Here is a 57,671-nt window from a genome sequence, read left to right as displayed (position 1 = left end):
CTACTTGTGATACATCCCAAACATTAAATCCACCTTGCTGGATCATACGATAAGGTAAAGCAGCGCCGTCAACATACACACTAGCAAGATAACTGTTACCACCACCAGATACGTTAAATGCATTTACACCACGGATACTGAAGTCACTACCAAAGTTACCAGCAACGTTAGGGATCTGATCAAGAACGTCATACAAGCTAACTAACTGCTCGTCTTCCATTTGTTTTTCAGTAACCACAGCCACACTGGTTGGAGTTTCTTGAAGTTCACGGTCAATTTTAAGACCAGTAACAACAATACGTTCGACTTTGTCTTCTTCTGCAACAACAGCTGGTGCAGCAATAACTGATGCCATTAACCCGAGTTTAATCACACTTGCTAGATATGTTGGTTTCATTTTCCCTTTACCATTATCAGTAATGTTAACTATTATCATTTCGATTATAACAATCAACCACATCAAAATGGAATCAATATTTCATTCCGTATAAAAAGTAAGGGTTTGTTTTCATGATGAAAAAAATAGAAATAGCTTTATTACTCCACTTTAATTTTTAAGTAATGTAATTTGCCAATTTTCGTGAAGATCGTCGTAATAACAATAGTTAACAATGAACTGTAATAAAATTACAGGTATAATCCTCTAACTGCTAATTTGTTTATGGAGAGCTCTATTTTGCTAGAAAATGTTCATATTTCTTTGACCACTCCAGCATTACTTTTTCCTGCAATTTCATTGTTGTTGCTGGCTTACACTAATCGCTTTTTTTCTTTAGCCGCTCTAATTCGCAATTTGAGCGATAGAGAGAAACCCGTAAACAGTGGTCAAATAAAAAATCTTCACAAACGAATTGCCATTATCAAACGAATGCAAGAGTCAGGCGTCTTGGCCTTTGCCTTTTGTGTATTGTGTATGATCTTAATTTATTTTGGCTTTGCTCATATTGGCTCACTCGTTTTCGGTTTCAGCTTAATGCTGTTGCTATACTCTTTATTGCTTTCGGTAATTGAAATTCGAATTTCAGTTGATGCACTAAATATCCACCTTGAGGAAATGAGTGAACATAAATGAGTGAGTGGATTTATTTCTTTGATCTTTGGGGTACGGCTGTTTTTGCTCTAACTGGCGCGTTAGCAGCTGGTCATCATCGAATGGACCCATTTGGTGTATTGGTCTTGGCGGGTGTTACCGCTGTTGGTGGTGGCAGTATCAGAGATGCTTTATTAGGAACAACGCCCGTTTTTTGGTTACAAGATCCTACTTATATCTTGATTGTACTTGCGACAGTTATTGCGACGATCATTTTTAATCGCACCAGCCCCAACGCCCCTTGGTATGTTTTACCTATTGCCGATGCACTAGGGTTGGCTTTATTTACCATCATTGGTACTGAAAAAGCCTTAAGCCTAGGTTTAAGCAGTATTTCAGCAGTAATCATGGGAGTACTTACAGGTGTAGGAGGAGGCATTATTCGAGATGTTCTATGCCGACAAGTGCCCATGGTGCTCAGAACAGAAATTTACGCTACTGCATCCATAGTTGGTGGAATCACATACTGTTTGTGCTTATCCATTTCAATCGATCATTTCACTTCAATGTGTATTGCTATGAGCTGTGCCTTCGCGATTCGCTTAGCGGCAATCAAATGGCACTTATCCTTGCCTGCTTTTGATTTGAAGAGATAACTAGGGGCTGTTGGTCTTTCGTGCTTATTTTTGCAGCGATAAATTGGTTATCTTATGCAAGGCGGAGTTTGTGCGGTGTGGTTGTTCCACATAAACAAACGATAACGTAGCAGAAGTGACCAATTTACGCTGTCTTCGATGCTTTGAGCACTTCCTGTTCTGTGTTGTGACCAGATTACTTAGATTACTAAGCTTCACTGCTCACGTCTTGAACAGGCAAGCGCTCAATAGCAAAAAATCTAATCCAGAAAGATCAACAGCCCCTAGGTTTACGAAGTTATCTAAATTCAATAGTGTGAACGACAACAGAAACGCACATCCATGTGCTAACGACCGTGACCTCCTGTCACGGACGGTTGTCTTATCACACTATTGTTTTACTCAGGTCGTATTCGGTACTGCCCTTCGGCATTTTATTTCAACGTAACCTTAGCAAATTTACGCTTACCCACTTGGAAGATACCTTGCTCACCAGCCGTAAACACTTGCTTAGCATCAGCCAACTTTTCACCATCAAGTTTTGCTGCACCTTGTTTAACCATACGCATGGCTTCTGAGGTTGAAGCAACAAGCCCAGCTTCTTTTAGTAAGTTAGCTAAAGCAATACCTTCGCCAGCTTCAATATCCATTTCTGGAATGTCATCTGGCATTGCACCTTTTTGGAAACGATTAATGAACTCTTGATGCGCCGCTTCTGCTGCTTGTTCGTCGTGGAAACGAGCGATGATTTCTTTAGCTAGCAAAATCTTAATATCGCGTGGATTCGAACCCGCTTCAATTTGTTGCTTAAAGCCTTCAATCTCTTCAAGTGGACGGAATGACAATAATTCAAAGTAACGCCACATCAGCTCATCTGAAATCGACATGATTTTGCCAAACATTTCGCCTGCTGGCTCACTAATACCGATATAGTTATTAGCAGACTTAGACATTTTCTTAACGCCATCCAAGCCTTCAAGCAATGGCATCATGATCACGGTTTGTGGCGACTGACCTTCTGCTTTTTGTAGTTCGCGCCCCATGAGTAGATTGAACTTTTGGTCTGTACCCCCTAGCTCTACATCAGACTTAAGTGCCACTGAGTCATAGCCTTGCAGTAGAGGATACATAAATTCATGGATGGCGATAGGCTGACCTGAACCGTAACGCTTTTTAAAGTCATCACGTTCTAACATACGCGCAACGGTTAACTGTGAAGCCAAGCGGATCATACCAGCTGCTCCTAATTCTTCTAACCAGCTAGAGTTAAATTCGATACGAGTTTTAGCAGGATCGAGGATTTTAAACACTTGCTCTTTATAGGTTTCCGCATTATGTAAAACTTGTTCTTTCGTCAGAGGAGGACGAGTACTATTTTTACCTGTTGGATCGCCCACCATACCAGTGAAATCACCAATAAGGAAAATCACTTCGTGGCCAAGCTCTTGGAATGTTCTCAGCTTATTAAGAATAACTGTATGACCAAGATGAATATCAGGTGCGGTTGGGTCTGCGCCTAATTTAATTTTTAACGGTCGCCCTAGTTTCAATTTTTCAATTAAATCTGCTTCTAGTAGGATTTCATCAGTCCCACGTTTAATTTCTGCCAATGCTTTGTTTAAATCAGCCATTGCGCCCACGACCTCTACGAATTTCGTCTCAAAAATAAAAGACAGTAATGTTACTTGTTAGCCAGAACAATTGAAAGTGTGTATACTCAAAGCCATTATTTAGGCATTTTGAGCCATAAAATTTTTCGAGCTACTCTTGAAATAAAATAAGTAAACTATTTTAATTGGACGTAACAAAGAAAAATAGAGCTATCAAGCTCATAAAAACAAATTGCAGGGTAACATCGTCTTTCATTGTTGTTATTTGAGCATTAGATCACGAGTAAATCTTTGGGAACTCGCTGCAATCGGTGAACTTAGTGGCTAACACTATTCATGTTTTAAAAGATACATAGTGGAAACTCGAGTTGATGTTACGGATTTTTAAATTAGTTCATTTATTGCCAACTGTGCATAAAGTAATCTTAGCTATACTGCTAAGCATTTCTTTGATCATCATTTTACTTCCATCAGAAGAAGCGCAGGCGTCCCGACAAACACCTTCAAGCCAACTCGAAACTAATACTCTATATTCGGTTCCTCTTGCTTTTAGAACTCCAGAACCTCCAAAAGAAATTACAGTAAAACCGAAAGCTGTTACTCAAGCTATCGAATCCGTACCACCTGAAGTGCTTCAGCCTAAATTGCAAAAGGGCAAGCTGTTTAAGGTTCGCTCTGGTGATACATTAGCTCGCCTATTTAAGCGCAGTGGGTTAACTTCAAGAGAAGTGTATGAGATCACCCAGTTGTCGTTAGCCAAAAAAAATCTGCTAAAAATTTTACCGGGTGAGAACATTGAGATTTTCAAAGACTCTGAAAATCGTTTTGCCAAACTCAGCTATATCATCGACCCAGTTACCACTCTAGTAATTAGTAAACAAGGCGATAATTATCAGCAGCGCCTTGATAAAAAGCAGGTAGAAACCCGTACTAAATTTGCTACAACAGAAATTAAAACTAACTTCTGGAATGCAGGAGTTGATGCAGGGCTTACACCCAATCAAATTATGCAACTTGCAGGGATTTTTACTTGGGACGTGGATTTTGCCTTAGACATTAGAGAAGGTGACAGTTTTGCTTTAATTTTTGAGCAAAAATATGCTGACGGTGATTTTCTTGAAAATGGTAATATTTTAGCTGCTGAGTTCATCAACCAAGGCGATCGCTATACCGCTGTTCGATACAGTAATGGGCAATACTACTCTGAAACGGGTCGTAGTATGAAAAAAGCCTTTATCCGCTCGCCAGTAGATTTCACTCGCGTAAGTTCGAACTTTAATCCAAGACGACTTCACCCTGTAACTGGCCGAGTTAGACCTCACAACGGAGTGGATTATGTCGCTCCTGTTGGCACGCCAATTAAAGCAACTGGCCGCGGAAAAGTCATCGCATCTTCATACAGTAAGTACAATGGTAATTATGTATTCATCAAACATAATGACACCTACACCACTAAATACTTACACCTTAAAAAACGTAAAGTGCGAAAAGGACAGAGTATAAAACAAGGGCAAATCATTGGTACTTTAGGTGCAACAGGTCGTGTCACTGGCGCCCATTTACACTATGAATTTATTGTGAATGGTGTGCACCGTAATCCTAGAACCGTGAAGTTGCCAAAAGCTGACTCAATCAACAGAAAACAAAAAGCTGATTTTCTTAAGATCAGTAAAGTTCTGATGGCACAGCTTGAACACAACAAACAGTTACATATTGCCGGTTCGCCATTATCTTCTGAGCCTGTCAGTAACTAAACTGAGAACACCTTATGCCCTCTTACTTTATTGGATTAATGTCGGGTACAAGTATTGATGGAGTCGATGCAGTACTTGTCGACTTTACCCAAGAGCAGTATCAAGTAGTTGCAACCTATACCCAACCCTTTCCAAAACATCTATTCAAAGGTCTGCAAAGGCTCAGCCAACCGGGTAATGACGAAGTCAATCGCCTAGGTAGATTAGACCGTCAAGTAGCCGATGTATTTGCTGATGCGGTTAACGGTTTACTAGAACAAAACCAAATTGATAACTCTCAAGTTATTGCTATTGGTAGTCACGGACAAACCATCCGTCACATGCCTAATTTAGAAAATAGTTTTAGTATTCAAATTGGTGATCCCAATACCATTGCAGTTAAAACAGGCATTGACGTTATTGCTGATTTTCGCAGAAAAGATATTGCACTCGGTGGTCAAGGCGCACCTCTTGTTCCTGCATTCCATCAACAAGTTTTTACGTCAACGGATAAGCCGAGAGTTATTCTCAATATCGGAGGCATTGCCAATATTACATATTTATCTGCTGATGGCTCACCTGTTGTCGGATTCGATACCGGCCCAGGAAATGCGTTAATGGATTCTTGGGTAAGAGAACGCCTTGAACAAGACTATGACAATAATGGCGAGTGGGCTGCAAGCGGAAATACGGATGAAGCATTGTTAAATCATTTGCTGTCTCACACTTACTTTTCACAACCCTTTCCTAAAAGTACGGGTAAAGAATTATTTAGCCAAGCATGGTTAACACAACAGTTAAGTGAATTTATCCACCTTCCCGATGAAGATATTCAATCGACACTACTCGATTTAACTTGTATCAGTATCAGTGATCAGATCAGTAAATTATCACCGACAGGTGAATTGTTTGTTTGCGGTGGTGGGGCTTTCAATTGTGAAATGATGAAGCGCTTACAAGCACTACAACCAAGCTACCGAGTCTCAACCACCCGCGAACTAGGGCTTGATCCTAAATGGGTTGAAGCTGTCGCCTTTGCATGGTTAGCTTATCGCTATAAACAAGGATTATCCGGTAATTTACCTGATGTCACTGGTGCGTCGCGTTCTGCTATTTTAGGGGCATTATTCCCTGCAAAATAAGATGTTTAAATTTATGCCAAAGTCTATTATTGCACTTCTCTTGTGCTATTTTGCCATTACCGCAGCATGTTTGATTAAACAAGTTGCAGTGATTTTTTCTATTGTACTTATCGTGCTGGCCATTGCCATTATAGGTAAACAAAAAGCGGCCTTATTAATGCTGCGAGTGTTTACTGGGTTACAAGTACTTGCAATTAGTTTCTTACCTTATGCTGCTTCACAAGCCAATGAATCCATATTCAAGTTACTTGAGTTGAATTTATCGATTTCGACAACGGCTGAATATACCATTTTAGGAACTTGGACTTTATTTTGTATTTTCCAAGTTTGGGTGTCTATCAACCAAAACGTTGCTAAGTGGTTTAAAAATAAAAACACGTTTAATGTAGTGGGTTAATAAAAAAGAAAGGCTCTAAATCATGATTTAGAGCCTGGTAAGTTATAAACTTCTATTTGAACTTAGAACTTATACGACGCATTCACATACCAAAAGCGACCTTGCCCGCTGTGCGTATCCGTAGAGAATCCCATAAATTCGTTATAAACAAATGGTGGCTTCTCATTGAATAGGTTAGTTGCACCTAAGGTAAGCACTGTATTCTCGATACCAAAATAACTCACAGCTGTATCAATAGTTATCATTGCATCAACATCTTTTAAGGTGGTGCCATCTTTTTGCTTTCTAACCGACGAATGCTGCTTAAACGAACCAATATGGTTAATTGCAAGGTTCGCTTTTAAGTCGTTATAACTCCAGTCAGTATTAATTCTTGCTCTGAACTGTGGTAAATCAAAATCACCAACCTCTTTACGAACTTGACCTTTACGACGTTCTTCAAATTCAAGAATGTAGTTCAAGGTATATGAGACTTTGAAATCACCTGCGCCAGTTTCAAATAGATAGTTCGCATTGAAATCGATACCCGATGTATCTAAATCACCAATGTTTCGGAAACTGTCATTGATAGAAACAATTTCACCTGGATCGTTTGGAATTGACGTTGGAGTACGTTTAACGACCTTAGGATCAAGACCTTCAGTGCTCAAGACATGCTGAGTATCAGAATCAATGATGTTCTCGATTTGATAATTGTAGTAATCAATAGAGAAGTCGATTTGATCCGTCAGGTTATAAATCAAGCCCAAGTTGTAGCTTTTTGATTCTTCAGGTTTTAAGTCAGGGTTACCTTGGAAAACTGCGGTGTACTCAAAGCCTTTACAAGGATCGATCCCAGACGGTTGCGCTCCAATCGCATCACAACGTAATGTATCAATCAAGGTTGGCGACTCATCAGTGCGCCCTAAACCTAGCTGGTGCAGCGAAGGAGCACGGAAAGCGGTTCCGTATGAACCACGAACAGAAAGATTGTCCATTGGGTTCCATAAGAATGAAACTTTAGGATCTGTAGTAGTACCAAAATCGCTATAGTCTTCATGACGAACAGCAAGCTGTACTTCTAAAGTGTCTAGGACTGGTATTGCAACTTCTGCGTAGATAGCGGTATTGTCTCTGCTGCCTTGAGCTTGTGTTGCTTCTGTACCAAAGATTTCCCCTCGAATGTACTGATCATCTGGGTTATCAGAAATAGACTCTTTACGATATTCAGCACCCACTGCCAGCATCAAGTCTCCGTGTTCCATTTCCATTAATGGACCTGAAATAGTTGCATCAACAGACTTCATGGTCGACTTACCGACACGATTAGTCGTCGTCTCAATAAAATCTAAGGTTTCTTGAGAGTTTTTTGATGGTTCAAATGGATCGAAAGAACCATTATCAATAGCTTCTTGAACACGACGTTTATTCGGGAAACCATCGACACCACGTTCTACCGATTGAGACTTAATGAAGTTATAAGCCACTTCCCATGACCAATCATTGATTTCACCTTCAAGACCAACAATCGCACGATAATAATTTGAATCAACACGCTTTAGACGGTTACCAATGTCTACCATACGACGACGCATAGTTAGGTCTTTTCCGTGAAACTCATGATTAGGTTGATCTGCAAACGGGTGATTTGGGTTATCACCAGCCATAGTGAGTTCATTAAAGCTTGGGCTACCCGCACCTTTAACAACAGTACGAGAATTCTGACCGTTTAACTCAGCAAAACCTCGAACACTGTCATTAATTTCATATTTTCCCATGTAGTTAAAACTGAAACGTTCAGTTTTAGGGATCATAGACATATGCGGAGCATAATCATAACGACATAAGTTTCCAACTATCTGATCTTCAGGGCACTTATCTTTACCGAAGGTATCGGGAATACGATTGCTTGGATCAGATCTTAAAGCAATGGTACCAGGAAAACCGGAAGAGCTTCTAAAGTCAGTCGCATGCTTATCGCCTGTTCTGGCTTTTTGATTAGCCGTTTTAGAGAAACTGCGATCACCGTAAAGGACTTCTTCACGATTAAAGTAATCTAAAACAAAAGTATGCTTACTATTCTCAGCTTGGTTACCCCAAACTAAACTCAGATTCTGCTCTTCCCCACCTTTAGGTGTTGAGCCATATTTAGCACTGATTTGTGCACCATCAAGATCGTCTTTTAAGATGACATTAATAACGCCAGCAATAGCATCTGAGCCATAAATCGCACTAGCACCGTCTTTTTGAATATCGACACGTTTAATTGCAGCAATCGGAATATTGTTTAAGTCAACGTATGCGGTATCAATACCCTTCGCAAAAGGGCTTACCGAAACACGACGTCCATTTACCAAGATTAAGGTTGAGTCAGCGCCCAATCCTCTTAATGAAACACTTGAGCCACCATTAGAGGTGTCATCACTGCTGTTACCTTGTGTAGAGAATGTCCCTGTACCAGCAATAGGCAGTTTAGCTAAAGCACCAATCAAATCAGTTGCACCGCTATCTGCTAAATCCTGTGCTGTCAAAGTGGTTACGGGCGTAGGCCCTTCCATATCAGTTCTTTTAATGTGAGAACCCGTAACTTCGATTCTTTCAACTGCTTCATTTTCATTATCAGCTGCAAATATTGGTGCTGATACAGAAAGAATAGAAGTTGCTACCACTAGTTTTTTTAACTTAATCATCCGTGTCCCTTTTGATTGATAAGAGTACAGCTTTACCTCTTTGATATATTTATTTTTTTACATCGGCCATTATCAATACCACAACCAAAAGTGAATGAATAGTTAAAAGTGAAACAAAAGTTAAATATGTTAAATATATAATCACTTAATTTGAGCGCTCATGATCTTATCTGATTGAATAGTTTGTGAATTGATACAAAATCATCTCCCCCCTCATGTCAAACCCACAGTAGCTCAACCTTTGTTAAAAATTTACAAAAAACAAAATCAAACTCTAATTCATAGGGTTTTCTAACAAAACAAAGTAACAAGATTACAAAAAAGAAACAAAAAAACAGATTGTTTTACCCACCCTATTTGACCTCAACTCCCAATAATTATATTTTAGTCAATCTTGCTGCATATTTATTTATGCTCTAGGCGTTTAAAATGGAGTAACTTATGAGTTTGTATCACCCTAGTTTTGAAAAGGATAATTGTGGATTTGGTCTGATAGCACAAATGGACGGTGAGGCTTGCCATAAGATTGTACAACGTGCGATACACAGCTTAGACAAACTCAAACACCGAGGTGGTATTGCAGCTGACGGAAAAACTGGGGACGGTTGTGGGATCTTAATGCAAACCCCTAATGATTTTTTTGTTCAAATCGCCAAAGAAAACAACTGGCACCTCAATAAAAAGTTTGCCGTTGGTGTCATTTTTGTCAGCAAAGATCCGTTGAAGGCTGAGTATGTAAAGCAGCAATTCGAAAATGAGCTACTAAAAGAAACTCTCAGCATTGCTGGTTGGCGAGAAGTGCCAACAAACAGTAATGTATTAGGAGAGATCGCAGCTGAATCTGAGCCCCAAATCCTGCAAGTTCTGATCAATAGCCCTATGGGGTGGCGAGTAAAAGATCTCGAAAGGCGTTTATATATGGCTCGTCGTCGTCTTGAACAAAGTATTACTGACGACCCTGACTTTTATGTTGCCAGTCTTTCTGGTCAAGTTGTGGTTTATAAAGGCCTGATGATGCCTGCTGACTTGGATAAATATTATCCAGATTTACAACACCCAAATTTTAAAAGCTCGATCTGTTTATTCCACCAAAGGTTTTCGACGAATACAAACCCAAAGTGGCCGCTCGCTCAACCGTTCAGGTACCTCGCTCATAATGGCGAAATCAACACAATTACAGGCAATAGGCAGTGGGCTAAAGCGCGCTCTTACAAATATCACACGCCACTTTTGCCAGATTTACAACAAGCCAGACCTTTTGTTAATGAATCTGGCTCTGACTCGTCATCGCTAGATAATATGCTGGACATGCTGCTTTCTGGTGGCATGGATTTATACCGAGCTATGCGATTACTTATTCCACCAGCATGGCAAAGTAACCCATATATGGATGACGAGTTAAAAGCTTTCTATGACTTTAACTCTATGCATATGGAGCCATGGGACGGTCCTGCTGGAGTCGTAATGACTAATGGTCGCTTTGCTGCTTGCTCAGTCGATAGAAATGGCTTGCGCCCTTCTCGCTATATCATCACTTCAGATCGCATTTTAACCGTTTCATCTGAAGTCGGTATTTGGGATTACAAAGACAGTGATGTGATCACTAAAGGACGAGTAGGTCCCGGTGAGCTTTTGGTACTGGATACTTTAAAAGGAAAATTATTCCAATCATTCGAAATTGATAACGATTTAAAAGCTCGTCACCCATATAAAGCATGGATGCAAGAACACAGCACGGTGCTGACTCCAGCTGAGGACCTCCCTGAATCTGAGCACGGTCACCTCGAAATGAGTAAGGCAACACTTCTGTCTTATCAAAAAGAATTTGGCTATACCAAAGAAGAGTTAGAGCAAGTCATCTGGCCAATGGCTACTAACGGGCAAGAAGCCATTGGCTCTATGGGTGATGATACTCCGTTAGCCGTTTTGTCAGGTAAACAACGTTCACTGTACGATTTTTTTAGACAAAAGTTTGCTCAGGTTACCAACCCTCCCATCGATCCGTTACGAGAAAAGCATGTGATGTCATTGGCAACCTGTGCTGGGCGTGAGCAAAACCTGTTTAACGAAACCACAGGACATGCTTACCGAGTCATGTTCCAATCGCCAGTGTTACTTTATAGTGACTTTACTCAACTAAAAAACCTAAACCCTGATTATTACCGCCACGACACTATCCAATTATCTTATAGTGAAGAAGAAGGGTTAGAAGAAGCACTCCAACGTATTGCAAGAGAAGCCAAGGTACTAGCTAAAAATGGCACAACACTATTAATCCTTTCAGATAGAGTTGCCGACAAAACTCAGCCGTTAATCCCAGCCGTACTTGCCGTTGGCCTAGTTCATCGTACTTTGGTTGATAACGACTTACGTTGCGACACCAATGTTATTGTCGAGACGGGTACCACTAAAGATCCCCATCATTTTGCAGTATTACTCGGCTTCGGAGCTACGGCTATTTATCCCTATTTAGTCTATGAATCATTGGCTGCTATGGGGCAAGCACAGCAGCAAAATTACACCAAACTCAATATCAATTACCGTTCAGGCATTGAAAAAGGGCTGTGTAAAATCATGTCTAAAATGGGGATCAGTACTGTAGGTTCTTATCGTTGCAGCCAGCAGTTTGAAATTATTGGCTTTAATAAGAGTGTGGTTGAACTTTGTTTTAAAGATGCAGTGAGCCGTATTGAAGGCATTGGCTTTGATGAAATATCCAATTCTCAGATAGAGCTGAATAAACAAGCCAAAAAGTCATTCTTACCCCTTAGCCAAGGTGGCCAACTTAAATATGTTAATGGTGGAGAATACCATTGCTTTAATCCTGATGTTGTCACCAAGCTTCAAGCTGCACTCAATAATCAAGATTATGCTACATACAAAGAATTTAGTGACTTAATCGATAAGCGCCCTATCGCTACATTAAGAGATTTACTAAAAATTAATTGGTCTGATGCACCAAGAGATATTCACGACGTTGAACCATCAGAAGCGCTTTACTCGCGCTTTGATACTGCCGCAATGAGTATCGGGGCTTTGAGCACAGAAGCCCACGAAGCATTAGCCATTGCAATGAATCGTCTTGGTGGCCGTTCAAACTCTGGTGAAGGTGGCGAAGATGCACGTCGATATAACTCGGAGCGCAATTCATCCATTAAACAGATTGCCTCAGGTCGTTTCGGTGTAACTGCTAAATACCTCGTCAACGCTGATGTATTGCAAATCAAAGTAGCGCAGGGGGCTAAACCCGGTGAAGGTGGACAATTACCCGGACACAAAGTAAGTGTCGAAATAGCCAAGCTGAGATACGCGAAACCGGGCGTATCATTAATTTCACCACCACCGCACCATGATATTTATTCGATTGAAGATTTAGCGCAGTTGATTTTCGATTTAAAGCAGGTTAATCCAAACGCCTTAGTTTCAGTAAAACTGGTTTCTGCTCCCGGCATTGGAACCATTGCTACAGGGGTAGCCAAGGCTTATGCCGATATGATCACAGTCTCGGGTTATGACGGTGGAACGGGCGCTAGCCCTCTTACCTCAGTGAAATATGCAGGCAGTCCGTGGGAACTTGGTTTAGCCGAAGTACATCAATCATTGGTTAAAAATGGTTTACGACATAAAATTCGCTTGCAAGTGGATGGCGGACTGAAATCTTCTACTGACATCATTAAAGCCGCCTTGTTAGGCGCAGAAAGCTTTGGCTTTGGCACCGTACCTATGATTGCCTTAGGGTGTAAATTTTTACGAATTTGTCATCTGAACAACTGCGCTACAGGCGTGGCAACACAAGATGAGCGTTTGCGTGAAAAGCATTATCACGGCAAGCCTGAAAATGTAATGCAGTATTTCAAGTTCTTAACTCAAGATTTGCGTGAGCAATTAGCCAAACTAGGCGTAACCTCTATAGAAGATATTATTGGCCGCAGTGAACTCCTTTCTCAAATATCTGGAAAACTCGAACATCACCAGCACATCGACTTAAGTCGAGTGCTAGCTAAAGAAGAGTCAATTCATGACAACCCAACTCAATGGTCACAAGTAAATCAGCCAAAAGATACTGGCGAATTGAACCAAAGACTACTTCAAGCCTGCCAGCCAGCTATTAAGCAAAACACTGGCTTTATTGCCCATTACGATATTAACAACACAGACCGTGCTGTTGGCGCGAGTATCTCTGGTCATTTGGCACAGCAGAATGAACCAGCCATTAACCAAGTCCAACTTAATCTCAATTTTAATGGCAGTGCTGGGCAAAGCTTTGGCGTATGGAACGCACCTAGAGTCAACTTAACGCTTTGTGGTGACAGCAACGACTATGTTGGAAAAGGTATGTCAGGAGGACGTATCACCATTCGTCCGCCAGAGAACAGCCGCTTTGCCAGTGAATCGGCCACCATCATGGGCAATACCTGCTTATATGGAGCCACTGGCGGTGAACTCTATGCGGCAGGGCAAGCAGGAGAACGATTCGCAGTAAGAAATTCAGGCGCAACAACGGTTGTTGAAGGTGTAGGTGATAATGCCTGTGAATATATGACAGGCGGTACTGTCGTCATTCTCGGTCGCACTGGAGTTAACTTTGGTGCAGGCATGACAGGCGGATATGCGTATGTGTTTGATCAGTATGGAAAGTTCGACAAACGCCTTAATACAGAATTTATCGAATCAATCAGAATTAATCATAAAGGTCATCAAGCACGTCTTAAGCAACTGATCCAACTTCATGTATCAGAAACAGGCAGTGAACATGGCCAGCATATTCTTGAAGAGTTCGGTCACTGGAAGCACTGCTTCAAATTAGTAAAACCTAAAAATGTGGATATTGATGAGTTACTAGAAGATAACCATCAACGCAAACCTGAGTTGAGCATCCCACTTCAGCAACAAGGATGATTCCATGAATGACCTAATAAAAATAGAGATTGGAACAAAATCCAGTCCGAGAAGGTGGCAGTATGAGCAATGATTTTCAATTTTTAGATACCGAGCGCCATTTAGCGGAAAAGCAACCGATTAACCTTAGACGCTCCGAGTTTGTTGAAATATATCGTCCTAATCAACAACAAGAAATAAATACCCAAGCTTCACGCTGTTTGGATTGCGGTAACCCTTATTGTGAATGGAAGTGCCCGCTGCACAATTACATTCCAAACTGGTTAAAGCTCATTTCCGAAAACCGCTTAATGGAAGCCGCTGATTTAGTCCATCAAACTAACAGCCTACCCGAAGTTTGTGGTCGAGTTTGCCCACAAGATCGTCTATGTGAAGGTTCTTGTACTCTCAATGACGACTTTGGCGCCGTTACCATTGGCAATATCGAACGATATATCACTGACACTGCAATCAAAGAAGGTTGGAAACCAGATTTATCAGAAGTAACTCCACGATCAGAAAATGTCGCCATTGTTGGTGCAGGTCCTGCTGGGTTAGCTTGTGCCGATGTGTTAGCGAGGAACGGTATCAAAGCCACGGTATACGACAAATACCCTGAAATCGGCGGACTATTAACTTATGGAATTCCGGCCTTCAAGCTTGAAAAGTCTGTCATTCAAAATCGACGTAAAATCTTAGAAGGTATGGGTGTTAATTTTAGCCTTAACACCCATGTTGGCGTGGACATTTCATTTGATGATTTGGTTGCGTCTCACGATGCCGTATTTTTGGGATTAGGAACATACAAAGCCCTAAAAGCCAATATACCTAATGAGGACTCACAAGGTGTTTATCAAGCCCTACCCTATTTAATTGGAAATACGCAGCACATCATGGGTCAAGATACCGCTGAGTTCCCATACATCAACTTACAAGGTCGTAATGTTGTCGTATTGGGTGGTGGTGATACTTCAATGGATTGTGTAAGAACAGCTATTCGTCAAGGGGCTGAAAAAGTCACGCTCATTTATCGCCGTGATGAATCCAGCATGCCGGGGTCAGCTAACGAAGTCACTAATGCCAAAGAAGAAGGTGTTAACTTTATTTTCAACCACCAACCCGTTGAGATTAAAACCGAAAATAACTCTGTAGTCGGCGTTGAGTGTTTGCAAACAAAGAGCTCACAATCAACTCCAAATGCTCGCCCTAATTTTGAATTAGTTGATGGTTCAAATAGCGTAATTGAGGCTGATGCCGTTATCATCGCTTTTGGTTTTCAGCCAAACCCAGCCGACTGGCTGGCTAAGCACGATATTGAGTTAGACATAAAAAATCGAGTTGTGGTTAATCGCCGAGACTATGCTCATCAAACCTCAAACCCAAAAATTTTCTCAGGGGGTGATATGGTACGTGGTGCAGATTTAGTCGTCACCGCCATTGATGAAGGGCGTAAAGCCGCCATAGGGATTTTAAATTATTTAGAAGATATCTAGAAAATAGCGACAAAGTGTAGGTCGAAAGACTTACACTTTTTCCTCACCTACGATAAAAATCGTTATATTAAGTCTCTCCTCGTAAAGTGGCAATATCCTTAAATTCAACTATAAATTGAACTTACCTCCGCAATCTTCTCTTAGGTAAATATAGAGAAATTGCGATCTTCATATACCATAAGGATGTAGGTGACGTTATGAAAGGATTGTTTAAATATCTAACACCACTGTTGTCTTTGTTATTGGTTGCTGCATGTGGCAGTGATAAAAAAGATGACCCAACTCCCCCGCCAGCTCCCACTTTATCTTCAGTAGCGATTACTGACTTTAAAGATGTTATGCAAAAGGGGACTTCTCATCCGCATAAGTTAACAGCGACCTATAGTGATAATTCAACTAAGGATGTTACTGCAGATGCTGATTGGAGCAGTAAAAATGAAAGCGTTGCTACTGTTTCTGATACAGGTTTAGTTTCAGCAATTGAAGCTGGTCTAACCGAAATAGCGGCCGCCTACAAAGGGTTAACTGCAGAATCAAAATCATTATCTGTAAAAGCAGAAACACTAACGGCCGTAAATATTTTGTCTGATGATGTTGATATTGATGTCGATGGTACTAAACAGCTTGAAGTTGCTAGCGTTTTTTCTGATGGCTCTTCGGTTAAATTGACAAAAGATGTTACTTGGAAAAGTGCTAGTCCTGAAATTTTAACCGTAAATGATACTGGTGTGCTAACAGGTGTAAAACCAGGTGAGACAACGGTTACTGCTACTTACCAAAACATAGAAAGTAATCCAATCAAGGTTCTTGTTTCAGAGCTTGCACCTAATGGCCTTTGGATTAAAAATCAAATTAGCACGATTGAAATCGGACAAGACCACGATTTTATTCCTCAAGAAACATTCCGAAATCAAGATCGAAAAGATGTAGACCCTAGCTCAGTAACTTGGAACAGTAACGCTCCAGCTATCGCTAGTTTTGAAGGCAATACTCTTACCGGTAAAGCTACTGGTCAAGTCATCATTACTGCAACTCGAGGTACTCTAACTACACCAGACTTAACCGTAACCGTTGTTGCAGCTGGTAATGAGCTTGATAGCATTGCGATCAGTACTCAATCTGATACCACTGAAGTAGCCATAGGTACATATATTACTTTTGCAGCCGAAGGGACGTACGATAATCAATCAAAGATTGATATCACTGACGCGGTACAATGGAAAACCAGTAACCCAAATGTTATTGAAATCGGAGATAACGGCGGCGAAACCCAAACTGTAGGTGCAGGTTCAACTAATATCACGGCGATGCTAAATGGTGTTGAGAGTGATCCCATTGAAGTGACGGTTGTTGCTGATAACTTTGACCGAATCGAAGTTTCTCACAATGGTGGCGAAGACAATTTTCCTATTAACGGCGAAACACAAATGGAAGCACTTGGTTTTACTGAAGGTGGAGCGAGTGTAGACATTACCAACCGAGTGACTTGGACTTCAACTGATCCCGAAATCGCAACAGTTTCAACTGAAGGCTCTGTTGAGTTTATAGCAGAAGGTACAGTTACAATTGGTGCAACTATTGGTGAACATTCAGGAAGTGTAACCTTTACCGTTACTCCAGAGCAGTAAACCCTTAACTTGATTCATTTCAGACAAATAACCCCAGTCACTAAACTGGGGTTATTTTTTATTGTTAATAAAGCGAATAACTCAACAATGAGCATTACATCTATTACTTAACGATAAACTTACCTTTCATTAAGAAAGAGTGACCAGGGAAAGAACAGAAGTAAGTGTAATCACCACCAGCTTTTAAGCCCTTAGTCGAAAATGTAATACTTGTTTCTTCACCACCACCAATGATTTTGGTACCCGCAATAACACGCTTGTCACCCACTGGAGTGTAGTTGTTTGCAGCGCCTGCGGTAACACCAGCAGAAGCAACAGGTACTTGATCAGCCGTTGTGGTTAATACCCAGTTATGACCCATTGCCGTTTTTGGCATTTTGCCATTGTGCTTTAATTTTAAAGTCACATTGTCACATTTAGCTAACGAAATTTCTAAGCTTGGCTTATCAAATGTCATTGCATCTTGTACATTGATATTTAACTCACAATCTGCCGCAAATGCAGAAGATGAACCACCTAATAACGCTAACGCAAGAAATAATTGTTTTTTCATTGTTTTCCACACAAACAAGTTAATGGTAATCGTTCGCATTATCTTTTAGTTTTTACGTTAATGCAACATAAACAACTGAATTACTTCCACTATAGAGATTCATTACTCATAGTTTGATTTCTTTGAAAGCCCACCGATCCCAGCATTAAAAGTATTTGTTGGGTCTAACGATTGATAATGCTCTGTTAACGCCTGCTCAGCTTGATAATGATGCCCAACATTATGTTCCGCTGGGTACTTAGCGCCTCTGGATTCACACAATGCGAGAAGCTCTTGCTTTACCAAAGCTAGGTTCTCACCTTTCTTAACCAAATAATCTTGATGTAATACATGGCAAAGAAAGTGACCGTAATAGTTTTTATAAACGAGCTTGTTTGATAGTGATTCTGGTAACTCCTCAAACCAATCCATACAATTTCTAGGTAAGGCAATATCCAATGCGACTAAGCCATCTACCTCTTCTGAATGTACAGCTTCATACTGAATAGCTGCACTTGCACAAGCATAACGAAGTAGGCTCGCATCATTCGCTTGTTTGGCATTGAGTTCAATCAGATTAAGCTGTTTATCAGCAGAGCAGTCTGTATTAATTCCAGCAACAAATTGCTTTATTTCGTCAATACCAAAAGATTTGGCATTGATAATGAGATGATGCTGGAAGTTTGAATTTAAATTTCGAAAAAGGGCTGGAGTTTGGCTACCTAACACTTTAAAAACAAGGTGAGAGATATAATCAGTTGTACCATTTTTGCCAAAACCCAATTTACTCAGTAACCCGCTCAGTTGCTTTTTCAGTTTAAAGAATGAGGGTAAATAACTGCTGCCAAATCGCTTTATCATGAATACCGTATCACGACCGTATGCTTCCGCCAGATGAATGGCATCATGATGAATGTATTCAGCGCTGATAGGGAGACATTTGCCTTGCTGTAAAATTTTCCGGCGTAAAAGCTGAAGCTTATCCGCTGAATTAGTACTAATAAAAAAAGCTTGAGTGCGTTCAGCTTGTTCAAAACTATCAAGCCTAACAGCGAAAACCGCTAATTTCCCCGCGCAACCACTGGCTTGATATAAACGTCGACTATCAGCATTAAAACGAGCAGGCACTGAACTTTGAATATCACGAACATAGTGTTGATATTCATCATCTGACGCTTTTTTGCCGCTATCAATAATATCCTTTTCAGTGAATAGCCCATACTGTAATCGTGTTAGGATTTCCTCAGGGTTATTACCTAAATCAATATCCAATTCATTTTTTAAAACAAGTTTTCCAGACTCATCAACTTCGGCATATAGTGCCAACTCAGTATATGCAGGACCACGTTCAACCAATGCCCCTCCCGAGTTATTGCATACCCCTCCAACAATTGATGCTCCAATGCAAGATGACCCTATAACAGAATGAGGCTCTCTGTTTTTCAGCTTTAAACGTCTTTCTAAGTCAAAAAGTGTGGCACCAGAAAGTGCAACGATTTGCTGATGAGATTCTAAAAAGTGAATATTGTTAATTTGCAATGTGTTGATAATGACGGTTGGCCTTTCTACCCCATCAGTAGGAGTTGAACCTCCAGTAAGACCCGTATTTGCAGCTTGCATGATAATCACCGCACCAGCTTCAACACAGGTTTCAATAATTTGGTATTGCTGCCATAAGGTTGAAGGCAAGGCTACTGCAACGGCAGGGCCAAAACCGTCACGGAAACCTTTACGGTATGGTTTAGTATCACTATCACTGGTTAACAGTTGCTTAGGTGTAAGGATCTCACCTAGCTTACAAAGAAGAGCTTTGACTTTCATTACTTGCCGAATTTAATGTTTACTGGAATTTACAGGTTCTTTAGTTAAATAAAGCTGCTTTTCTAAAGATAATATTTGCGTCACATTTGAAATCTTAGATAACGGTGATTGATCACGGCTAATTTGCTTATCGGCCGCTAATGAGAGGTACCGAGCACAGCAGACCCTTAGAAAAGACGTGAAATTCCCAAGATCATGCCCAGCATCAATGGACTCTAAATAAAGCTTACTGATCAACGAAGAGTCACTCATATTATCTCGTTGTGCAATTTCAGTTAATACTTGCCAGAAAAATTGCTCCAGCCGTATTGATGTTACAACGCCTTCAATACGCAATGATCTTGTCCGAGGCTGCCAAAGTGATGGTTCCGCATCAATAAATAGTTGGCACATAATCTCCCCTTTCAAGAGCAAAAATTTAGGTTAAAGCAGCGCGTTAAATTGTTTTAAAAACTCAACGTGAGCCGTCCAAGCCGGACCAGTAACCAAATTGCCATCCGTAACAGAAGACTCTAGAGGCAATTCAATATAAGTAGCACCCGCTAATTCGACTTCTGGTTTACATGCAGGATAAGCGTTAACTTGTTTCCCTTCCAATACCTTTGCTGCCGCTAAAAGTTGGGGTCCATGACATAAGGCGCCAACAGGTTTATTGGTTTCAAAAAAATGGCGAACCATCTTTATCACTTCTGGATTTAGGCGTAAATATTCTGGCGCACGCCCCCCAGGAATATACAGGGCATCATAGTCATCAGGGTTAACATCACTAAATGTCGCGTTTAATGTAAAGTTATGACCCGTTTTTTCTAGGTAAGTTTGGTGTTGCTCAAAGTCATGGATAGCCGTTGCAATCTGATCTCCAGCTTTTTTATCTGGACATACTGCATCCACTCCATGCCCCATGGCTTGTAGAGCTTGGAAAATTACCATGTTTTCGTAATCTTCTACAAAGTCTCCAGTAATCATCAAAACTTTTGACATAGCACTTCCTTATTGTACTTGTGAAATAATTGTAAAATTAAATCACAATTTAAAAGCCTAAAGGTAGTAACTGGATACTACATGGATAAATCATAAAGCATACTTCTAACTAAAACAAAAAGTTATACAGACTAAATAGGTTCTTTTTATATTCACATTGATAGCCGCCCGACACAATGCAAAACGTATAATTTTACATCAATAAACATTTGCATTATAAATATTGAATTGCCAACTGTATCTTCTGTTGAAAAGAACAATGCTTAATATAAGGAAATAAACCGCCATAATTTTGAATCATATAGCGGAGTTTAGGCATAGATAGATATTGCTCCCCTCATTAACTTACCTTTAAAGGGATTTATGAAATACGTCATTGCACTACTGTCTTTGCTCACCTCATCAAGCGTTCTTGGTGATTGGTATAAAGACAATGAAATTGACTGGTGGTTTTTGAGTGGCTCTGTACCTCAATGCTATAAACCAAGTCCTAAACCTATAGCTGGAGGCCAAATCATCTTCACGCCTTTACAATTGATTGAAAAATTTGACTGCCATGACCAAGATAAATATTCGATTAAAAACAAACTGTTAATCTTAAAATGTGACGGTATAAAAGCCATAACAGGCGTAGATGGCAATTACCTGTATGCAGCAAGCAAAAAAGATTGTGATTTCTTTAAGAAAAAAATGCTAAAAATCAATAGGGAAAGAATATTTGGACCAGAGAAATCATAGTACGTTGATCAATCATATTGCTTAAAATAATACTGAAGTTTCTATCAACGATATTGGTACGAGGCCGAGTGGAACTAATATGAATCGATTTCTAGTAAAGCTGTTTTCTTTTGTGATGTTTCTTCCATCGACGCATGCATCTGAAGATGATAAATATTATAACCCCATTAGAACCCTAGACACTCTATTTGAAGTCATTGGTGATGATGCATCCAAATATAAGTTTTACGATCAAGGGATGTCATTTACGCATTACTTCTCTTCCGAACTAAATCGTTCATTTATTGTAAATAATGAAATAGGAGAAGTATGTTTTACCTATACGGGTAGCAAAGTCTTGAGTTGCTTTCCGTGTAAAACAGATGACGATTAGGCTGCTCCCCAGGATACCGCTGCCGGTGTAAGCCCTTGAACCGTAGGTTCAAGGCGGGTAAAGCTATACCTCCTAAGGCTTCTCGGTCAAGCCGAGCTTGCTCAATGTCAGTAAAACCTTCACCCTAAGATTGTAAGCATCGGCACAGGGACATTACCAGCTGGCATGTATCCCGAGGAGCAAAACGGGTGTGCTAAATCGACTAAAAAAATCGCTTTAACAAATCTGGTTATTTTTCTACTTTGGCTTTTTCTAAAAGCGCTTTTTCAAGAGTATTTTGTAGTAAGCTTATGCGCTTGCTCATTTCCAATTGATACTCTTTGTTTTTCTGTTGCTCAGTATACAGCTCGTGACCAAGGTTTAATGCTGCCATTATCACAATTTCTTCACGATTAAAGTTGGTGGTTTTATCCTTCAACTTTTCTAGCTGTTTTTCTAATCGAGCGGCGATATCCATCAATATCACCTCTTGCTGAGCAGGACACGATATTGAGTAGGTACGGCCTAATAGCGAGATATTAACGGCTTTATTACTCATTGTTAGTTTCGTATCCTCATCTTAAAGTTCATCTACATATTCAAGCATAATCGAATCACATCAAGATTACATCTTTCACTGTAGATGTGTCAGTGGACTATAAAAGTACTAAAACAAAAGTGCAATAGTGAAATCAGCCAACTGCTGAATCTTTGGCTCAATAGGAGAAGAGTTTTCTGGTTTATAAGCAAAAACCGAAAAATGACATACCCTTAATACATAAACTTTAGATTATGGAAGTAATTTATGTCTACACCACCAGTAGGGACACAGCCTATCTTGGCATTTCGTGGCACTTATCTAACTGAAGATGGAAAAGCTAATACTGGCAATAAATTCGCTAATTTCTTATTAAATCATGGAATCGGTGTTAAGGAAGGCACCATAGCTGGATGGTTTGTTGCAAAAAGGATAGGCCAAGCAACACTAGACCAATACAGGGATGAATTATCGAGTAGAGCGAAAGCTGCTACAGCTATTTTAAATGAATCAGGTCATGACATTCCAAATGACGGGGTTGAAGAAGAAGCTGATATAATGAGATCAGAGAGTGTTTCTAGTCAAAGTGGCGCAAAAGAAACAACAGGTAGTAAAGAAGTAACTCATTCAGCTTTATCATACGGCGAACAAGCTATAGAACAACTGAACATGTTATCTGCGGCAACACAAGATGCTATCGATCACAAACTCCCTCAACCAACTCATCAGGATGAGCACACATCTCATGTTGATGATGCCCCTAACGACTCAGAAAGCGTAGAGGATAGTTTTGAAGAAAGTGTCATTCCTGCCTCGCAAATTCCATTTCGTAAACCAGAACTATCAGAAGAAGGTCAAAAGTTTAAGAAACTTCACGAAGAAGCTCAGCTAGCGATTACAGAATATAATACTAAAATTGAACAACTACATTTAAAAATAGAAGCGCTAAAGTTAGAAAAAACCGAAAAAAATGAGCAGCGAAATAAATTGACACTTTCGAAAACCAGACCAGAACAGTCTATTTCACCTTTAGATATTGAGACCAAAATAGCTCAATTAAAGCAGGAAGAAAGCGAATTAGCTGAAAAAATTGAAGATGTTGTAGTACAAATTGGCGCACATGAATCAGGTCTTGAAGTACTAAAAGCTGAAGAACAAAAAGCCTATAAACAATATTTATTAAGGGGGGGTGATGAAACTGAGTTTAATCAAGCTTATAAAAAAGCAGTAGACGCACGTCCCAAACCCACTAAAAAATAAATAATAGATCATCCTCTTATGTATTCAAATCGATCTGCAAAAGAGCTAGTTTTAGCACTTATAAACTCAGCTGGGTTTGTTGATTCAAATCAGCTTGAAGAAAATGTTTGCTTACTCATTTATGAACCAGATATAAATATTGTTATTTCGTGGAGTAAATACACGATTAAACTATCCTGTGCCATTGGAAAAGTTGTTAACTCATCAAAATATCAAGAACTCATAACGAAAGTATTGGAAGACAATCGGCAAGCCTGCTCCAAAACCGCCTACCAATATAGCTTAGATTCAAAAAATCAACAGTTAATACTCAGTGTAATATTGCCTGCTGAGCTTTTCGAACCAGACTCATTTATTGACTATTTTAATAATTTTAAGCAAGACCTCGAGGTATGGATGGAGCACTTGGATAATGAGAAGTTTTATATGCCAAATTTGAAGCAACACATATGGCCACCTGTAAAAACTGGACAAAAACTGAAAACTCGACCTCAAAATCTTGCATGATTCCATCGAATCCTCATTCTCATTAACTACCTAATTTCGATGCCTTCTGTTAATATTTAACAGAATTTATCGCACTCCGGAAATATCTATGGTTACTACACCGTCCCTTCGTATTGAAAAACTATCTCAAGCCTTAAAAGCCGCTGAGCTTGCTCAACATCCTGCAGAAGTTCATGGTACTTTGGTTGGCTTGATCTGTGGCGGTGTCGAACACAAAGCCAAAGCTTGGGTCACTCCAATGCAAGATCTCATTAGTGACGGACAACCTTTCCCTGCCGAGCTTCACAGTCTAATTGAAGATCTTTATAAAGATACTTTAGAGCGTTTAGAAGAATTTGAATTTGGTTTCACCTTATTACTGCCAGAAGAAGAAGAGTCTTTAAACGTCCGTGTTGAAGCTTTATCTTTATGGGTTCAAAGTTATTTAGCTGCCATTGCCATCATTCAACCAAAGCTTAAACAAGCATCAGCAGAAGTAAAAGAAGTCATCGAAGATTTAACTGAGATTGCACAAGTTGAGCTGGACGTATCAGACGATGATGAGTCAGAAGCCGCCTTTATTGAACTTGAAGAGTTTGTTCGAGTATCTGCCATTTTATGCTACGCCGAATTCACCCCTGAATTACCAAAGAAAAGTGACGAGCAACCAGATATTTTGCACTAAAACACTCCAAAACTCTGCGAATTAACGGATCATTGTATGTCTTCATCCTCTCAAGAGAACGCTGCTACTGAATACGATATTGCCATTATTGGCGGAGCTATGGTGGGAAGCATTCTCGCACTTGGGCTTGAACAATTAAAGCAACAAGGTTCTCGATTAAACATTGCTTTAATTGAAGCTGTTGCACCTTCCGATGAACACCCTGGGTTTGATGCTCGTGCGATTGCTTTGGCGCATCACACTATTAAGTCTTTAAAAGAAATCAATGTCTGGTCGTTAATCGAAGACTTAGGTACTGAAATAAACCACATTCATATTTCAGATCGTGGTCGTTTTGGGATGACACAACTTAATGCAGCAGAACTCAATGTTGCTCACATGGGACAAGTTGTAGAGCTGGCTCCAGTAGGTCAAAAGCTATACAAAGCACTTCAGCAATCATCTGTGAGCCTTTATTGTCCTAATAAGGTGGCTGAATTAGAAACAACAATTGAACACCACAAACTGACGTTAGATTCAGGTGAACAAATTACTGCTAAATTGGTGGTAGCGGCTGATGGTGTTAATTCCATAATTCGTCAACAACTTAAGCTAGAACAACAAGTCGTTGATTTTAATCAAGCTGCGATTATTGCCAATATTGCCTGTGAACAAGAGCATCATAACTGGGCTTGGGAACGATTTACCAATACGGGTCCTCTAGCTTTACTGCCAATGCGCCCTGAAAATCACCAGCACCGACTATCACTGGTTTGGGCATTGCCACCAGAAACAGCTAATGATTGGATGGAGTTGTCAAAGCCTGATTTTGTATCAAAGCTCCAACAAGCCTTTGGATATCGAGCAGGACAGTTTATTGATCTAGGTGAACGTTTTTGCTATCCACTCAAGCTAAGCTATATGCCTCGTCCAATTCATCATCGTTGTGTCTTTGTCGGTAATGCCGCGCAAACATTGCACCCAATTGCTGGGCAAGGCTTTAATCTTGGTATGCGTGATATTTTGGCATTGATGAAAGTGATATCTGAGCAACAAAATGATGCCGATATTGGAAGCTCTGCAGTCACACATGGCTACCTTAAACTTCGAGAACAAGACAGAAGTGATACCATTAATCGCATTGAGTTTTTGGTTAGAGGGTTTTCCAACGACTTGTGGCCGATGGCTACGACGAGAAATCTTGGGTTACGTTTATTAAGCTGGTTTCCACCATTAAAGCCCCCAATCGCAAAAGCAGCGATGGGATATACAACGGCTTAAAATAATTTTTGGAATAACATGTTAAACACACAAAGTTATGATGTTGCCATTATTGGCGGTGGCATGGTTGGTCTTGCAACAGCAATCGGTCTAGCGCAAGCAAACATTAATACCATTGTTATTGATGCAGGCTCAATTGAACCCGTTGAAGGTGAGCCACGCCTACGTGTCAGTGCCATAAATAAAGCCAGCCAAAACCTATTGTCTAACCTTGGTGTTTGGCAATATATCGATGATTCTAGAGTTGGTGATTATGACCAAATGGAAGTGTGGACCAAAGATGGTTTAGGCTCAATTCATTTTGATGCTGAATCTGAAATGGAAACCAAACTAGGCAGCATTATCGAAAACGATAATATCACTCAAGCACTCGCCAAAAGAGCTCAAGAATGTCATTCCCTCACTCATATTCAAAACCAGAAAGTAAACAACATTGCCTTTGGTGATAAAGAATCTTGGCTGACCTTAAGCGATGGAAGCAGCTTAACTACATCATTGGTAATTGCCGCTGATGGTGCAAACTCAAGGGTACGCCAACAAAGTAAAATTCCACTCAGTTTTTGGGATTATGATCACCACGCCATTGTGGCGACCATCAAAACAGTAGAACCTCATAACCATTGTGCTCGCCAAGTATTTTCGCCTGAAGGACCATTAGCCTTTTTGCCGTTGAATGATGACCATCAATGTTCGATTGTATGGTCAGTGCCACCAGCAAAATCAAAAGAGCTCATGGCAATGTCTCCTGAAGAGTTTGAAAAATCACTCACCGCTGCTTTTGATGGTAAATTAGGTTTGTGCCAACTCGACAGTGAACGTTTAGCCTTTCCGCTAAGAATGCGTTACGCCAGACATTTTGCTCGTCAGCGTTTGATCCTAGCAGGTGATGCCGCTCATACGATTCACCCATTAGCGGGGCAAGGCGTAAACTTAGGTTTCTTAGATGCCGCCAGTATTATTGAAACGCTAATAGATTTAAAAGAACAAAATTTAGATCTTGGGGAGTATCGAAATCTTCGTGCTTTAGAACGTTGGCGTAAAGCCGAAGCGGTAGAAATGATTGCATCTATGGAAGCATTAAAGCGATTATTTGCCGGTGATAACCCAATCAAAAAAGCCATCAGAGATTTTGGGCTCAACCTTGTAGATCAGTTTGGTATTTTGAAAACTGTATTCGCCAAACAGGCTTTGGGGCAAAAAGTTAAGCTTCCTAAACTCTGCAAGTAATCGAGAAAGCGGTCTTTTACAGATCGCTATTTTTGTTAAATACGCTGAATTTTGTTTGTGAGTTTTCACATTAAAGCATGAACAATTCGCTTTTCTAATCAAGCCCTATCCTTAACCACATGATTTTAATAAAAAATTAACAACCACCGTTTAAAATAACAAAAACTAATCACAAACATTAGTTTTTCTAAACCTTATTCTAGCTGCAAAACCCACGTATTCCCTGCGATTGTAGACTGTAGACCTCTCTCAGCAAGTCACTCTTATCCATAAAAAATCTTTTGTATACAACTTGGCTTTAAGAGGTATAATTTCGCAACTTTGTTTTTGTTCAAAACTTCAAACAATAACTAGTAATGTTTGAGCAATTTACTCTCCAAAAGGGATGATAATGGCAAATAAAACGGTACTCTTCGATAAACACTTGGAATCAAACGCCAAGATGGTGGACTTCTTCGGCTGGGAAATGCCAATCAATTATGGCTCTCAAATCGAAGAACACCATGCAGTTCGTCAAGACGCAGGTATGTTTGATGTATCACACATGACTGTAGTTGATATTACAGGCGAACAAGCAAAACCTTTTCTTCGTACCCTACTTGCTAACGACGTCGAAAAGCTATCTGTTGCTGGTAAAGCACTCTATGGTGGCATGCTAAACCACGAAGCTGGTCTAATCGATGACTTGATCACTTACTTCTTAACCGAAACTCACTATCGCTTAGTAGTAAACTCAGCAACTCGTGAAAAAGACTTAGCTTGGATCAACACTCAAGCGGAAACATTTGACGTAACCATCACTGAGCGCCCTGAACTTGCCGTTATCGCTGTTCAAGGTCCAAACGCTAAAGCAAAAGCAGCTACGGTATTCACTGCTGAGCAGAATCAAGCTGTTGAAGGCATGAAGCCATTTTTCAGTGTACAGTCAGGTGATTTATTCATTGCCACTACGGGTTACACTGGTGAAGCCGGCTATGAAATTATTCTTCCTCAAGAGCAAGCCGCAGATCTTTGGCAAGCCTTATTAGATGCAGGTGTTCGTCCTTGTGGTTTAGGTGCACGTGATACTCTTCGCCTTGAAGCAGGCATGAACCTATATGGTCAAGATATGGACGAAACCGTTAACCCACTAGCCGCGAATATGGGCTGGACCATTGCTTGGGAACCTGAAGATCGCAACTTCATCGGTCGTGAAGCGCTTGTTGCACTAAAAGCAGCGGGAACCGAAAAGATGGTTGGTCTAGTCATGGAAGCCAAAGGTGTACTTCGCCACGGCATGAATATTTTCTTCACCGATGCAGACGGTAACGAGCAACAAGGTGTGATCACCAGCGGTACGTTCTCTCCGACATTGGGATACTCTATCGCCATGGCTCGTGTACCAAAAGGTATTAGCGAAACAGCTGAAGTAGAAATGCGTAAAAAGCGCGTCCCAGTTAAAGTTGTTAAGCCATGCTTTGTACGCAACGGTAAACAAGCATTTTAAGAATCAAGAATTAAGCTATACCAAAAGGAATATAACGATGAGCAATCTACCTACTGAACTAAAATACGCAAAATCTCACGAATGGGCGCGTAAAGAAAGCGATGGTACTTATACTGTTGGTATTACTGAACATGCACAAGAGCTTTTAGGTGACATGGTTTTTGTTGAGTTACCAGAAGTGGGTGACACGGTATCAGCAGGTGAAGACTGTGCGGTTGCAGAATCTGTAAAAGCAGCCTCTGACATCTACTCACCAATCTCAGGTGAAATCGTAGCTGTTAATGAAGAACTAGAAGATTCTCCAGAGCTTGTAAACAGCGGTGCATTCACAGAAGGCTGGTTATTCCGCGTTAAAGCTTCTGACGAAGCTGAGCTAGAAAACCTATTAGACGCTGATGGCTACCAAGCAGTCATCGACGAAGAATAATAATATTTGCAAAATCAAAGCCCCTTTTTGGGGCTTTGTTCGTATATATCTCTGATCAGCAACAATAAACAGAGCCGAAAATGAGCAAACAAACTCTTACCCAACTAGAACAACACGAACTATTTTTAACTCGCCACATTGGTCCTAATGCTGAGCAACAACAGCTGATGCTTAACGAGGTGGGCGCAGAATCACTCGACGACCTTATGGAGCAAATTGTTCCTGAAAATATTCGTTTAGGTCGCGAACTGAATGTCGGACGCTCAAATGACGAAGCGGAAGGATTAGCCTATATTCGTGGTGTAGCTGACAAAAACCAAGTATTCAAAAGCTACATCGGCATGGGCTACTACCCAACCACAGTACCAAACGTCATTTTAAGAAACGTATTTGAAAATCCGGGTTGGTACACCGCTTACACACCTTACCAGCCAGAGATCGCTCAAGGTCGTCTAGAAGCTATCCTTAACTTCCAGCACCTTTCGATGGATCTAACTGGTCTAGACTTAGCTTCAGCATCATTGCTTGATGAAGCAACAGCAGCAGCTGAAGCCATGGCGCTAGCAAAACGGGTATCTAAAGCTAAAAAAGCCAACATCTTCTTTGTTGCCGATGATGTGTTCCCACAAACCATCGACGTAGTAAAAACTCGTGCTGAGTGCTTTGGTTTTGAAGTTATCGTGGGTCCAGCGGAAGAAGCGGTAAATTACGAACTGTTTGGTGCGCTATTCCAGTACACCAATAAATTAGGTCAAATTAATGACCACAGTGAACTGTTTGTAGAGCTAAAAGCCAAAAAAGCGATTGTGACGCTAGCGGCTGATATCATGTCACTGGTTCTGCTTAAATCACCAGCTGCATTAGGTGCTGACGTAGTATTTGGTAGTGCGCAACGCTTTGGTGTTCCAATGGGTTATGGTGGTCCTCACGCGGCATTCTTCGCCACTCGTGACGCTTACAAACGCTCTATGCCGGGTCGTATCATTGGTGTTTCTCAAGATACTCGTGGCAACCGTGCTCTACGTATGGCGATGCAAACTCGTGAGCAACATATCCGCCGTGAAAAAGCGAACTCGAACATCTGTACAGCACAGGTACTGTTAGCCAATATGGCTTCGTTCTATGCAGTATTCCACGGTCCACAAGGTCTTAAAACCATTGCTAGCCGTATTAACCGCATGACTGATATTCTAGCGGCTGGTCTAAAAGCCAAAGGGTTAAACACCTTAAATGACACTTGGTTTGATACGGTTAGCTTTGAATCTTCAGAACTCGAAGCCATCAAAGCTCGCGCTCTTGCTGCGCAAACAAACCTACGTTACGACAGTGACACTCAGTTTGGTATCAGCTTAGATGAAACCACCACTCGTGATGATATCACTCAACTATTTGACATCATTTTAGGTGAAGGTCATGGTTTAGATGTTGAAGCCTTAGATACGCAAGTAACTGAAACCTCTTCAATCCCAGCAAACCTAGAACGTGATGATGAAATCCTAACGCACCCAACCTTTAACCGTTACCACAGCGAAACGGAAATGATGCGTTATATCAAGCGTCTTGAAAACAAAGATTTAGCCTTGAACCACTCAATGATTTCACTTGGTTCATGCACCATGAAGCTCAACGCTGTTGCTGAAATGCTGCCTGTTAGCTGGCCTGAATTTGCTAACATGCATCCATTCTGCCCATTAGATCAAGCTCAAGGTTACACTCAGCAGATCAATGAGCTATCTGACTGGTTAGTGGATATCACAGGTTATGATGCCGTATGTATGCAGCCTAACTCTGGCGCTCAGGGTGAATATGCTGGCTTATTAGCGATTCAAAAGTACCATGAGTCTCGTGGCGAAGGTCATCGTAATGTGTGCTTAATCCCTCAATCTGCCCACGGAACTAACCCTGCATCCGCTCAACTAGCAGGAATGAAAGTCGTGGTTACCGCTTGTGATAAAGACGGAAACGTTGATTTAGAAGATTTACGAGCGAAAGCGCAAGAGCTAGCTGATAGCCTATCTTGCATTATGATCACCTACCCTTCTACCCACGGTGTATACGAAGAAACGGTTAAAGAGATCTGTGAAATCATCCACCAGCATGGCGGTCAAGTTTACCTAGACGGTGCAAACATGAATGCTCAGGTTGGTATTACCTCACCGGGCTTTATTGGTGCTGACGTATCTCACCTGAACCTACACAAAACTTTCGCTATTCCACACGGTGGCGGCGGTCCAGGTATGGGACCAATCGGCGTAAAAGCCCATCTTGCTCCATTCGTTGCGGGTCACTCTCTGGTTAAACCGGGTCGTGAAAGTGACAACAATGGAGCAGTATCTGCGGCTCCTTACGGTAGTGCGAGCATTTTACCGATTTCGTACATGTACATTCGTTTACTAGGCAGCAAAGGTCTAAAACAATCGACTCAAATTGCTATTTTGAACGCTAACTATGTAACGAAAAAGCTAGCTGAACATTACCCAGTACTTTATACAGGTCGTAACGACCGAGTGGCTCACGAATGTATTATCGACTTGCGCCCACTAAAAGAAAGCTCTGGTGTAACCGAAATGGATATCGCTAAGCGTCTAAATGACTACGGTTTCCACGCGCCAACCATGAGCTTCCCTGTTGCTGGAACCCTAATGGTTGAACCGACAGAGTCTGAGTCTAAAGTTGAATTAGATCGCTTCGTTGAAGCTATGGTGAACATTCGCAAGGAAATTGCTCAAGTTGAAGCAGGTGAATTCCCAGCGGATAACAACCCACTAAGCAATGCACCGCATACATTAGAAGACATCATGGATGCTGAGTTTGACTCACGTCCTTATAGCCGTGAGCTTGCAGTGTTCCCAACAGATGCCGTTAAGGCTAACAAGTTTTGGCCAACGGTAAATCGTATTGATGATGTATTTGGCGACCGCAACTTGTTCTGTGCTTGTGTACCGATGGAAGCGTATGAGTAAGAAATTACTCATTGGAGATCTTTAATTCAATTTGTGAATTAAAACTATTAAGCGAACCTAAGTTGGTTCGCTTTTTTATATTTGATCCAATTGGAGAATATAAGTAACTAGCCCATAACTAGAACCTAAATATATCTGTCAATGTGAGACTCAAAGCGTTCGAAATCATTCTCAACATTGGCATTTTTCATTACATCAAAAGCTGAAAATGTCGCTAGCGGTTCAATACCGAAAAACTTGAAGTTCATATGCATTGGGAAGAGTAAATCATCCACTGATTTGCCTTCAAAGAAATCATTCTCATTGTTAAAGGCTTCTTCAGGGGCGTTAAACGTAAGAGACATCATGTATTTTTTCCCTTTTAAAGTGCCGCCTTGACCATAGTTTTCTTTCGGTGCTTCGGCTGTTCTCCCATCTCCATTACATAACGCTCCCCCCATACCTGCGGTATAGACTTCATCCATGTACTTTTTAAACATCCAAGTAACGCCCATCCAATTGACAGGCGTTTGTAAAATTACGATATCAGCCCACTGATGATTTTCGAGTTCTTGTTCAACATTAATTTGCTCAGACATCGTCACAATACGTGTTTGATGCCCCTTTCTCTCCAAAATATCTCTAGCCTTTTTTACTAAAGTCGCATTCAATCGACCTTCTGAGAATGGGTATGGTTGATGTCCGTTTATGATTAAAATATTACTCATGTAGTACCTCGAATGTTAAACTCAATTAAGATTGCGGTTTATTTTAGTAACCTAAAAACATCAATCAACCAGTATACTTTTAGTAACCTACTCGTTATTGGCAGCTTATTTATGAAAAGTTCAATAAAAACAGATAGCAAAGGACGAAAAAAAGTTTTAAATGTTTGCGATGAACCTTGTGCAATCGAAAAGGGGATGCGCATCATAGGTGGAAAATGGAAAGGTTCAATTATCTACCATTTGAAAGATGAGCCCGTTCGATTTAATGACCTAGCAAGAATGCTGGGCGGTGCAAGTAAGAAGATGGTCGACCAAAGGTTGAAGGAGTTAGAAATTCAAGGAATGGTAATTAGGAAAGTCATCAATGAGAGACCTATTGCTGTAACTTATGAACTCACAGAACTCGGGCGCTCCGCTTTGAGTATTCTTGACCAGTTAAGAGAGTGGTCAGAATCAAATAATATAGAGTTAAATGCAAATAGCCTCTGAAATATAAATATTCCAAGGTAGATGAAATTAAAAAAGCGAACTTAAAGTGGGCTCGCTTTTTATATCCATAAAAAGCTTGTGAGGTTACCTCAAATCTTCAATCACTATCCCATCATTGTTCAGTGAATTAGGTGGGAAGAACTGAATATCGCCAGTGAGCTTGGTTATACGCTTAATAGACTCGGCAATATACGTTGGCTCTGGCGCGCTACCGCTATATTCACAGTGCAGAGACATTACATCATTGTGATTTTCCCGCTCGATGATAAGCCTTGCTTTTGTGATTTCAGGAAACTCAGCGATCACTTCTTGCACTTGACTTGGGTGAACGAACAAACCTTTTACCTTAACCGTTTGGTCAGCTCTGCCCATCCAGCCCTTGATGCGTAAATTACTTCTACCACAAGAGGTTACTCCCGTATAAAACGCGCTTAGATCGCCTGTAGCAAATCGAATCAATGGGTACTTGTCATTAAGAACAGTCACCACTAACTCCCCAACTTCATTAGGTTCAGTAACAGGTTGTGACGTTCCCGGTTTTACAATTTCGACAATGATATCTTCGGCTACGACCCAGCCTTCACCATAATTTGCCTCGTAAGCGATCAGACCAACATCAGCCGTAGCATAAGCTTGGTGAACTTTAATGCCGTGCTCTAAGAATTTAGTTCTTAACTCATCTGATAACGCTTCACCAGAAACTAAAGCCTTACTGATGCTCCACTCAACGCCTTTTTCCTTGGCTTTATCTAAAAGAATATTCAAAAAGCTGGGCGTACCGCTGTATCCAGTAGGTTGTAATTGCGAAATAATATGCAACTGCTGTTCAGTTTGTCCGGGACCCGCAGGGATCACGCTGCAACCACAAGCTCGGGCACCTGAATCCATAATAAAACCGCCAGGAGTCATATGATAAGACAAACAGTTAAGCACAATGTCGCCTTTTCTAAAGCCTGCAGCATGGAAAGCATGTGACATGCGCCACCAGTCACCACTGTCCATAGCTCCTTCATAAATGTTACCCGGTGATTGGAAAATTCGATCAACTACCGAACTTCCAATAACCAAACCTCCTAACGGTGGATTTTCAGCTTGGAGCTGGGATATTGAAGACTTTCTCAATATTGGTAATGACGATAAAGAATCTCTGGAAAAATTACTACCTACTGAGATTTCAGCCAAAGCCTGCTGATAATAGTCAGAGTCTTGCTTTAAGCTTGTCAGTAACGTGCTCAAACGCTTAAATAACAATTGCTCACGCTTATCTTGTGGCAGAGATTCCTTCTCTAGAGTGGTAAGTAAATTCTTGTCGATATTGGACTCAGAATACGGCATATCAACCTCCTATAACCAACGTTTACGGCGTTTGTAAGACTTGAGATTTTTAAAACTTTTACGCTCTTCGTTTCCACCACCTAAGTAGAACTCTTTTACGTCTTCATTATTGAGTAGCTGCTCACGAGTTCCATCGAGTACGATTTTTCCTGACTCCATGATGTAACCATAATGAGCCGCTTTTAATGCGTAGTTGGCGTTTTGCTCAACCAAAAGCATGGTGATCCCTTGCTCACGGTTAATTTTTTCAATAATGCCAAACACTTCTTTTACTAATAATGGCGATAAACCCATGGATGGTTCATCAAGACAAATCATTTTCGGACGTGCCATTAATGCACGACCGATAGCCAACATTTGTTGTTCACCACCAGAAAGATATCCTGCTAATCCCGTTCTTTCTTTTAAGCGAGGGAAATAGCTGAACACCATTTCAATGTCTTGATTAATTTGGTTATCACTACGGGTATAAGCACCTAGTCTAAGGTTTTCTACCACAGTCATATCTTCAATAATGCGTCGACCCTCCATCACCTGAAATAGCCCAGAGCTTACGATTTCAGCGGCATTGGCATTATCAATTCGCTTACCTAAAAAACTGATATCGCCTTTGGTCACTTCACCGTTTTCCGTTTTTAATAAACCTGAAATGGATTTCAGTGTTGTCGATTTACCCGCACCATTGGGACCGAGTAAGGTAACGATGCTGCCTTTAGGCACATCAATACTTACCCCTCTTAATACCTGAATCACATCGTCATAAACCACTTCAATGTTATTGATGGACAGGACAACCTCTTCAGGATTGATAACTTCAGCAGCATTACTCATAACTCACCTTCCTGTGATTAAGCTTTATCAATTTACATAGCAACAATTAATAAAACCTATAACAGCTATTCTTTAAACGACTCATTTGCTCTATTTGAGAGTGTTAGAACAGTCAAAACTACCGATGAGAGCAATATTGCATTAAGCCAACCGTCCGTTACAGGATGTAACGGTCGTCAGTACATGGACGTACGCTTCTGTTGGCGTATGCAATATTGCTCGGTATTTCTAGCAAGACTGCACTCACATTAGAAATTAATAACCTAACCAATCCGCTCGACGCTCAAGGCTGACGGTATCCACTTGCTCGATAGATACATTGCCCTTGTCGAAGTTACCTTTATAAATATTAACTTCTGCAATACCGCGGTGATCATCATCTTTCCAAGTTGCTGGTAAGCACACGCCTTCAAGTCCTTTCGGTACCCAGTTTTGAGTCGCGTACATGCCTTTCTTCACGTTCTTACCTGTAATCCCGCCATTGTCTTTCGCCCACTCCATTGCCTCTTTCATGTAGTACGCTGAGCAAACACCACGGATGTAGTGATGTGGACGTGATTTAGTACCACTTGAATCCGACATCTTAGAAATGTTTTTAACCAGCTTCATGCCATCTACATTCGAATCCCAGAATGGTGTCATGGTTGGGAAAATGTAATCTTTCACGCCCTCACCAATCGCTTCAAAAATCTTGCGATCACCACCCCAGATATTCGACATAAACTGAATATCGGTACCGACCGTATTACAAGACTTAATCAATGACATTACTGAGCCACCAAGGTTGCCGATGTAACCATAATGAGTGCCAGAGCTCTTAAGACTCAAACATTGAGCTTTAAAGTCACCCGGCTTCATTGAAATAACCACTGATGGCTGAACATCAAAACCTAACTCAGTTGCATATTCTGCACAGGCGGCTTTAGGTGCATTTGGGAAAGGATGGTTCGCACCAATATGAGTAAACTTAGGCTTTCCTTTGCTTCCTTTTGTCTTCCAGTCTTTTGCTGCCCACTGTACGAGTGCACGGCAAGAATCAGAATAAGAAGCACCGTAGAAGAAGTTATATGGCGCAGGCTTTTTAGTATGTGGATTCTTACCTTTAGGATCGGTTAAGTGACCAGAATAGGATGCTGAGTAAACCGGAATTTTATCGCGAGCAACAAACGAGATAAGCGCTTCAGTATCTGCCGTTCCCCAACCTTGCATGGCAACCATCTTTTTACGACTCTTCCACTTTTTGTAAGAAGCAATTGCTTGAGGCACTTTATAAGCATAATCAATAGTTTCAAACTCAAGACCAGTACCTTTAATACCGCCGTTGGCATTGATGTATGCCATCGCATCTCTAACACCATCAGCATATTCTTTACCAACGAATGCCGTAGGACCAGACATATCCGCAAGGTGACCAACAAACACTTTGTCTTGTTTTGCTGCGGCAGAGTTTGCTGCCATCAGCGAAACTGCTGATAATGTCGCCAGAGTTAGTTTTGATAATTTCATAGTTTTATTCCTTGTTATTGATACCTTTCCATCTGTGAACTCTTCCGAAGTATCTAAGGAGCAATAGTGTGAACGCCAACAGAAGCGCACGTCCATGTGCTGACGTCCGTGACGTCCTGTCACGGACGGTTGTCTTATCACACTATTTCTCCTCTCTGTATTGATTCAATATTTCTGTAAGTTACACATTAGATTGATACTTATTTCAATTACGCAAAACGTCTTTAATATGCGAATGGGTAACTCTTCCAATAGTTTTTAATTTGATTCCAACGGTGCGCTAATCCTTCTGGTTCAAAGATAAGGAACAGGATGATCACAAGACCAATTGCCATTTCTTTAATGTAAGCCAGACCGTCAACCAACATAGGGTGTGCACCAATTGATGTGTCTTTAATGACTGATACACTGGCTTCCATGGCTTCTGGCAATAGCACCATAAACACCACGCCCATTAGCGTTCCTTTGATAGAGCCAAGACCACCAATAATGACCATGGCAAGGAACTGAATAGACATAAAGATAGTGAATCCTTCGGCAGACACATAGCCAAGATAGTGAGCGTAAAGCGCGCCACCAATACCGGCATAGAAGGACGAAATACCGAATGAAAGTAGACGATACTTGTTAAGCTTCACGCCCATGATCTCTGCACTTAGGTAATGGTCACGTACTGCAACGAACGCACGACCATCTCGTGTTCTCATTAGGTTACAGCCCCAAATGAACATGAACACGAGTGCGAATAAGGCCACGTAATAGAAACTTTCATCGGTATCAAAAGCAAAACCAAAGATGTTGATTGGCTCTGCCAATGAGCCAGCGGCACCGCCCGAGAACCACTCCGCACGTCCAAAGAAGTCTTCAATGATAAATTGAGCCGCAAGGGTTGCGATGGCTAAGTACAAACCTTTAATTCTCGCAGCAGGCATACCAAACATCATGCCCACAGCCATAGTTAAAAAGCCTGCCAGTGGAATACAAAACACCACAGGAATATTGAATTGCGTGTTTAACCAAGCCGAAGCAAAGGCACCAAAACCAAAGAATGCACCGTGTCCTAACGAGATTTGTCCAGTAAAGCCGACCAGAATGTTTAAGCCTAATGCTGCAATACCCAAGTAAGACACTTGAATAAACAGCGTTAAATAATAAGCATCCAAAATAAACGGAGCAAAACATGCAAAGGCAATCGCTAAAATTGCAAACCAGCGTATGGTCTTGGTTTCAAAGATTGTCGTGTCTTGCTTATAACTGGTTCTGAAGTCACCACACGGGCGCATAGTTACACTTGTTGACATAGTAGTTTTTCTCCCTAACCTAAATCAGTCAGTTAAGGGTGTTCATAGGCGTAGAGAAAAGGGCTGATAGCAAGGCTTGAATTGCAGCAAGTAGTTACTCTACTTGCACCTCTTGTTACGTACTTAGTCGTAACGCAGCTAGCAGCTATTTTATCCAGCGTATGAACACACAGCATCTCCGAATGAGTTAGTCATACATCAATTTTTTTCAATTTTTAAATCAGTTTTTACAATGCATAAATGCGTTTAATTGGCTGATTTAGGTTAAATGCGTTCAATGTCTTTAGTGCCAAATAGGCCATATGGTTTAAACCAAAGGATGATCAGCAATACATAAAATGGGGCAATGTCGTACATGTTGCCTATGTGCAAGAATTGGCTGTCGAAGAACTCAGCTAAGTTTTCCAACACACCTATGGTCAAGCCACCGACAATCGCACCGACAATAGAATCTAATCCCCCCAAAATGACAGCAGGGAATACTTTAATTCCCATCACAGACAGTGAATCAGAAACTCCGTTAACCATGCCCATAACGACACCTGCAGTTGCTGAAACAGTCGCGGCAATTCCCCAGCTCATGGCAAATACTTGCTTAACTGAGATCCCTAAACTTTGTGCAGCTTGCTGATCAAACGCTGTTGCTCGCATTGCTAAGCCATGCTTGGAGTGTTTAAAGAACAGGTAGAAGCCAATCATAATAAGCACCGCAATCACCATACTCATCAGATAAGCTGGTTCAATACTCATACCCATGATATCGACAGAATTAGCTTCGAATACTTTTGGATAACTCTGAGGTGCGACACCGAAAATCCATTTGGTTAGCGCTTGGAAGAAAATCGATAGACCAATGGTCACCATGATCACTGAGATAATAGGCTCACCAATCATCGGGCGCAGAACTATGAGCTGTAAAAGCACACCGAATATCGCCATAAATATCATGGTAAATATGAAGCCCAAGAAGAATGGGATCTGCATATAGACTAAGAATGCCCAACAAACCCAAGCACCGAGTAATAAGAACTCACCTTGAGCAAAGTTCACAATTTGGGTTGATTTGTACACCAGAACGAAACACATGCCGACAACGCCATATAGCAAGCCAACAATCAGCCCATTGGTGATCAGTTGAAGTAATAAATCTGTATTCATGATGCTTTCCTCGTTACTTCTTCACTGTCAGTGACAATAGGTTGCTCAACTACGTTGACCACATCAGCCACTTTAAGCTGAGTTTGGACACGAGTTTTACTGCCGTCTTGGAAGGTGATCATGGTGTCGACATCCACATGCTCAGCCCCACCATAAATAGACTCAATGATGTCGTGATATTTTTCTGCAACTACACCACGACGAACTTTTCGAGTACGAGTAAGCTCGCCATCATCGGCATCCAGCTCTTTATAAAGCAGCACAAACTTGCAGATCTTCTGAGCGTCAGGCAGCGACTCATTCACCTTTTCTACCTCTTGCTGAAGTTTTTCGTACACTTCAGGCAGAGTCGAAAGATTGGTGTAGTTGGTAAACGCATAGCCTTGCTGCTCAGCCCATTTAGAAACGATGCTGTAACGAATACACAATATTGCAGATAGATATGGGCGGTCTTTTCCAAGGATCACCGCTTCACCAATAAAGGATGAAAACTTAAGTTTGTTTTCAATGTACTGAGGTGAGAACTGCAAACCGTGACTGGTTTTGGCTAAGTCTTTAATCCGGTCGATAACCACTAAGTGACCGTTTTCTTTTATGTAGCCCGCGTCACCAGTGTGCATCCAGCCATCTTTGACGTCTTCTTCAAACGCTTCTTCATTCTCTAGGTATCCCGTGAACATACCAGCCGTTTGAGAAATCACTTCACCCAAGCCTTGTTCATCAGCATTAATCACTTTGACTTTGGCGGTATCAAATGCCACACCTACGGAGTCATAATCAATGTCATTTCCCTTATGAATGGTGTAAGCACCTGCCATTTCGGTTTGACCATAAAGCTGTCTTAACGGCACGCCGATAGATTGGAAAAAACGGAAAGTATCAGGCCCCATCGCGGCACCACCAGTTGCCGCCGAGGTTAAGAACGTGAACCCAAGCCTGTCACGCAAGGCTTTATTAAGAATAAGCTCAGCCCAGAATGACTTTTTACCTTGATCGAGCGCTTTACCTGAAAGCTTTAAGGCAAAATCAAACAACCAGCGTTTAAGTGGCGTTGAGTCCATCATTCGTGCTTGAACGTCGGCTAAAATGCCTTCCCACACTCGTGGAGCAAGCAGTACAAAGCTAGGGCCAATTTCACGTAGATCCGCCATCATGGTTTCTTGTTCTTCAACAAAGTTGACGATTTGACGAGAAATCAATGACTGACCAACCGCATAGACCTGCTCCATGATCCAAGGCATTGGCAACACAGAAACATAATTATCACCTGGCTGACGAGGATCGGCACGAAGATAAGAACAACAATGCTCGATAAAGCGTCCACTGTTGAGTAATACGATTTTGGGTTTAGAGGTGGTACCTGAAGTCGTGCAGTAGATTGAAGCATCAAGAGGATCGGTTGCATCTACCATTTGATCATAGACTTCATGATGCATGGATTCGTATTCACGCCCCATGCGATAAAGATCTTCAACATCAATCAGGCGTTTATCATCGTATTTGCGCATCCCTTTAGGGTCGCAATACACGATAAACTCAACACTTGGGATCTCGTCGCCAAGCTCCAGCAGTTTATCGCATTGCTCTTCGTCTTCCGCAATAACCACTTTGGCTTTACTTAAATTGAGCAAGTAAGCCACTTCTTCATGCATGGAGTCTTGATAAATACCTAATGAATGTCCGCTTAAGGTATGAGCCGCTACTTCGCCCCAGATCCATTCAGGGCGATTTTCACCTAGCAGAGCAATAGTTTCACCTTTGCCAATCCCAAGGTGAGTTAGACCAAGCGTCATCCATTGAACGCGATGCTGATAATCGAGCCAAGTGAATTCGTTCCAAATCCCAAACTCTTTTTCACGCATGGCAATGTCATTCGGCCAATGCAAAGCGTTATAGCGAAGTATCTTCGGGAAGGTATTTAATAAGGAGATGTATTTACTGTGATCGTTCAACATTAGCTTGCCTCCTCTAATTCATCTTCAATGCCAAGGTAAGCTTGCTTAACATGTGGGTCGGCCATTACCGCATCAGGTAAATCGCAAATGAGCTTTTTACCAAAATCCAGCACCATCACTTGGTGGGAGATATCCATTACAACGCCCATATCATGCTCAATCATCACAATGGTGACGCCAAATTCTTCATTAAGATCGAGGATATAGCGTGCCATATCTTCTTTTTCTTCAAGGTTCATGCCTGCCATAGGCTCATCAAGAAGGATTAGTTTAGGGTTAAGCGCCATAGCACGAGCAAGCTCTACTCGTTTGCGTAAACCATAAGAAAGCGTCCCAGCGATAGATTTACGCACGTGAGTAATTTCAAGAAAATCGATAATTCGCTCAACTTCTTTACGGTGTTCTAGTTCTTCTTTTTGTGCCTTTGATGCCCAGTACAAAGGTCCCGTGAACCAGTTATTGTTCATAAGGTGGTGTCTGCCCACCATGATGTTATCCAATACCGTCATATGCCCAAACAAAGCGAGGTTTTGGAATGTTCGACCTATGCCTAAGTCTGCGCGATCATTAGGTTTTAAATGGGTAACACGCTTGCCATCAAAATGAATTTCACCTGCATTTGGTTGATAACGACCTGAAATACAATTCAGCATGGACGTTTTACCCGCCCCGTTAGGGCCGATAATCGAAAAAACAGAACCTCTTGGTACATCAAAACTGACATCGGTAAGTGCTTTAACACCACCAAAAGCAAGGGAAATGTTTTCGACTTGTAATATTGATTCAGACATAGGAACACCTTTTATCAAATCGAAAAAGCAGTGAGCGGCAACTGTGGAGAACGAGCTGCCGCCACTGAAAAGTTACAACGTATAGCGGAGGGAAAGTTGACTGTAGAATGAATCTGCATCTGAAGCGTTTTTCTGATCCATCATAAATTGACCGACCTCAAAACCGACAGCAAGGTTCTTAGTAACATCTTTAAAGACGTTAACGCCCCACTGACTGCGTTCTATATCAGATACATCTGTTTGAATGTTGCCGTAGAAGAACGAGCTTCTTGTTTTGTCTGACCAGAAATGGCGATAAGCAACAAGGTAAGAAGTCACTTCCTCTACCTTTTCACCCACCATATCTTGTGCCGCAGCAACACCGATATAACGACCTAATTCACCGTAGTGAACTTGGAACTTAAGATCGTCTTTATCGAATAAATTAATTTTACCGGCGATAGAACCACCCACGGCGCTATTTTTCTGGCCCGTTTTCGATACTAATTGACGACCAAGAGCCGAGAACGAAACCGTACCCCAGTCACCTTTTAAGTCATATCGACCAACGACATCTGGCATGGTTTCGTCACCGCCGCCACCGCCAAACGTCTCTGGGTTTTCTAGAGCGACTTTAAAACCACCCATGCTGTAGCGGATCTGACCTTGACGAATAAACGCCAAGCCCACGGTTGCACCAGCAAAGTCTGCCGTTTCAGGAATGGCAGAGGTATTCATAAAGGTTGTCCATGTTTGACCAACCGTAAAATCTTTATATTTAATGAAGGCGTGACGAATACGCGGATGAGCCGAGTTCGATACAATTTGATTACCGCCACCACCAAGGAAATCCATTTCGATGAAACCCGTTACATCACCATGCACATATTTTGTGTTAAAGCGTGTTTCGTTAGCGAAGATTTTGAACTGATTTTGAGATTTAGGTAGAACAGTACCAGTACCAATCCAAAAATCTCGATAAGCGATATCACCGCTGACAAAACGTGAGTCAACTTTGATATAACCACCAAACGAGATACTGCTTTTATCGTTGATATCAATTTTGTATGCGGCATTGGCGGTTCCTGCTGCCAAAATAGATGCCGATAATAAGGCGAGTTTTATGGTTTTCATTTTATGGTCTTCCCTTTTTATTGATTGACCATACATTGAGCAATTTTCAAGTTACAAACAATTAACAATAAGTCTTAAGACTTTAGTCGTAGATCCATTTATCTTTTCAATTGCTGCTATTTTGATGCGCTGAATATAGTGATACTGTGTTGAAAAATATAAAGATAAATTGGTAGAAAAGGATGTTTCCAAACGGGCTATTGATTATCGTTTGTATCGGCTATGCAGGCTTGCTGTGTGCCTTAGCTTTTTGGGGTTACCGTTACAAGCATAAACTGTCCTGCTTTCAACAACGATTAATTTATACCTTATCAATCGGCGTATACTGCACATCGTGGGGCTTTTTAGGCACCGCTGGTCAAGCGTCAGAAAATGCTTATTCTTTTTTACCCGTCTACATTGCGCCCTTTTTACTGATTTTATTTGGTTGGACTTTCATTCAAAAAATCATCGGCATCAGTTTAAAACTTAACGTTACCTCTATCGCCGATTTACTCGCCAACCGATTTGGAAAATCCCGTAACCTTGCGATTTTAGTCACGTTAATGGTTTTAGTCGGCACCATGCCTTATATGGCACTGCAAATTAAAGCCATTGTCAGCTCTTACACGCTACTAAGGCAGGATAACATTCTTCCTATTGGGCTTATTGGGTTAATTGTCACCACCATTTTGGCCGCCTTTAGTATCACTTTTGGTGTTAGAAGCATTGATATTAACGAGCGTCACATCGGGTTAATCATCGCTATCGCTTTTGAATCTCTGTTAAAACTATTTGCCTTCTTATTAATTGGTGTATTCGTCAGTTTTTATTTGTACGACTCACCGCTACAGTTGTGGCAACTCGCCGAGCAAAACCAGCCGAGCTCAACCGATTTCAAAGCGATAGATTTTATCGGATTAATGCTCATTGTGTTTGCCGCATTCTTGTGCATGCCTCGTCAATTTCAAACCATGATTGTGGAAGTAAGAGACATAAAGACAACCCAGTACGCTCGCTGGTTATTTCCAATCTACATTTTGATATTTGCTGTATTTGCTATTCCATTAGGCCAAGCCGGAAAGCTGTTGTTTAGTGACTCACTAAGCTCTGATGCTTATGTATTGTTTCTTCCTGCTTTACTGGGTCATGATTGGTTAAGTCTATTTGGCTTTCTAGGCTCAATTTCTGCTGCCAGTGCCATGGTGATCATAACCTCTATTGCCATCAGTACCATGCTGAGTAATGAGATCATTTTTCCAAGCCTGTTTGCCAGAAAGGGATTAAAAGAAACCAATGTCGAACAATTCAAAAATACCTTCTTACGAGTAAGAAAGCTGATTGTTACCGCTATTTTTGGATTAAGCTTTTGGATGTTTTGTATTGCCCCGTCCGACACGTTATCGGTATTGGGTGAAGTATCATTTGGGGCGATAGCTCAAATTGGTCCAGCGTTTTACGCAACGTTTTTTTGGCGAAGAGGCAACCTCAACGGTGCACTTTATGGTATGACAACTGGCTTTGCGATTTGGTTGGTATTGAATTTATTGCCTGCTTTAGGGGTTTATGAACATCTGTTTTCGTCTCTCGATTATAACCAAACCACAATCGCGACTCTCATTGCTCTGTCTGCCAATATCAGCGTTATGATTTTACTGTCTTACCTCACAAGACATTCGGTTCAAGAGCAAATTCAGCTGGAGCATTTCTTTCCCAGAACAACCGATATAGGCAATAACGAACCCAATGTTAAGAAGGTTGATCTAAGTGAGTTATTAGCGCTTTTAAATCAATTTGTCGGTGATGAAAAACGCAAGCAATCCGAACTTGAATTTCAAATATTGGCGAGCCAGATCAAAGATAAACAGCAATTAAACCGAGCTTATATTTCCCACACTGAAACGCTTCTCGCCAGTGTTATGGGTTCGAGTTCTGCTAAGTTAGTGCTCACCCTTATACTAGAAGGAAGACAGCTCGATTTTTCTGAAATGGCAGAGTTTGTTCAACAGGCATCCGATCAACAACAGCAGTTTAGTCAAAACGTACTGCAAGCCGCCATTGATAATGCCAACGACGGCATTTCCGTTATCAACAAAAACCTCGAGCTTGTGGCTTGGAATAAAGCTTACGTCGATTTATTTAACTATCCCAGTGAATTCTTGTATGTCGGCTATCCGGTATCTGAATTAGTTCGCTATAATTTGTTGCACCACAGTAAAGTTCCCGCCAGTGAAGTTGATAAGCAGGTGCAAAAGCGTATCGATTTTATCAAGCAAGGCTCGATGCATAATACTGAGCGAACTTTGAGTAATGGCAAAACCATTCGGATCAGAGGTAATGTGATCCCGGGCGGTGGCTTTGTGATGTCATTTACTGATGTCACCTTATATAGAGAAGCCGAAGCTTTATTGCGTGAAGAAAAACAAGATCTGCAATCTAGAGTTGTGGCAAGAACGGGAGAGCTGGAAGCTTCTAATCACGCCTTAGCTGAGTCAAATAGAGAGTTGGCGAAAGCCAACGAGAAAATCCACCATTCACACATACAAAAAAGCCAATTTTTAAAAGCTTGCAGCCATGATTTATTACAACCCATTGCAGCAGCAAAGTTATTTTGTGCCAGCCTACATGATCAACAGAACCTTAGTTCAGTGCAACAACAAACCATTGAACATATTGATGCTTCTTTAAGTCATGCCAACGATTTGATTAAAGATCTCAATGAAATAACCTTGATTGAATCAGGGGGAATTACACCAGAGAAAACCGCTTTTTCTTTGCAATCGTTGTTTGATGAATTAACCACAGAATTTGAGGTTTTGTGCCATCAAGCCAATATCCACTTTACCAGTGTTTCGACCAAACTTTGGATTGAATCTGATAAAAAGCTCTTACGTCGTATATTACAAAACTTTTTATCTAACGCCTGCCGCTATGCTCCAAATACAAGACTGTTATTGGGCTGTAGACATTATAACGATCAGATTTCGATTCAAGTGATTGACACGGGACCGGGTATTCCCTGTGATAAGCAAGATTTGATTTTTCAACAATTCACCCAATTAAAAACAAAACAATCATCTGCAAATGGCTTAGGGTTAGGGCTAAATATCGCGCTTAATCTCGCTAATTTGATGCAGCATCCACTCACACTAAAATCAGACGTGGGTGAAGGTTCTAATTTTAGTATTCTTGTTCCAAGGGCTGTAGAACAACAAAATTCAAGACCACTATTTTCACCTGCAATGAACTTAGATGGGCTACATATTTTATGTATTGATAACGAAATAGAACTGACAAATGCAATGTCTGAGCTTCTGACTAACTGGGGATGCAAAGTCTACGTAGCTAACACGCCAGAACAAGCGTTTATTCATGTCGAGAATCATCAGGATTTTATCGATATTATGCTGGTGGACTATCAGTTAGAAGACAATATCAACGGCATAGATTTGATGGTTGATATCCAGCAGCAGGTGCCAATTCCTGGAATATTGATCACCGCGACTCTAGATAAAGATTTGGACACTTTGGCTCGTAAACATGGATTTGGCTTTTTAACTAAAGCGCTTAAACCCATCCAATTACAAACCATGATCAATACCATGATCACCCAGAGATTTACCAAAACGTATGCTGACGTTGATAGGTGCTAAGCCGTAACCCCTAATTCATTTTGCATGATGATCACAGCTTGTGTTCGAGTATTCACGCCCAATTTTTGATAAATCGCTGTCGCGTGGGCTTTCACGGTTGCCTCAGATAAACCTAATTCAAACGCCACTTGTTTATTGAGCATCCCTTTGGCAAACATGGCTAAGATCTTATGCTGCCTAGGCGTTAAGTTCGCAAGTTTGCTCGTACATTGACTATCGTTCTGATACTGCTCAGGAAGCCAAACATTACCTTTTAGAACACTTTTTAAAGCTTGAACCATTTGTTCAACACTTGCAGATTTGGGTAAAAAACCTGATGCACCAAGCTTGATGGCTTGTTGAATAGTATTATCGTCTTCTTGTCCAGAAATCACCACAACAGCAACACTTGGGTAATCAAACTTTAAACTCACCAGAGTTTCAAAGCCTTGGCTATCAGGTAGGTTAAGATCGAGGAGAATGAGATCGGGTTGTGATTTTTTCAGTTTAGAGGAAAGTTCCGCGATGGACTCAGCTTCATCAACACTAATTTTAGACTGCTCATTATTCAACTTTTGAGCAAGTACACTTGAAAGAGCCTGCCGAAAGAGCGGATGATCGTCCACCAAAATACATGAATATGAAGAAGCCATCATTTCACCTTGTTATTATGATGTAACAATATTATCTGGCTTGTAAATTTTTACAATAGTTTGAATCAAAGATCTGGCTCTCTTTCTCTTAAAAAGCTCGCGAATCTAGGTGTCTGCTTTTGGGTAAACCCATAATATTTGTAAGTAATGATTGAACCAATCTTGGGGGGATTTTTTCGCTGTTGATTTGAAAAGCCAGAGCCAATTTTAAAGCGCTTACCGTTTGGCATTTCAACTAATATGGCTCCCATCATACCTTTGAACTTTCCCTTTCCTTCAATATGAGCTACCACTTTGGCTTCCGCGTCAGAATACAGCTTCAACTTCATTAAATCAGGATTGCGCCCATTTTTATATAAACTCGACTTTTTATGGAGCATCAAGCCTTCTGCACCATGGCTAACCATGACATTAAGTGCGTCATCCAGTTGTTGTTCCGTTTCAAATGAAGTTTGCTCGATAATAACTAAATGAGGACTAAGGTTGGATAAATTAGCGATAGCGTATTGATAACGTTCTTCAAAGGTACCTTTATGATTTGGTACATCATATACCATGAATCGTACCTGTTTCCAATCTGACGCTGACGTCTTTTGAGTCCTGACTAAAGCTGAAATTTGTTCAAACTTTTTTCTAGCAATCCAAAGTTCACCATCTAAGGGCTCTTTGGGAAAATTACGAGTAAATTCTGACGGCAGATTAATTAAGTTTCCCGCACGAGTCCACATTTGCGTGCCATCCCAACGCCCCCTTACGCCATCGTATTTTTCACTGACTAAATATTCTGAAACAGGCGCTGTTAATTTGAATTTGCTGGCGAGTTGTAGCCCTTTCGCGGAAACAAAAGAGTTAAAAAATAACAAAAGTACTTGAGTAAAAACAAAGTAGATAATGGATTTGGTATTGGGTTTCATCAGTAGCATCCATGCTTAGTTAACCCAACTAATTTGCTGATTTAATAGCCAAGTGTCAAGTCACGATTCGCTTCCTGATTAATCAGTAGAACAAACAACTGAGTCTTTACACTGACATTTACGATAGTTAGCAAGATGAGAGCCCGCGACAATAAGCGCTCCTATCAATGTAAATACTTTTTCGAATGTCTCCGAGAATAAGTCGTGTCCGAAGACTGCGGTAAAGACTAATATCAATAAGCCGAATAAACCGACTAATGGGATCACTTTAGTGTTATGCACTTTATAACCGCGATACAAAGCAAATAAACTGAACGGTACTACCGCAGCTAGCATCCAAACATGAAATGCTTCATCCCCCATAGGCAGGGCTACTAAGGTTGGAAACAACAGCAATAAAAAAGGTAAGAACAAACAGTGGCATGCACATAATAATGATAAGGCAATAGAAGCTTTATCTGACGTAGATTGAAAGCTATTCATTTGAGAAATGACCTAATGTTAAAGTGAGTTGATTTGAATCCAGTTAAAGAAAGCTAAGGCGTGGCCTAGTCAAGCTCACTAATAATTGAAACAACAATTGTTACGTTATAACATTAAATCGTATGAGTTGAAAGAATTACTTTCTCGAAATAAAGATCAGTTAGCTACTGCTATGAGGTATTTTTCTAGTTCAGGGTTTTCTATTCCCATCACACCACGTTTGATATTGAAAATCAGGTTTTCAGATTTGAGCCTGCGAAGCGCATTATTAATGCTACTTTTAGTGACACTAACACTGTCGTCCAGCAGCATAAGTTTGACGTTTCTGCTCCCTTTTTCAGTATAGAAATTCTTGCCATTACCTCTAGCGATGAGAAGTAATACCGCTTTATCAAGTGCAGGGAGCTGCTCAAACAGGTCTTGAAACTCTTGGGGGTGAGATTGAGCTACCAAGTCAAAGCGTTTCATAGCTTCAGAAAAGTCATAAACTTGATTGAGCACCATTTGCTGTAATAACTCAACAAACCGAGCGGGCTCACGGTGTTGTTCGATTAAAGTATTGAGCGCATCCTCTTTATTAAGTTCGACACCATTGGTTATCTTATTCACAACACCAAGTTCAAACTCTACGAACTTTTCATCTAAAGCAGGAAAGTCCAAGGACTGTGCTGAGTTATAAAATGGTGCCTTAGTATGACGAAACAGCTTTTCTAACCCTTCGCGACTAGAGCCAGTAAAAATGCCTTTCACTAAATCATCTCCACGATTAACCATGAACGATCTCAAAGCGGCAGTGAAATTCTCAAATTCTTTGCGAGTGGCTAAATGCTGCACTTCGTCAAGACAAAGCAAAATTGGCATATTCAATTTATTCAGCAGCTCGAAGGCATCAAACAATTGATATGGGCTTTGCTCTGGCTTGGCTTCAAGCCCGATATCTACACTTGCCTTAGATAAGCTCACACCAATCTTATTAGGCTTAAAAATATCAGTAACTTTTGATAGCCAACTTTTTCGTTCTTCAATGGCACGAATAACAGATTGGATAAACACCGCTTCTGGGTTGTCTTTGTCTTGCCAAAAGTCGACATAGACAACGAAAATACCTTTGCTTTCACAAAGCGGCATCACATCACGTTGAATAAATTGAGTCTTACCGCGCTTTCTAGGTGCAAAAATGGTCACTCTTGAGAGTAAACCACCATGCATGGCATTAAGAATATGCTCCGCATAGTCAGTACGTGGAAAATGCCAGTTCATAGTGGTTACCCTTTTTCGTAAAGTTTCGTATTAATTTTAACCAAAAACTAAGTTTCAGTAAATAATTTACTAAAATGTAAATTTTTAGTTGATATAAAACTGAAACTTACTTATTAGTGACTTTACGTGATCAGCAACAACTCGTTTTGTCACAGCAACCATTTTGTACGTCATCATTATCTTTGCTTAAAAACGTATTCGTTAAGTAAAAACCAACAAACTTTTCGTCAAAGTCTTCAGATACTGTTTTCTCTGCAATACCGATTTCCATTAGTGCAACTTGCCAAGCTTGAACCTTAGGCAATCCACACAGTAAATCACATCCAGTTTGCTGCTTAACTATGTAGGCTCTATGTAAAAGAGGCAGCCAAGCAATATCAACATTACTCAACTTATCAGACTTAAAGAACTTAGTTTTGCCAGACAGTTGTTGCTCCGCCTTTGTAAAAACAGCATATAACTTAGTGTTACGCTGCTCAAAGGTCTCTTGGTCTTTACTGCTCATAGTGCTGCATTGGGTTAAGTAGTGTTTAGAACCAAGATAACTCCAAGCTCTATCTAACGCTCGCTGCTCATTCGTGACACCCGTTTCGAGTGCTCCGTATTCATCTTCTATGTATTCGATAATGGCATCTGACTCAAATAGTGGGATTCCGTTTTCAGTGATCATCACAGGTACTTGTCCATTAGGGGAAACATCTAAAAACCATTGTGGTTTATCTTTCAATCTGATGTATTCAATTTCGTAAGGAATGCTCTTTGCTTCAAGCGAAGCAGTGACTCGTTGAACAAAAGGACAGATTTTGAAGCTAACGATTTTAATCATAATGACTCTCATCTTGATTTAATTTACCTATAAGACGAGTCTCGATTAAAAAAGACGAAATATTATTGAAGTAACCTCTACATAAACTTTCTAGCTACTATGGCAGTCAAATCAAACAAGTAAGAGTAATAGCGTGATAAGACAACCGTCCGTGACAGGACGTCACGGTCGTGAGCACATGGATGTGCTTTCTGTTGGTGTTCACGTTGTTACTCTTTAACTATTTCCGGATTCACATAAGAAATTTTAGACAACAAAAAAGCGAACTCGAAAGTTCGCTTTTCTCATTCAAACCACCAGATTATGGAGTGTAGAAAGTTGGAGATTCAGGTCCAACTGGTAAACCGAATGCGAATACCCAAATGTAGAAGAGTGCGATCCAGCCGATTAAGAAAGTGATACTGTATGGCAGCATGGTGGCAATCAAAGTACCGATCCCCATGTCTTTCTTATACTTGGTAGCAACCGCCAAAATCAAACCAAAGTAGCTCATCATTGGCGTGATCAAGTTCGTTACTGAATCACCGATACGGTAAGCGGCTTGAATAGTTTCAGGCGCATAGCCAATCAACATCAACATTGGAACAAAGATAGGCGCAGTCGCAGCCCACTGTGCAGAAGCGGAACCAAGGCACAGGTTAATGAATGCACACATTAGAATGAACAGTACAAATACTTCAGGGCCAGTCATATGCAGCGCTTGAAGCAATTCTGCACCGTTAATTGCTAAAATAGTACCTAAGTTAGTCCACTTGAAGAACGCCACAAATTGAGCAGCAAAGAACACCAATACAATGTATAAGCTCAATGAACCCATGCTCTTGCTCATAGCATTAATCACATCGGTATCACGCTTCATGGTACCAACCACTTTACCGTACACGAAGCCTGGGATTGCAAATACGATAAAGATCATCACAACAATCCCTTTCAGGAATGGAGAGCCCGCAATCGCACCAGTTTCTGGGTGACGTAAAATACCGTTTTCAGGAATGATGGTTAATGCCAATAATGAAGCTATAGCAAGAATACTCACACCCGCCCACTTAAGACCTTTCACTTCAAGCGCGCTTAGGTGTTCAATGTTAGTTTCAACTTTCTCGCTGGCTTCTGATTCGTCATATTTACCGAGTCTTGGTTCTACCACTTTTTCAGTAATGATGGTGCCCAAACCTGCAATTAAGAAGGTCGATGCAATCATAAAGAACCAGTTAGCTTCAGGGCCGACTTCATAAGTAGGATCAATCAGCTGAGCTGCAGCAGTTGTAATACCTGAAAGTAATGGGTCGATGGTACCTAAGAATAAGTTGGCACTATAACCACCCGATACACCAGCAAACGCAGCAGCAAGACCAGCAAGAGGATGACGTCCAAGACTGTGGAAGATCATCGCTGCTAATGGAATCAGCACCACGTAACCAAGCTCTGATGCGGTATTAGATAGAATTGCCGCAAATACCACAGTGAAAGTGACTAAACGCTTTGATGCGCCCATTACCATGCCACGAAGCGCCGCCGATAACATACCTGAATGCTCAGCAACACTCACACCTAGTAAGGCAACCAATACAGTACCTAATGGCGCAAAGTTGGTGAAGTTAGTGACCAAGCCTTGGAAAATACGCTGCAAGCCTTCAGCAGACATTAAGCTGACTACATGGATAACTCCGTCAGGAGCACGACTTGGTGAGCCAACAGGTCTTGGATCAACGGCACTTAGTCCAAAAAAATCTGCCACACCACTGAATACAATGATGAACAAACACAGCATTGCAAATAAAGTGACGGGATGAGGAAGAAGGTTACCTAAAAATTCAACCGCTGATAAGAATCGGTTAAACCATGAATTTTTTTGTATTGGTGGTTTAATATTCGATGTCATAATTATCTTTCTTGTAGTCGCTACCCTAAAACTTTTGAATCAAAGCTGAGTGAAAAACACTGCAACACACATTCAAAAGAATCGCTTTCCATAAGCGAATTATTATCAATTCTGGCAAGTATAACGTTACGCCATTATAACTTCACCAAATATTGCGCTAACTTCCCAACGAGAGATTAGGGGCTGTTTATCTTTCGAGATAATTTTTGCAGCGATAAATTGGTTATTTTATGCAAGGCGGAGCTTGTGAAGTGTGGTTGCTTCACATGAACAAGCGATAACGCAGCAGAAATGACCAATTTACGCTGTCTTCGATGCTTTTGAGCGCTTCCTGTTCTGTGTTGTGAGCAATTTACTTAGAATGCTAAGCCTCATTACTCACGCCTTGAAAAAAAAAGCGCTCAAATAGCACAAAATTTCATCCTGAAAGATACCCCCCCTAACAGGGCTGACTGTTTACAAAGCCAAAAATAAGGCTTTACTCTCCTCTTCATTTTTAATTACATTGATAAAAACCATATCAAGCTAAGTGAGATTGAGGGAATAATGTCGAAAATATTAGTGTCTACCCATTGGTTGGAAAAAAACCTAAACCAAGAAAATTTAGTGTTACTTGATGCCAGTATGAATAACGTTGTAGGCAAAACACCAATTAAATATGATGAAAAAATTTACCTCCCAAATGCACAAGAATTAGAGCTTGAAGTACAACTTTGTGATCTTGATACCGACTCTCCAAATGCTTTTCCAACTGAATCTCAATTTACCCAAATGTGTCAACGACACGGAATTAATTCAGATAGCTTAGTCGTGCTTTACGATAACCAAGGCATATACTCCGCACCACGGGCGTGGTGGATTTTTAAAGCGATGGGGTTTGACAATGTACTCGTGCTAGATGGAGGTCTACCCAAATGGTTAGCCGAAAATCGACCAACGGTAAAAACTCCAGCGGCCGCAACTCATTCAGGTACATTCAAATCGAATTTTCAGCCAAGCTTAATATGTAATGCTCAACAAGTTTTAGACAATATCAATAATTCCAACATTCAGGTGTTAGACGCTCGCGGCAAAGCTCGATTTTATGGCGAAACGCCTGAACCAAGAGCAGGAATGCGAGCAGGGCATATTCCTAATTCCATCAATTTACCTTTTCCTCAGGTGCTTGATGGTGATGTTTTTAAGCCTGAATCCGAATTAAAAACTCTATTCTCAGAAATCATTAACGAAAATCAGCAATTTATCTTTTCCTGCGGCTCAGGGATCACCGCATGCATTATTTTGATGGCCGCGAGAATCGCTGGTTACTCTGATATTCAACTGTACGACGGCTCTTGGGCTGAATGGGGCGCGAATCCAGAACTGCCCATTGTATAGTTGATTTGTCATCTATACTGAAACGGTTATTCACGGTTAAGCGAGCAGTATCATGTCAAAGCAGTTTCAGTATTTACAACAAGACAGCCAACTCACCCTGAGGGAAGGTCTTAAAGAATACATGGCTGGATATAGCCATTTAAATAAAAACGATGGTGAAACTGAAGACTGCCGTTGGTTTTTCTGCCATGACTGCACCCATGTGCTTTTCGGCACGATTCCTTTTGAAATGAAGGGAGAAAGTGTTAATGATGCTTGGACCATGTTTGGCACGGATATTACCATTAAGCAGTACGGTAAATTTTTTGATTTTGTCGATTACGATGTCATCATGAATAGCTATGTTAAAAAAGTCGGCAGTAAATGGCGGGTTTATTTAACGTTACTATCTGTCTTACCGACTTGCCTAAAAGCTATCTATCGAGCCATTAAAATGAATAAGAAGTGGGAGTGGTTTAATCCAGAACCCTACCTAGATATGCCTCTCGCCGAGATCAGAAAAGAATTTGGGGTTAAGGTGATCATTAAGTAGCTCACATTAAAATAAGACCGTGGCAGCAATACCACGGTCTTTTTCACCTAGATTTTTTGCTCAAATAATCCGATTCACGTAGTAAATCAACGCCGTTTCATCGCAAGCATGCTTCTTCGGACAAGGTTCGCAATCCTTCATTACTTTTTCAGGTAAATGGTGTTTATCTGACAGGCTAAAACCTAAGCGACTAAAGAACTCTGGCTTTCGAGTCAGCGCTAACACTTTATTTAGCGCTAGTGTTTCTGCACGTTTTAATAAGTGCTCGACTAAAGCTTTACCATAGCCATGACCTTGATGATTTACCGACACACCTAATGAACGAATTTCAGCAAGTCCTGTACTGTACATATACAAAGCAGCGCAGCCACAAATCTGCCCTTCACTTTCCACCACGGCAAAATCACGAATAAACTGGATAAGCTCTTGCTCTGAACGTGGCAGATTTTCTTCTTTATCCGCCCAGTAGTTCACTAATTTACTGATCCCACGTAAATCAGTTAGCTTGGCATCTCGAATCGTAAAGTTAGCCACACCAAGTTCATGACGGAAGCTTTCAATCGCTTTATTAACCGCTTCAATGCCCGTCCCACCAATGGTACTGCGTTTATCGACAAGATGTTCTAAATCCAAGAACTGATAAACGTCATTTTCAATCAGTGAAGAAAATTGTTGTAATTCATCCAGCCTTAAACGCTCAATTGGCTCTTGTTGACCAATGGCATATAACACAACTTGACCAGAGATTTCGTGAGCTGTTCTAAATGGAACACCTTTAGCCACAAGATAATCAGCCAGCTCCGTCGCATTAGAGTAACCTTCTGCTGCCGCTTTTTTGCATTGATCGCTTCGAACTTCAATAGAATTTACGACTTCATTGGCCATCAATAAACATTGTTGCCACTGGTTAACCGCATCGAAAATTCCTTCTTTATCTTCCTGCATATCTTTGTTGTACGCCAAAGGCAGCCCTTTGAGCGTTACCAATAAGCCTTGCAGCGAGCCAAAAACACGTCCGCATTTACCACGAATAAGCTCTAACGCATCTGGATTCTTTTTTTGCGGCATCAGTGACGAGCCAGACGTCACTTGGTCGCCCAAGGTGATGAAACTGGCTTCTCCCGAGTTAAAGAAAATCAGATCTTCCGCCATGCGAGACAAGTGCATCATGCTGGTACTTGCTGCAAACAGTAATTCCAGTACGAAATCACGGTCGGATACCGCGTCTAAACTATTTAGACAAGGCGAATCAAAACCTAAATCATGCGCTAATTGCTCACGATTAATGTCATAAACCACACCTGCTAATGCCCCACTCCCCAATGGACATTGGTTTATGTGCTTATTGGCGGCAACCAAACGTTTTTCATCCCGTTTTAGCATTTCCACGTAAGCTAAGCACCAATGAGCAAAACGAACTGGCTGTGCTCGTTGTAAATGGGTATAACCGGGGAAAATATGCTGCTTATTCGCTTCAGCCAGAGCCACTAAACTTTGTTGACACGTTCGCAATAACCCCTGCAACTCGTCGTTTTGCTGTTTACACCACAAGCGTAAGTCAGTCGCCACTTGGTCATTACGACTACGCCCTGTGTGCAACTTTTTAGCGACGTCACCTAACTTTTCTGTCAGCTTAGCTTCGACATAGCTATGAATGTCTTCAGCATTAGAGTTAATAATATCCAGCTCACCTGCTTTTGCTAACTCTGCCAATTCATACAAGGCTTGCTCTAACGCTTGTTGCTCTTCAAGCGCCAATACGCCTGCTTGGTAAATCGCTTTTGACCAAGCAATCGAGCCTTCGATATCTTGCAAAATTAAGGCTTGGTCAAAATGCAATGAGTCATTAAAGGTTTTAAAGTACTCACTACTACCTGATTGAAACCGTCCTCCCCATAGTGCCATGTTATGACTCCTTTGAGTTAGCTTGTTGCTTCATCGCATTGATGCGACTTGGTAAACTGAACAGACGAATAAAGCCTTCAGCATGTTTTTGATCGTAAACATCATCGGCACCAAAGGTTGCAAACGCTTCAGAATATAAGCTATGAGGCGAACGACGCTGAGTCACTGTGGCTTGCCCTTTATAGAGCCTAACGATCACATCACCCGTAACACTTTTTGCGAAAATTGCAGATGCGGCCAATAGCGCCTCTGCTAATGGTGTAAACCAGCGACCATCATAAAGAACATGAGAGAACTCAAGTGCAACAGATTCACGATATTTAAGTGACTCTTTATCCAGTACTAAGGTTTCTAAGCCTTTATATGCCGCCATTAACACAGTACCACCGGGCGTTTCATAACAACCACGAGACTTCATACCCACTAAACGATTTTCCACGATATCAATGCGTCCAACACCATGCTTACCCGCCAGAATATTGAGTATTTCAAGCAACTTATCGGCTTTAAGCTCTTGGCTGTTAACCGCCAGTAACTTGCCCTGTTCAAATGAAAGTTTTACGTATTCCGGTGTGTTAGGTGCTTCTTCGGGTGATACAGTCATCGTCCACACTTGCTTTGAAGGCTCACACCAAGGGTCTTCAAGCTCTCCACCTTCATGGGAAATGTGCCAGAGATTGGCATCGCGACTATAAATTTTAGTCAGGGATGCTGAGCAAGGAATATTTCTCTCATCCAAATAGCTGAGTAAATCTTCTCTTGAAACCATATCCCACTCACGCCAAGGCGCAATCACCGATAACTCCGGTGCTAACGCAGCAAAGCATGACTCAAAACGAACTTGGTCATTCCCTTTACCTGTACAGCCATGACAAACAGCATCTGCGCCCACTTTTAGTGCTACTTCAACTTGCGCTTTTGCAATAATAGGGCGAGCAACAGATGTGCCTAATAAATATTGACCTTCATATACAGCTCCAGTGGTTAAGGTTGGATAAATGTAATCCGTCACTAACTGCTCTTTTAGATCCACTACGTGGCATTCACTTGCCCCAGAGGCTATAGCTTTAG

Annotated in this window: 47 protein-coding genes and 1 other RNA gene (2 of these 48 only partly in view); 22 read left to right on the top strand and 26 right to left on the bottom strand. The window is 41.1% G+C overall.

What is annotated here, in order from left to right; all coding sequences use genetic code 11:
• Positions 1-397, bottom strand: the 5' end (the start) of a protein-coding gene (locus E2H97_RS05100) for a TonB-dependent receptor (RefSeq protein ID WP_170308250.1). The gene continues 1,922 nt to the left of window position 1, outside the view; only the first 397 of its 2,319 coding nucleotides appear in the window; its start codon is at positions 395-397; its stop codon lies off the left edge, out of view.
• Positions 398-676: 279 nt separating this feature from the next.
• Here E2H97_RS05100 and E2H97_RS05095 point away from each other — a divergent pair, with 279 nt between their 5' ends.
• Positions 677-1,072 carry a DUF2721 domain-containing protein gene (locus E2H97_RS05095; protein ID WP_121839833.1) on the top strand — a complete coding sequence of 132 codons (396 nt, stop codon included), beginning with the start codon at positions 677-679 and terminating at the stop codon, positions 1,070-1,072.
• Positions 1,069-1,686 carry a trimeric intracellular cation channel family protein gene (locus tag E2H97_RS05090; protein WP_133406139.1) on the top strand — a complete coding sequence of 206 codons (618 nt, stop codon included), beginning with the start codon at positions 1,069-1,071 and terminating at the stop codon, positions 1,684-1,686. Before E2H97_RS05095 ends, E2H97_RS05090 begins: the two co-directional genes overlap by 4 nt.
• Before the next feature lie 413 nt (positions 1,687-2,099).
• On the opposite strand, the gene tyrS is transcribed toward E2H97_RS05090, so the two are convergent.
• Positions 2,100-3,296 carry a tyrosine--tRNA ligase gene (gene tyrS / locus E2H97_RS05085; protein WP_133406138.1) on the bottom strand — a complete coding sequence of 399 codons (1,197 nt, stop codon included), beginning with the start codon at positions 3,294-3,296 and terminating at the stop codon, positions 2,100-2,102.
• Between the two features lie 350 nt (positions 3,297-3,646).
• Between tyrS and E2H97_RS05080 the strand changes: the two genes are divergently transcribed.
• From E2H97_RS05080 to E2H97_RS05070, 3 genes are read left to right on the top strand one after another with little or no spacing between them, the layout of a single operon-like run.
• Positions 3,647-5,029 (top strand): peptidoglycan DD-metalloendopeptidase family protein, encoded by a 1,383-nt coding sequence (locus E2H97_RS05080; RefSeq protein ID WP_133406137.1) that lies wholly within the window; start codon positions 3,647-3,649, stop codon positions 5,027-5,029.
• A 14-nt stretch (positions 5,030-5,043) separates the two neighbouring features.
• A complete protein-coding gene (locus tag E2H97_RS05075) occupies positions 5,044-6,150 on the top strand; it encodes an anhydro-N-acetylmuramic acid kinase (RefSeq protein WP_133406136.1) in 1,107 nt (368 codons plus the stop codon).
• Between the two features lie 13 nt (positions 6,151-6,163).
• A complete protein-coding gene (locus tag E2H97_RS05070; protein ID WP_133406135.1) occupies positions 6,164-6,547 on the top strand; it encodes a hypothetical protein in 384 nt (127 codons plus the stop codon).
• A 62-nt stretch (positions 6,548-6,609) separates the two neighbouring features.
• Here the strand turns inward: E2H97_RS05070 and E2H97_RS05065 are convergent, their stop codons facing one another.
• Positions 6,610-9,216 carry a TonB-dependent receptor plug domain-containing protein gene (locus tag E2H97_RS05065; protein WP_133406134.1) on the bottom strand — a complete coding sequence of 869 codons (2,607 nt, stop codon included), beginning with the start codon at positions 9,214-9,216 and terminating at the stop codon, positions 6,610-6,612.
• A 441-nt stretch (positions 9,217-9,657) separates the two neighbouring features.
• Here E2H97_RS05065 and gltB point away from each other — a divergent pair, with 441 nt between their 5' ends.
• The 3 genes from gltB (at position 9,658) to E2H97_RS05050 (ending at position 17,215) form a co-directional block, all read left to right on the top strand.
• Positions 9,658-14,115, top strand: coding sequence for a glutamate synthase large subunit (gltB, locus tag E2H97_RS05060; protein ID WP_133406133.1), 4,458 nt, complete (start codon positions 9,658-9,660; stop codon positions 14,113-14,115).
• 62 nt (positions 14,116-14,177) lie between these two features.
• Entirely contained in the window at positions 14,178-15,587 is a 1,410-nt protein-coding gene (locus E2H97_RS05055) for an FAD-dependent oxidoreductase (protein ID WP_133406132.1), read from the top strand.
• Between the two features lie 197 nt (positions 15,588-15,784).
• Positions 15,785-17,215 (top strand): Ig-like domain-containing protein, encoded by a 1,431-nt coding sequence (locus E2H97_RS05050; protein WP_133406131.1) that lies wholly within the window; start codon positions 15,785-15,787, stop codon positions 17,213-17,215.
• Positions 17,216-17,318: 103 nt separating this feature from the next.
• Here the strand turns inward: E2H97_RS05050 and azu are convergent, their stop codons facing one another.
• From azu to E2H97_RS05030, 4 genes are all read right to left on the bottom strand, one after another.
• A complete protein-coding gene (gene azu / locus E2H97_RS05045) occupies positions 17,319-17,768 on the bottom strand; it encodes an azurin (protein ID WP_133406130.1) in 450 nt (149 codons plus the stop codon).
• A 102-nt stretch (positions 17,769-17,870) separates the two neighbouring features.
• The gene (gene dld, locus E2H97_RS05040; RefSeq protein WP_133406129.1) at positions 17,871-19,568 is read right to left on the bottom strand and encodes a D-lactate dehydrogenase; all 1,698 of its coding nucleotides are present in this window, start codon (positions 19,566-19,568) and stop codon (positions 17,871-17,873) included.
• A gap of 12 nt (positions 19,569-19,580) precedes the next feature.
• On the bottom strand, positions 19,581-19,961 hold the full coding sequence (locus E2H97_RS05035) for a ribbon-helix-helix domain-containing protein (protein WP_133406128.1): 381 nt from the start codon (positions 19,959-19,961) through the stop codon (positions 19,581-19,583).
• A gap of 30 nt (positions 19,962-19,991) precedes the next feature.
• On the bottom strand, positions 19,992-20,549 hold the full coding sequence (locus E2H97_RS05030) for a DJ-1/PfpI family protein (protein ID WP_133406127.1): 558 nt from the start codon (positions 20,547-20,549) through the stop codon (positions 19,992-19,994).
• A 363-nt stretch (positions 20,550-20,912) separates the two neighbouring features.
• Here E2H97_RS05030 and E2H97_RS05025 point away from each other — a divergent pair, with 363 nt between their 5' ends.
• On the top strand, positions 20,913-21,287 hold the full coding sequence (locus tag E2H97_RS05025; RefSeq protein ID WP_133406126.1) for a hypothetical protein: 375 nt from the start codon (positions 20,913-20,915) through the stop codon (positions 21,285-21,287).
• A gap of 79 nt (positions 21,288-21,366) precedes the next feature.
• On the top strand, positions 21,367-21,660 hold the full coding sequence (locus E2H97_RS05020; RefSeq protein ID WP_218938237.1) for a hypothetical protein: 294 nt from the start codon (positions 21,367-21,369) through the stop codon (positions 21,658-21,660).
• A 1-nt stretch (position 21,661) separates the two neighbouring features.
• On the opposite strand, the gene ssrS is transcribed toward E2H97_RS05020, so the two are convergent.
• Both ssrS and zapA read right to left on the bottom strand, forming a co-directional pair.
• A non-coding RNA gene (gene ssrS / locus E2H97_RS05015) (6S RNA) lies at positions 21,662-21,842 on the bottom strand.
• A 47-nt stretch (positions 21,843-21,889) separates the two neighbouring features.
• Positions 21,890-22,198 carry a cell division protein ZapA gene (gene zapA / locus E2H97_RS05010; RefSeq protein ID WP_133406125.1) on the bottom strand — a complete coding sequence of 103 codons (309 nt, stop codon included), beginning with the start codon at positions 22,196-22,198 and terminating at the stop codon, positions 21,890-21,892.
• Between the two features lie 246 nt (positions 22,199-22,444).
• Here zapA and E2H97_RS05005 point away from each other — a divergent pair, with 246 nt between their 5' ends.
• From E2H97_RS05005 to gcvP, 8 genes are all read left to right on the top strand, one after another.
• The gene (locus tag E2H97_RS05005; RefSeq protein ID WP_133406124.1) at positions 22,445-23,437 is read left to right on the top strand and encodes a hypothetical protein; all 993 of its coding nucleotides are present in this window, start codon (positions 22,445-22,447) and stop codon (positions 23,435-23,437) included.
• An 18-nt stretch (positions 23,438-23,455) separates the two neighbouring features.
• Complete coding sequence (locus tag E2H97_RS05000; RefSeq protein ID WP_133406123.1) at positions 23,456-23,944, top strand: CesT family type III secretion system chaperone; 489 nt, start codon at positions 23,456-23,458, stop codon at positions 23,942-23,944.
• An 88-nt stretch (positions 23,945-24,032) separates the two neighbouring features.
• Positions 24,033-24,608, top strand: a complete 576-nt coding sequence (locus tag E2H97_RS04995) for a UPF0149 family protein (RefSeq protein ID WP_133406122.1) — start codon at positions 24,033-24,035, stop codon at positions 24,606-24,608.
• Positions 24,609-24,644: 36 nt separating this feature from the next.
• Positions 24,645-25,868, top strand: a complete 1,224-nt coding sequence (gene ubiH / locus E2H97_RS04990; protein ID WP_133406121.1) for a 2-octaprenyl-6-methoxyphenyl hydroxylase — start codon at positions 24,645-24,647, stop codon at positions 25,866-25,868.
• 18 nt (positions 25,869-25,886) lie between these two features.
• Positions 25,887-27,095, top strand: coding sequence for an FAD-dependent monooxygenase (locus E2H97_RS04985; RefSeq protein ID WP_133406120.1), 1,209 nt, complete (start codon positions 25,887-25,889; stop codon positions 27,093-27,095).
• 391 nt (positions 27,096-27,486) lie between these two features.
• Positions 27,487-28,581, top strand: coding sequence for a glycine cleavage system aminomethyltransferase GcvT (gene gcvT / locus E2H97_RS04980; RefSeq protein ID WP_133406119.1), 1,095 nt, complete (start codon positions 27,487-27,489; stop codon positions 28,579-28,581).
• A gap of 37 nt (positions 28,582-28,618) precedes the next feature.
• A complete protein-coding gene (gene gcvH / locus E2H97_RS04975) occupies positions 28,619-29,008 on the top strand; it encodes a glycine cleavage system protein GcvH (RefSeq protein ID WP_133406118.1) in 390 nt (129 codons plus the stop codon).
• A gap of 80 nt (positions 29,009-29,088) precedes the next feature.
• Positions 29,089-31,971 (top strand): aminomethyl-transferring glycine dehydrogenase, encoded by a 2,883-nt coding sequence (gene gcvP, locus E2H97_RS04970; protein ID WP_133406117.1) that lies wholly within the window; start codon positions 29,089-29,091, stop codon positions 31,969-31,971.
• Between the two features lie 125 nt (positions 31,972-32,096).
• On the opposite strand, the gene E2H97_RS04965 is transcribed toward gcvP, so the two are convergent.
• Entirely contained in the window at positions 32,097-32,678 is a 582-nt protein-coding gene (locus tag E2H97_RS04965; RefSeq protein ID WP_133406116.1) for an NAD(P)H-dependent oxidoreductase, read from the bottom strand.
• A gap of 111 nt (positions 32,679-32,789) precedes the next feature.
• On the opposite strand from E2H97_RS04965, the gene E2H97_RS04960 reads away from it, so the two are divergent.
• Positions 32,790-33,167, top strand: a complete 378-nt coding sequence (locus E2H97_RS04960; protein ID WP_133408573.1) for a winged helix-turn-helix transcriptional regulator — start codon at positions 32,790-32,792, stop codon at positions 33,165-33,167.
• 84 nt (positions 33,168-33,251) lie between these two features.
• Here E2H97_RS04960 and E2H97_RS04955 read toward each other — a convergent pair whose 3' ends face one another.
• The 8 genes from E2H97_RS04955 to E2H97_RS04920 all read right to left on the bottom strand — a co-directional run bounded on the left by E2H97_RS04955 (position 33,252) and on the right by E2H97_RS04920 (position 43,157).
• Positions 33,252-34,502, bottom strand: coding sequence for a phenylacetate--CoA ligase family protein (locus E2H97_RS04955; RefSeq protein ID WP_133406115.1), 1,251 nt, complete (start codon positions 34,500-34,502; stop codon positions 33,252-33,254).
• 9 nt (positions 34,503-34,511) lie between these two features.
• Positions 34,512-35,333, bottom strand: coding sequence for an ABC transporter ATP-binding protein (locus E2H97_RS04950; RefSeq protein WP_133406114.1), 822 nt, complete (start codon positions 35,331-35,333; stop codon positions 34,512-34,514).
• Positions 35,334-35,588: 255 nt separating this feature from the next.
• Entirely contained in the window at positions 35,589-36,791 is a 1,203-nt protein-coding gene (locus E2H97_RS04945) for an ABC transporter substrate-binding protein (RefSeq protein WP_170308360.1), read from the bottom strand.
• Between the two features lie 272 nt (positions 36,792-37,063).
• Entirely contained in the window at positions 37,064-38,140 is a 1,077-nt protein-coding gene (locus E2H97_RS04940; protein WP_133406112.1) for a branched-chain amino acid ABC transporter permease, read from the bottom strand.
• Positions 38,141-38,404: 264 nt separating this feature from the next.
• Positions 38,405-39,298: a branched-chain amino acid ABC transporter permease gene (locus E2H97_RS04935; protein ID WP_133406111.1), complete on the bottom strand. Its 894-nt coding sequence runs from the start codon at positions 39,296-39,298 to the stop codon at positions 38,405-38,407.
• Positions 39,295-41,253: a long-chain fatty acid--CoA ligase gene (locus E2H97_RS04930; RefSeq protein WP_133406110.1), complete on the bottom strand. Its 1,959-nt coding sequence runs from the start codon at positions 41,251-41,253 to the stop codon at positions 39,295-39,297. Before E2H97_RS04930 ends, E2H97_RS04935 begins: the two co-directional genes overlap by 4 nt.
• Positions 41,253-42,044: an ABC transporter ATP-binding protein gene (locus E2H97_RS04925; RefSeq protein ID WP_133406109.1), complete on the bottom strand. Its 792-nt coding sequence runs from the start codon at positions 42,042-42,044 to the stop codon at positions 41,253-41,255. Before E2H97_RS04925 ends, E2H97_RS04930 begins: the two co-directional genes overlap by 1 nt.
• Before the next feature lie 72 nt (positions 42,045-42,116).
• Positions 42,117-43,157, bottom strand: coding sequence for a DcaP family trimeric outer membrane transporter (locus E2H97_RS04920; RefSeq protein ID WP_133406108.1), 1,041 nt, complete (start codon positions 43,155-43,157; stop codon positions 42,117-42,119).
• A gap of 182 nt (positions 43,158-43,339) precedes the next feature.
• Here E2H97_RS04920 and E2H97_RS04915 point away from each other — a divergent pair, with 182 nt between their 5' ends.
• Complete coding sequence (locus E2H97_RS04915; RefSeq protein WP_133406107.1) at positions 43,340-46,789, top strand: hybrid sensor histidine kinase/response regulator; 3,450 nt, start codon at positions 43,340-43,342, stop codon at positions 46,787-46,789.
• Here the strand turns inward: E2H97_RS04915 and E2H97_RS04910 are convergent.
• The 6 genes from E2H97_RS04910 to E2H97_RS04885 all read right to left on the bottom strand — a co-directional run bounded on the left by E2H97_RS04910 (position 46,786) and on the right by E2H97_RS04885 (position 52,786).
• Positions 46,786-47,424, bottom strand: a complete 639-nt coding sequence (locus tag E2H97_RS04910; RefSeq protein WP_133406106.1) for a response regulator — start codon at positions 47,422-47,424, stop codon at positions 46,786-46,788. The genes E2H97_RS04915 and E2H97_RS04910 overlap by 4 nt on opposite strands.
• 62 nt (positions 47,425-47,486) lie before the next feature.
• On the bottom strand, positions 47,487-48,335 hold the full coding sequence (locus tag E2H97_RS04905) for a DNA ligase (protein WP_133406105.1): 849 nt from the start codon (positions 48,333-48,335) through the stop codon (positions 47,487-47,489).
• A 78-nt stretch (positions 48,336-48,413) separates the two neighbouring features.
• Positions 48,414-48,818, bottom strand: coding sequence for a MerC domain-containing protein (locus tag E2H97_RS04900; RefSeq protein WP_133406104.1), 405 nt, complete (start codon positions 48,816-48,818; stop codon positions 48,414-48,416).
• Positions 48,819-48,974: 156 nt separating this feature from the next.
• Complete coding sequence (locus E2H97_RS04895; RefSeq protein WP_133406103.1) at positions 48,975-50,078, bottom strand: ATP-binding protein; 1,104 nt, start codon at positions 50,076-50,078, stop codon at positions 48,975-48,977.
• Positions 50,079-50,208: 130 nt separating this feature from the next.
• Entirely contained in the window at positions 50,209-50,904 is a 696-nt protein-coding gene (locus E2H97_RS04890; RefSeq protein ID WP_133406102.1) for a glutathione S-transferase family protein, read from the bottom strand.
• A 301-nt stretch (positions 50,905-51,205) separates the two neighbouring features.
• Entirely contained in the window at positions 51,206-52,786 is a 1,581-nt protein-coding gene (locus tag E2H97_RS04885; protein ID WP_133406101.1) for an AbgT family transporter, read from the bottom strand.
• 546 nt (positions 52,787-53,332) lie between these two features.
• Between E2H97_RS04885 and E2H97_RS04880 the strand changes: the two genes are divergently transcribed.
• Both E2H97_RS04880 and E2H97_RS04875 read left to right on the top strand, forming a co-directional pair.
• Positions 53,333-54,163: a sulfurtransferase gene (locus E2H97_RS04880; protein WP_133406100.1), complete on the top strand. Its 831-nt coding sequence runs from the start codon at positions 53,333-53,335 to the stop codon at positions 54,161-54,163.
• A 52-nt stretch (positions 54,164-54,215) separates the two neighbouring features.
• Positions 54,216-54,695 (top strand): hypothetical protein, encoded by a 480-nt coding sequence (locus E2H97_RS04875; protein WP_133406099.1) that lies wholly within the window; start codon positions 54,216-54,218, stop codon positions 54,693-54,695.
• 60 nt (positions 54,696-54,755) lie between these two features.
• Here E2H97_RS04875 and argH read toward each other — a convergent pair whose 3' ends face one another.
• Together argH and E2H97_RS04865 are read right to left on the bottom strand one after the other, a co-directional pair.
• Positions 54,756-56,600, bottom strand: a complete 1,845-nt coding sequence (gene argH / locus E2H97_RS04870) for an argininosuccinate lyase (RefSeq protein WP_133406098.1) — start codon at positions 56,598-56,600, stop codon at positions 54,756-54,758.
• 1 nt (position 56,601) lies between these two features.
• Positions 56,602-57,671, bottom strand: the 3' portion of a protein-coding gene (locus E2H97_RS04865) for an argininosuccinate synthase (protein WP_133406097.1). It continues 169 nt past the right edge of the window; only the last 1,070 of its 1,239 coding nucleotides appear in the window; its start codon lies off the right edge, out of view — the gene reads right to left on this strand; its stop codon occupies positions 56,602-56,604.

The organism is Parashewanella tropica, from assembly GCF_004358445.1.
Lineage (GTDB): Bacteria > Pseudomonadota > Gammaproteobacteria > Enterobacterales > Shewanellaceae > Parashewanella > Parashewanella tropica.
Note: the sequence above shows the minus strand (reverse complement) of the source record. Positions and strands in the feature narration are given on the sequence as shown.

Bases quoted from the DNA above. Each gene is read 5' to 3' on its own strand.
- E2H97_RS04910 (WP_133406106.1), bottom strand. From the start codon at position 47,424: ATGATGGCTTCTTCATATTCATGTATTTTGGTGGACGATCATCCGCTC.
- E2H97_RS04900 (WP_133406104.1), bottom strand. From the start codon at position 48,818: ATGAATAGCTTTCAATCTACGTCAGATAAAGCTTCTATTGCCTTATCA.
- argH (WP_133406098.1), bottom strand. From the start codon at position 56,600: ATGGCACTATGGGGAGGACGGTTTCAATCAGGTAGTAGTGAGTACTTT.
- E2H97_RS04985 (WP_133406120.1), top strand. From the start codon at position 25,887: ATGTTAAACACACAAAGTTATGATGTTGCCATTATTGGCGGTGGCATG.
- E2H97_RS05020 (WP_218938237.1), top strand. From the start codon at position 21,367: ATGAATCGATTTCTAGTAAAGCTGTTTTCTTTTGTGATGTTTCTTCCA.
- E2H97_RS05035 (WP_133406128.1), bottom strand. From the start codon at position 19,961: ATGTGCCAACTATTTATTGATGCGGAACCATCACTTTGGCAGCCTCGG.
- zapA (WP_133406125.1), bottom strand. From the start codon at position 22,198: ATGAGTAATAAAGCCGTTAATATCTCGCTATTAGGCCGTACCTACTCA.
- E2H97_RS05080 (WP_133406137.1), top strand. From the start codon at position 3,647: ATGTTACGGATTTTTAAATTAGTTCATTTATTGCCAACTGTGCATAAA.
- E2H97_RS04925 (WP_133406109.1), bottom strand. From the start codon at position 42,044: ATGTCTGAATCAATATTACAAGTCGAAAACATTTCCCTTGCTTTTGGT.
- gcvH (WP_133406118.1), top strand. From the start codon at position 28,619: ATGAGCAATCTACCTACTGAACTAAAATACGCAAAATCTCACGAATGG.
- E2H97_RS05005 (WP_133406124.1), top strand. From the start codon at position 22,445: ATGTCTACACCACCAGTAGGGACACAGCCTATCTTGGCATTTCGTGGC.
- E2H97_RS04885 (WP_133406101.1), bottom strand. From the start codon at position 52,786: ATGACATCGAATATTAAACCACCAATACAAAAAAATTCATGGTTTAAC.
- E2H97_RS04875 (WP_133406099.1), top strand. From the start codon at position 54,216: ATGTCAAAGCAGTTTCAGTATTTACAACAAGACAGCCAACTCACCCTG.
- E2H97_RS05090 (WP_133406139.1), top strand. From the start codon at position 1,069: ATGAGTGAGTGGATTTATTTCTTTGATCTTTGGGGTACGGCTGTTTTT.
- E2H97_RS04955 (WP_133406115.1), bottom strand. From the start codon at position 34,502: ATGCCGTATTCTGAGTCCAATATCGACAAGAATTTACTTACCACTCTA.
- E2H97_RS04935 (WP_133406111.1), bottom strand. From the start codon at position 39,298: ATGAATACAGATTTATTACTTCAACTGATCACCAATGGGCTGATTGTT.
- E2H97_RS04945 (WP_170308360.1), bottom strand. From the start codon at position 36,791: ATGGCAGCAAACTCTGCCGCAGCAAAACAAGACAAAGTGTTTGTTGGT.
- E2H97_RS05055 (WP_133406132.1), top strand. From the start codon at position 14,178: ATGAGCAATGATTTTCAATTTTTAGATACCGAGCGCCATTTAGCGGAA.
- E2H97_RS04960 (WP_133408573.1), top strand. From the start codon at position 32,790: ATGAAAAGTTCAATAAAAACAGATAGCAAAGGACGAAAAAAAGTTTTA.
- E2H97_RS04930 (WP_133406110.1), bottom strand. From the start codon at position 41,253: ATGTTGAACGATCACAGTAAATACATCTCCTTATTAAATACCTTCCCG.
- E2H97_RS04915 (WP_133406107.1), top strand. From the start codon at position 43,340: ATGTTTCCAAACGGGCTATTGATTATCGTTTGTATCGGCTATGCAGGC.
- gltB (WP_133406133.1), top strand. From the start codon at position 9,658: ATGAGTTTGTATCACCCTAGTTTTGAAAAGGATAATTGTGGATTTGGT.
- E2H97_RS04920 (WP_133406108.1), bottom strand. From the start codon at position 43,157: ATGAAAACCATAAAACTCGCCTTATTATCGGCATCTATTTTGGCAGCA.
- azu (WP_133406130.1), bottom strand. From the start codon at position 17,768: ATGAAAAAACAATTATTTCTTGCGTTAGCGTTATTAGGTGGTTCATCT.
- gcvT (WP_133406119.1), top strand. From the start codon at position 27,487: ATGGCAAATAAAACGGTACTCTTCGATAAACACTTGGAATCAAACGCC.
- E2H97_RS05070 (WP_133406135.1), top strand. From the start codon at position 6,164: ATGCCAAAGTCTATTATTGCACTTCTCTTGTGCTATTTTGCCATTACC.
- E2H97_RS04905 (WP_133406105.1), bottom strand. From the start codon at position 48,335: ATGAAACCCAATACCAAATCCATTATCTACTTTGTTTTTACTCAAGTA.
- E2H97_RS05050 (WP_133406131.1), top strand. From the start codon at position 15,785: ATGAAAGGATTGTTTAAATATCTAACACCACTGTTGTCTTTGTTATTG.
- E2H97_RS05000 (WP_133406123.1), top strand. From the start codon at position 23,456: ATGTATTCAAATCGATCTGCAAAAGAGCTAGTTTTAGCACTTATAAAC.
- dld (WP_133406129.1), bottom strand. From the start codon at position 19,568: ATGAAAGTCAAAGCTCTTCTTTGTAAGCTAGGTGAGATCCTTACACCT.
- gcvP (WP_133406117.1), top strand. From the start codon at position 29,089: ATGAGCAAACAAACTCTTACCCAACTAGAACAACACGAACTATTTTTA.
- ubiH (WP_133406121.1), top strand. From the start codon at position 24,645: ATGTCTTCATCCTCTCAAGAGAACGCTGCTACTGAATACGATATTGCC.
- E2H97_RS04995 (WP_133406122.1), top strand. From the start codon at position 24,033: ATGGTTACTACACCGTCCCTTCGTATTGAAAAACTATCTCAAGCCTTA.
- E2H97_RS04895 (WP_133406103.1), bottom strand. From the start codon at position 50,078: ATGAACTGGCATTTTCCACGTACTGACTATGCGGAGCATATTCTTAAT.
- E2H97_RS05030 (WP_133406127.1), bottom strand. From the start codon at position 20,549: ATGTCAAAAGTTTTGATGATTACTGGAGACTTTGTAGAAGATTACGAA.
- E2H97_RS04890 (WP_133406102.1), bottom strand. From the start codon at position 50,904: ATGATTAAAATCGTTAGCTTCAAAATCTGTCCTTTTGTTCAACGAGTC.
- E2H97_RS04940 (WP_133406112.1), bottom strand. From the start codon at position 38,140: ATGTCAACAAGTGTAACTATGCGCCCGTGTGGTGACTTCAGAACCAGT.
- E2H97_RS05065 (WP_133406134.1), bottom strand. From the start codon at position 9,216: ATGATTAAGTTAAAAAAACTAGTGGTAGCAACTTCTATTCTTTCTGTA.
- tyrS (WP_133406138.1), bottom strand. From the start codon at position 3,296: ATGGCTGATTTAAACAAAGCATTGGCAGAAATTAAACGTGGGACTGAT.
- E2H97_RS05075 (WP_133406136.1), top strand. From the start codon at position 5,044: ATGCCCTCTTACTTTATTGGATTAATGTCGGGTACAAGTATTGATGGA.
- E2H97_RS04965 (WP_133406116.1), bottom strand. From the start codon at position 32,678: ATGAGTAATATTTTAATCATAAACGGACATCAACCATACCCATTCTCA.
- E2H97_RS05025 (WP_133406126.1), top strand. From the start codon at position 20,913: ATGAAATACGTCATTGCACTACTGTCTTTGCTCACCTCATCAAGCGTT.
- E2H97_RS04950 (WP_133406114.1), bottom strand. From the start codon at position 35,333: ATGAGTAATGCTGCTGAAGTTATCAATCCTGAAGAGGTTGTCCTGTCC.
- E2H97_RS04880 (WP_133406100.1), top strand. From the start codon at position 53,333: ATGTCGAAAATATTAGTGTCTACCCATTGGTTGGAAAAAAACCTAAAC.